47 protein-coding genes and 1 pseudogene are annotated in these 56,198 nt (G+C 70.7%); 20 read left to right on the forward strand and 28 right to left on the reverse strand.

Going from position 1 to position 56,198, the window contains the following annotated elements:
- The 3 genes from H537_RS56610 to H537_RS0131750 form a co-directional block, all read left to right on the forward strand.
- Nucleotides 1-3,275: Ig-like domain-containing protein (locus H537_RS56610; RefSeq protein ID WP_043460954.1), on the forward strand; the 3,275-nt coding region annotated here is incomplete at its 5' end.
- A gap of 157 nt (nucleotides 3,276-3,432) precedes the next feature.
- Entirely contained in the window at nucleotides 3,433-4,806 is a 1,374-nt protein-coding gene (locus tag H537_RS0131745; RefSeq protein WP_043460956.1) for an efflux RND transporter periplasmic adaptor subunit, read from the forward strand.
- Nucleotides 4,806-6,938 (forward strand): site-2 protease family protein, encoded by a 2,133-nt coding sequence (locus H537_RS0131750; protein ID WP_238446887.1) that lies wholly within the window; start codon nucleotides 4,806-4,808, stop codon nucleotides 6,936-6,938. Before H537_RS0131745 ends, H537_RS0131750 begins: the two co-directional genes overlap by 1 nt.
- Before the next feature lie 115 nt (nucleotides 6,939-7,053).
- On the opposite strand, the gene H537_RS49905 is transcribed toward H537_RS0131750, so the two are convergent.
- The 3 genes from H537_RS49905 to H537_RS0131765 form a co-directional block, all read right to left on the reverse strand.
- Nucleotides 7,054-8,343: an HD-GYP domain-containing protein gene (locus H537_RS49905; RefSeq protein WP_051243874.1), complete on the reverse strand. Its 1,290-nt coding sequence runs from the start codon at nucleotides 8,341-8,343 to the stop codon at nucleotides 7,054-7,056.
- Between the two features lie 243 nt (nucleotides 8,344-8,586).
- Nucleotides 8,587-9,228, reverse strand: a complete 642-nt coding sequence (locus tag H537_RS0131760) for a DsbA family protein (RefSeq protein ID WP_029001100.1) — start codon at nucleotides 9,226-9,228, stop codon at nucleotides 8,587-8,589.
- Nucleotides 9,229-9,253: 25 nt separating this feature from the next.
- A complete protein-coding gene (locus H537_RS0131765; protein ID WP_029001101.1) occupies nucleotides 9,254-10,138 on the reverse strand; it encodes an MBL fold metallo-hydrolase in 885 nt (294 codons plus the stop codon).
- A gap of 115 nt (nucleotides 10,139-10,253) precedes the next feature.
- Between H537_RS0131765 and H537_RS0131770 the strand changes: the two genes are divergently transcribed.
- Both H537_RS0131770 and H537_RS0131775 read left to right on the forward strand, forming a co-directional pair.
- Nucleotides 10,254-11,186 carry a LysR family transcriptional regulator gene (locus tag H537_RS0131770; protein WP_029001102.1) on the forward strand — a complete coding sequence of 311 codons (933 nt, stop codon included), beginning with the start codon at nucleotides 10,254-10,256 and terminating at the stop codon, nucleotides 11,184-11,186.
- A gap of 194 nt (nucleotides 11,187-11,380) precedes the next feature.
- Complete coding sequence (locus tag H537_RS0131775) at nucleotides 11,381-11,830, forward strand: endonuclease V (protein WP_156902064.1); 450 nt, start codon at nucleotides 11,381-11,383, stop codon at nucleotides 11,828-11,830.
- A 1-nt stretch (nucleotide 11,831) separates the two neighbouring features.
- On the opposite strand, the gene H537_RS0131780 is transcribed toward H537_RS0131775, so the two are convergent.
- A complete protein-coding gene (locus tag H537_RS0131780; RefSeq protein ID WP_029001104.1) occupies nucleotides 11,832-12,737 on the reverse strand; it encodes a LysR family transcriptional regulator in 906 nt (301 codons plus the stop codon).
- 114 nt (nucleotides 12,738-12,851) lie between these two features.
- Here H537_RS0131780 and H537_RS0131785 point away from each other — a divergent pair, with 114 nt between their 5' ends.
- Nucleotides 12,852-13,733: an aldo/keto reductase family oxidoreductase gene (locus H537_RS0131785; protein WP_029001105.1), complete on the forward strand. Its 882-nt coding sequence runs from the start codon at nucleotides 12,852-12,854 to the stop codon at nucleotides 13,731-13,733.
- A gap of 52 nt (nucleotides 13,734-13,785) precedes the next feature.
- On the opposite strand, the gene H537_RS0131790 is transcribed toward H537_RS0131785, so the two are convergent.
- A complete protein-coding gene (locus tag H537_RS0131790; RefSeq protein ID WP_029001106.1) occupies nucleotides 13,786-14,364 on the reverse strand; it encodes a hypothetical protein in 579 nt (192 codons plus the stop codon).
- 196 nt (nucleotides 14,365-14,560) lie between these two features.
- Here H537_RS0131790 and H537_RS0131795 point away from each other — a divergent pair, with 196 nt between their 5' ends.
- Together H537_RS0131795 and H537_RS0131800 are read left to right on the forward strand one after the other, a co-directional pair.
- The gene (locus H537_RS0131795) at nucleotides 14,561-15,316 is read left to right on the forward strand and encodes an SDR family oxidoreductase (RefSeq protein ID WP_029001107.1); all 756 of its coding nucleotides are present in this window, start codon (nucleotides 14,561-14,563) and stop codon (nucleotides 15,314-15,316) included.
- A gap of 67 nt (nucleotides 15,317-15,383) precedes the next feature.
- Nucleotides 15,384-15,791 (forward strand): cupin domain-containing protein, encoded by a 408-nt coding sequence (locus H537_RS0131800; protein ID WP_029001108.1) that lies wholly within the window; start codon nucleotides 15,384-15,386, stop codon nucleotides 15,789-15,791.
- 7 nt (nucleotides 15,792-15,798) lie between these two features.
- Here the strand turns inward: H537_RS0131800 and H537_RS0131805 are convergent, their stop codons facing one another.
- Nucleotides 15,799-16,218: a VOC family protein gene (locus H537_RS0131805; RefSeq protein WP_029001109.1), complete on the reverse strand. Its 420-nt coding sequence runs from the start codon at nucleotides 16,216-16,218 to the stop codon at nucleotides 15,799-15,801.
- A 201-nt stretch (nucleotides 16,219-16,419) separates the two neighbouring features.
- Between H537_RS0131805 and H537_RS0131810 the strand changes: the two genes are divergently transcribed.
- Nucleotides 16,420-17,673, forward strand: coding sequence for a cation:proton antiporter (locus H537_RS0131810; protein ID WP_029001110.1), 1,254 nt, complete (start codon nucleotides 16,420-16,422; stop codon nucleotides 17,671-17,673).
- Between the two features lie 136 nt (nucleotides 17,674-17,809).
- Nucleotides 17,810-20,071, forward strand: a complete 2,262-nt coding sequence (gene katG / locus H537_RS0131815) for a catalase/peroxidase HPI (protein WP_029001111.1) — start codon at nucleotides 17,810-17,812, stop codon at nucleotides 20,069-20,071.
- Nucleotides 20,072-20,173: 102 nt separating this feature from the next.
- Here katG and H537_RS46675 read toward each other — a convergent pair whose 3' ends face one another.
- Nucleotides 20,174-20,794 carry a DUF2239 family protein gene (locus H537_RS46675; RefSeq protein WP_043460958.1) on the reverse strand — a complete coding sequence of 207 codons (621 nt, stop codon included), beginning with the start codon at nucleotides 20,792-20,794 and terminating at the stop codon, nucleotides 20,174-20,176.
- A 452-nt stretch (nucleotides 20,795-21,246) separates the two neighbouring features.
- Between H537_RS46675 and H537_RS0131825 the strand changes: the two genes are divergently transcribed.
- From H537_RS0131825 to H537_RS53660, 4 genes are all read left to right on the forward strand, one after another.
- Complete coding sequence (locus tag H537_RS0131825) at nucleotides 21,247-22,590, forward strand: MFS transporter (RefSeq protein ID WP_029001112.1); 1,344 nt, start codon at nucleotides 21,247-21,249, stop codon at nucleotides 22,588-22,590.
- 55 nt (nucleotides 22,591-22,645) lie between these two features.
- The gene (locus tag H537_RS0131830) at nucleotides 22,646-23,725 is read left to right on the forward strand and encodes a Rieske 2Fe-2S domain-containing protein (RefSeq protein ID WP_029001113.1); all 1,080 of its coding nucleotides are present in this window, start codon (nucleotides 22,646-22,648) and stop codon (nucleotides 23,723-23,725) included.
- Nucleotides 23,722-24,696, forward strand: a complete 975-nt coding sequence (locus tag H537_RS0131835; RefSeq protein WP_029001114.1) for a PDR/VanB family oxidoreductase — start codon at nucleotides 23,722-23,724, stop codon at nucleotides 24,694-24,696. Before H537_RS0131830 ends, H537_RS0131835 begins: the two co-directional genes overlap by 4 nt.
- A gap of 229 nt (nucleotides 24,697-24,925) precedes the next feature.
- Nucleotides 24,926-25,093 (forward strand): hypothetical protein, encoded by a 168-nt coding sequence (locus H537_RS53660; RefSeq protein WP_156902065.1) that lies wholly within the window; start codon nucleotides 24,926-24,928, stop codon nucleotides 25,091-25,093.
- Nucleotides 25,094-25,114: 21 nt separating this feature from the next.
- Here H537_RS53660 and H537_RS46680 read toward each other — a convergent pair whose 3' ends face one another.
- Nucleotides 25,115-26,854 (reverse strand): Cache 3/Cache 2 fusion domain-containing protein, encoded by a 1,740-nt coding sequence (locus tag H537_RS46680; protein WP_310733039.1) that lies wholly within the window; start codon nucleotides 26,852-26,854, stop codon nucleotides 25,115-25,117.
- A 35-nt stretch (nucleotides 26,855-26,889) separates the two neighbouring features.
- Here H537_RS46680 and H537_RS0131850 point away from each other — a divergent pair, with 35 nt between their 5' ends.
- Entirely contained in the window at nucleotides 26,890-27,450 is a 561-nt protein-coding gene (locus H537_RS0131850) for an IS607 family transposase (RefSeq protein WP_029001115.1), read from the forward strand.
- A complete protein-coding gene (locus H537_RS0131855; protein ID WP_029001116.1) occupies nucleotides 27,443-29,077 on the forward strand; it encodes a transposase in 1,635 nt (544 codons plus the stop codon). Before H537_RS0131850 ends, H537_RS0131855 begins: the two co-directional genes overlap by 8 nt.
- A gap of 530 nt (nucleotides 29,078-29,607) precedes the next feature.
- Here H537_RS0131855 and H537_RS46685 read toward each other — a convergent pair.
- The 6 genes from H537_RS46685 to H537_RS0131890 form a co-directional block, all read right to left on the reverse strand.
- Nucleotides 29,608-31,233 (reverse strand): methyl-accepting chemotaxis protein, encoded by a 1,626-nt coding sequence (locus tag H537_RS46685; RefSeq protein ID WP_084151104.1) that lies wholly within the window; start codon nucleotides 31,231-31,233, stop codon nucleotides 29,608-29,610.
- Nucleotides 31,234-31,385: 152 nt separating this feature from the next.
- The gene (locus H537_RS46690) at nucleotides 31,386-31,925 is read right to left on the reverse strand and encodes a chemotaxis protein CheW (RefSeq protein ID WP_043460960.1); all 540 of its coding nucleotides are present in this window, start codon (nucleotides 31,923-31,925) and stop codon (nucleotides 31,386-31,388) included.
- A 91-nt stretch (nucleotides 31,926-32,016) separates the two neighbouring features.
- Nucleotides 32,017-33,756 carry a methyl-accepting chemotaxis protein gene (locus H537_RS0131875; protein WP_029001118.1) on the reverse strand — a complete coding sequence of 580 codons (1,740 nt, stop codon included), beginning with the start codon at nucleotides 33,754-33,756 and terminating at the stop codon, nucleotides 32,017-32,019.
- 62 nt (nucleotides 33,757-33,818) lie between these two features.
- Nucleotides 33,819-35,588: a methyl-accepting chemotaxis protein gene (locus H537_RS56615; RefSeq protein ID WP_029001119.1), complete on the reverse strand. Its 1,770-nt coding sequence runs from the start codon at nucleotides 35,586-35,588 to the stop codon at nucleotides 33,819-33,821.
- A gap of 51 nt (nucleotides 35,589-35,639) precedes the next feature.
- A complete protein-coding gene (locus H537_RS0131885) occupies nucleotides 35,640-37,892 on the reverse strand; it encodes a chemotaxis protein CheA (protein WP_029001120.1) in 2,253 nt (750 codons plus the stop codon).
- A gap of 35 nt (nucleotides 37,893-37,927) precedes the next feature.
- Entirely contained in the window at nucleotides 37,928-38,290 is a 363-nt protein-coding gene (locus H537_RS0131890; RefSeq protein WP_029001121.1) for a response regulator, read from the reverse strand.
- A gap of 247 nt (nucleotides 38,291-38,537) precedes the next feature.
- On the opposite strand from H537_RS0131890, the gene H537_RS0131895 reads away from it, so the two are divergent.
- Together H537_RS0131895 and H537_RS0131900 are read left to right on the forward strand one after the other, a co-directional pair.
- Nucleotides 38,538-39,653: a hybrid sensor histidine kinase/response regulator gene (locus tag H537_RS0131895; protein WP_043460962.1), complete on the forward strand. Its 1,116-nt coding sequence runs from the start codon at nucleotides 38,538-38,540 to the stop codon at nucleotides 39,651-39,653.
- A complete protein-coding gene (locus H537_RS0131900; protein ID WP_029001123.1) occupies nucleotides 39,650-40,285 on the forward strand; it encodes a response regulator in 636 nt (211 codons plus the stop codon). Before H537_RS0131895 ends, H537_RS0131900 begins: the two co-directional genes overlap by 4 nt.
- An 82-nt stretch (nucleotides 40,286-40,367) precedes the next feature.
- Here the strand turns inward: H537_RS0131900 and H537_RS46695 are convergent, their stop codons facing one another.
- From H537_RS46695 to fliF, 14 genes are all read right to left on the reverse strand, one after another.
- A complete protein-coding gene (locus H537_RS46695; protein ID WP_051243881.1) occupies nucleotides 40,368-41,495 on the reverse strand; it encodes a trypsin-like serine peptidase in 1,128 nt (375 codons plus the stop codon).
- A gap of 198 nt (nucleotides 41,496-41,693) precedes the next feature.
- The gene (gene fliR, locus H537_RS0131910; RefSeq protein ID WP_029001124.1) at nucleotides 41,694-42,455 is read right to left on the reverse strand and encodes a flagellar biosynthetic protein FliR; all 762 of its coding nucleotides are present in this window, start codon (nucleotides 42,453-42,455) and stop codon (nucleotides 41,694-41,696) included.
- Nucleotides 42,456-42,462: 7 nt separating this feature from the next.
- On the reverse strand, nucleotides 42,463-42,732 hold the full coding sequence (gene fliQ, locus H537_RS0131915) for a flagellar biosynthesis protein FliQ (protein WP_029001125.1): 270 nt from the start codon (nucleotides 42,730-42,732) through the stop codon (nucleotides 42,463-42,465).
- Nucleotides 42,733-42,765: 33 nt separating this feature from the next.
- The gene (fliP, locus tag H537_RS0131920; protein ID WP_051243884.1) at nucleotides 42,766-43,548 is read right to left on the reverse strand and encodes a flagellar type III secretion system pore protein FliP; all 783 of its coding nucleotides are present in this window, start codon (nucleotides 43,546-43,548) and stop codon (nucleotides 42,766-42,768) included.
- A 10-nt stretch (nucleotides 43,549-43,558) separates the two neighbouring features.
- Nucleotides 43,559-43,906, reverse strand: a complete 348-nt coding sequence (gene fliO / locus H537_RS0131925) for a flagellar biosynthetic protein FliO (protein ID WP_029001127.1) — start codon at nucleotides 43,904-43,906, stop codon at nucleotides 43,559-43,561.
- Nucleotides 43,907-44,275: 369 nt separating this feature from the next.
- The gene (fliN, locus tag H537_RS0131930) at nucleotides 44,276-44,725 is read right to left on the reverse strand and encodes a flagellar motor switch protein FliN (RefSeq protein WP_029001128.1); all 450 of its coding nucleotides are present in this window, start codon (nucleotides 44,723-44,725) and stop codon (nucleotides 44,276-44,278) included.
- The gene (gene fliM / locus H537_RS0131935) at nucleotides 44,715-45,722 is read right to left on the reverse strand and encodes a flagellar motor switch protein FliM (protein WP_029001129.1); all 1,008 of its coding nucleotides are present in this window, start codon (nucleotides 45,720-45,722) and stop codon (nucleotides 44,715-44,717) included. Before fliM ends, fliN begins: the two co-directional genes overlap by 11 nt.
- 7 nt (nucleotides 45,723-45,729) lie before the next feature.
- Entirely contained in the window at nucleotides 45,730-46,299 is a 570-nt protein-coding gene (locus H537_RS0131940; RefSeq protein WP_029001130.1) for a flagellar basal body-associated FliL family protein, read from the reverse strand.
- A gap of 473 nt (nucleotides 46,300-46,772) precedes the next feature.
- Nucleotides 46,773-49,154, reverse strand: a complete 2,382-nt coding sequence (locus tag H537_RS51720; protein ID WP_156902066.1) for a flagellar hook-length control protein FliK — start codon at nucleotides 49,152-49,154, stop codon at nucleotides 46,773-46,775.
- Nucleotides 49,151-49,621: a flagellar export protein FliJ gene (gene fliJ, locus H537_RS0131955; RefSeq protein ID WP_029001132.1), complete on the reverse strand. Its 471-nt coding sequence runs from the start codon at nucleotides 49,619-49,621 to the stop codon at nucleotides 49,151-49,153. The genes H537_RS51720 and fliJ overlap by 4 nt, the downstream gene beginning before the upstream one ends.
- A 137-nt stretch (nucleotides 49,622-49,758) precedes the next feature.
- Nucleotides 49,759-51,183 carry a flagellar protein export ATPase FliI gene (gene fliI / locus H537_RS0131960; protein WP_029001133.1) on the reverse strand — a complete coding sequence of 475 codons (1,425 nt, stop codon included), beginning with the start codon at nucleotides 51,181-51,183 and terminating at the stop codon, nucleotides 49,759-49,761.
- Nucleotides 51,180-52,007: a FliH/SctL family protein gene (locus H537_RS46700; RefSeq protein WP_051243892.1), complete on the reverse strand. Its 828-nt coding sequence runs from the start codon at nucleotides 52,005-52,007 to the stop codon at nucleotides 51,180-51,182. Before H537_RS46700 ends, fliI begins: the two co-directional genes overlap by 4 nt.
- Nucleotides 51,991-52,989 (reverse strand): flagellar motor switch protein FliG, encoded by a 999-nt coding sequence (gene fliG / locus H537_RS0131970; RefSeq protein WP_029001134.1) that lies wholly within the window; start codon nucleotides 52,987-52,989, stop codon nucleotides 51,991-51,993. Before fliG ends, H537_RS46700 begins: the two co-directional genes overlap by 17 nt.
- A gap of 6 nt (nucleotides 52,990-52,995) precedes the next feature.
- Nucleotides 52,996-54,729, reverse strand: coding sequence for a flagellar basal-body MS-ring/collar protein FliF (fliF, locus tag H537_RS0131975; protein ID WP_029001135.1), 1,734 nt, complete (start codon nucleotides 54,727-54,729; stop codon nucleotides 52,996-52,998).
- A 231-nt stretch (nucleotides 54,730-54,960) separates the two neighbouring features.
- Between fliF and fliE the strand changes: the two genes are divergently transcribed.
- Both fliE and H537_RS0131985 read left to right on the forward strand, forming a co-directional pair.
- Nucleotides 54,961-55,284 carry a flagellar hook-basal body complex protein FliE gene (gene fliE / locus H537_RS0131980; protein WP_029001136.1) on the forward strand — a complete coding sequence of 108 codons (324 nt, stop codon included), beginning with the start codon at nucleotides 54,961-54,963 and terminating at the stop codon, nucleotides 55,282-55,284.
- 260 nt (nucleotides 55,285-55,544) lie between these two features.
- Nucleotides 55,545-56,198, forward strand: a pseudogene (locus H537_RS0131985) (heme utilization protein); the annotation flags it as partial.

Below are 56,198 nucleotides of genomic sequence, written 5' to 3' on the forward strand. Positions count from 1 at the left end.
CGCTGTCGAGCACGGATGCCGCGGGCAACCGCAGCACCGGTACGGGCAGCTTCACGCTGGACGCCACGGCGCCGGCGGTGCCCGCGCTGACCTCCGCCGCGCTGACCAACGACACCACGCCGGTGCTCTCGGGCACGGCGGAAGCGGGCAGCACCGTGCGCATCACCGTGGGCGGCGCGACCTACCAAATCACGGCCGATGCCAACGGCACGTGGACGGTGGACACGGGCAGCGCCACACCGGTGGAAGGGCAGCTCGCGCTGGGCGGCGACGGCCTGAAGGTCGTGTCGCTGTCGAGCACGGATGCCGCGGGCAACCGCAGCACCGTCACGGGCAGCTTCACGCTGGACGCCACGGCGCCGGCCGCACCGGCGCTGACCTCCGCCACGCTGACCAACGACATCACGCCGGTGCTCTCGGGCACGGCGGAAGCGGGCAGCACGGTGCGCATCACGGTGGGCGGCGCGACGTACCAGGTCACGGCCGGCGCCAACGGCACGTGGACGGTGGACTCGGGCAGCGCCACGCCGGTGGAAGGCCAGCTCGCGCTGGGCGGCGACGGCCTGAAGGCGGTGTCGCTGTCGAGCACGGATGCCGCGGGTAACCGCAGCACCGGCACGGGCAGCTTCACGCTGGACGCCACGGCGCCGGCGGTGCCCGCGCTGACTTCCGCCGCGCTGACCAATGACGCCACGCCGGTGCTCTCGGGCACGGCGGAAGCGGGCAGCACCGTGCGCATCACGGTGGGCGGTGCGACCTACCAAGTCACGGCCGGCGTCAACGGCACGTGGACGGTGGACACGGGCAGTGCCACGCCGGTGGAAGGGCAGCTCGCGCTGGGCGGCGACGGCCTGAAGGTCGTGTCGCTGTCGAGCACGGATGCAGCGAGCAACCACAGCACGGCCACGGGCAGCTTCACGCTCGATACCACGGCGCCCGAAGTACCGGTGGTGCTGCTGTCCTCCGACACCGGCGCCTCGGCCACCGACTGGCTCACCGCCAGCACCGTGCTGAGCCTGAGCGGCAGCGCCGAGGCCGGCACCACCGTGACAGTGGACTGGGGCGACGGCGGCGCCGCGCCGGTGGCGCTGCGCGAGGGCACGGCCTGGCGCATCGACGACCGCACCCTGGCCAGCGGCCGCTACACGGTCACCGTCACCGCCACCGACGCCGCGGGCAACTTCAGCCGCAGCGTGCGCACGCTGGTGGTGGACGCCGTGGCGCCGAGCGTGACGCCGCGCGCGATCGGCGTCAGCGGCGCCACGGGCACCAACGGCGCCTTCCGCATCGGCGACACCGTCACCGTCACCTGGGCCGACAAGGCCCCCGGCGGCGACCGCAACGCCGACGCCATCAGCGGCGTGACGGTGGACTTCAGCGGCTTCGGCGGCGGCCGTGCCGTGGCCGCCACGCTGTCGGGCGGCGTGTGGAGCGCGAGCTACACCCTCGCCGAGGGCGGCATCGAGGCCAGCGGCCGCAGCGTGTCGGTGACGGCCACCGACGCCGCGGGCAACGCCACCACCACGGTGGACGACGCGCAGCTGGTGGTGGACACCACGCGTCCGCGCCTGGGCGCCACGACGCTGTGGGTGGACGAGAACGCGAAGGCCGGCACCGTGGTGGGCTCGCTCGGCACCGCCGGCCCGTCCTGGCGCTACGAGCTGCTGGACGACGCGGGTGGGCGCTTCGCCATCGACGCCGCCAGCGGCGTGGTCACGGTGGCCGGCAAGGGGCAGCTCGACTTCGAGAGCGCCACCCGCCACGGCGTGAAGGTGCGCGTGACCGACGCGGCCGGCAACACGGCCGACGCGGTGGTGGTGGTGGAGGTGATGGACCTCAACGAGGCGCCGCAGCAGGCCGCCGAAGTGGGCAACCAGGACGCCACCGAGAACCAGCCCTTCAGCTTCACGCTGCCCGCGGGCGCGTTCACCGACGTGGACCAGGGCGACGTCCTGGCCTACTCGGCCACGCTGACCAACGGCCATGCACTGCCCGCGTGGCTGCGCTTCGACCCGGCCACGCGCACCTTCTCCGGCACGCCGGGCGACGGCGACGTGGGCGCGGTGGCGGTGCGGCTGGTGGTGCGCGACCGGGCCGGCGCGGAAGTCCGCACCACCTTCGTGGTGCACGTGGCCAACGTCGACGACGCGCCGCAAGGCGAGGTGAGGCTCAGCGGCACGGCGCTGGAGGGCCTGAAGCTCGTCGCCGGCAACACGCTGAGCGACGCCGACGGCATGGGCGCGGTGAGCTACCGCTGGCAGTCCTCGGCCGACGGCCAGACCTGGAGCGACGTCGCCGGGGCCACGGGCAGCGAGCTGGTGATCTCCGGCCAGCTCGTGGGCCGCTACGTGCGCGTGGTGGCGAGCTACACCGACGGCTTCGGTGCGGTCACGGAAGTGGCCAGCGAGCGCACGGCCAAGGTGGTGAAATCCACGGTGCCGCCGCCTCCTGCACCGGCTCCGGCCCCCGCTCCCGCGCCGGCGCCCGTCCCGGCGCCTGCACCGGCGCCGGCCCCCGCGCCGGCACCAGTTCCCACGCCCAACTTCCTGCCGCCGGGTTCGTCGCTGGGCAATCCCAACCTCAACAACCTCACGGTCAGCGACACGCCGCTGCCCGCACCGGCCCCTGCGCCCGCATTCCAGAGCACGAGCGACAACGGGCAGGGCCAGCGCCAGCTCACGCAGACCGGTGACGGCAGCAGCTACCGCGTGGTGGTGATGCCCGCCAACTCGGTGACGGGCGACGGCGGGCTGGTGCTCAACCGCGGCGTGGGCGACCAGGTGGTGACGGCCGTGGCCGGCACGCCGGTGCAGGTCGCCATCCCGGCCGATGCGTTCGCACACACCGATCCCAGCGCGGTGGTGGCGCTCAACGCGCGCCAGGCCAGCGGCGAGGCGCTGCCGTCGTGGCTGAGCTTCGACGCGGCCACCGGCAAGTTCACCGTGCGCAGCGCGCCGGGCGAGCGCCGCACGGTGGAGGTGCGCGTGGAGGCCAGCGATGGTCAGCGGGTCGTGGTCACGACCTTCAAGATCACCGTGGGCGGCACCACGCCGCGCGGCAACGTGCAACGCGGTGCGCTGCTGGAGCCGGCCGGCCGGCCGGGCCTGACGGCGCAGCTGCGCATGGCGGCACAGCGCCAGGCCCTGCCGCTGGAACGCATGGACCGGCTGGGCGCATGGCTGGCCCAGCGCCCTGCGGCGGAGCGGGTGCCGGTGATGGCGCCCGCGCCGGTGCCGGTGCCGGTGCAGGCGGTGGTGGAAAAGGTGGAGGGGTAATGGGGTAGGGCGACCCCGGCAATATTCCGCGCCGCTCCCCAAGGCCGCGGCGCTCGCGGCCCCAAAGCTGTTCAGCATCGGGCCCTTGCGCACAAGGGCCTGATCCCGGCCGCCCGCGGCCACGGGCCGCATGCATGAACACGGAGTGATTGAAGACATGAACCAGGCTGAGCTGAGGCCGGTGGCCGATCCGCTGCTGCTGTTGCTGGAGCTGGCACGGCGCGCGCGCGCCGCGCAGGACCCCGAGGAGCTGGCCTTCCTGCTGGTCAACGACAGCCACGTGCTGCAGCCCTACCGGCAGGCGGCGCTGTGGCTGGCCGTGGGCGGCGTCAAGTCGCTCTCCGGCGTGGTGCAGCCTGAGGCCAACGCGCCCTACGTGCAGTGGCTGGAGCGGGTATGCAAAAGCCTGCCGCGCGATGCCGCCACGCCCGTGGACGCCGCCACGCTGGGCGGCGCCGAGGGCCAGGAATGGGCCGACTGGCTGCCCGAGCACGGGCTGTGGCTGCCCTTCGCCGGAGCGGCGGGCTCGGCCGGCGGCGCGGCGGACACCGGCGGCGGGCTGCTGCTGGCCGGCGAGGTGCCGTGGACGCGCGAGGGCATCGCCGTGCTGGAGGAATGGGTGGACACCTGGCGCCACGCCTGGCTGGCCCGCTACCGGCCGGTGCCCTGGTCCTGGGCCGCGCTGCGTGCGAGCGCCGCGGCCCGGCGCCCCGGGCGCCCGTGGTGGCGCCGGCGCCGCGTGCTGGCCGCCGCGGCGGCGCTGGCGGTGATGGCCTGCCCGGTGCGGCTGTCGGTGCTGGCGCCGGGCGAGCTGGTGCCCGCGCATCCGGCCGTGGTGCGTGCGCCCATCGACGGCGTGGTGGGCCAGTTCCACGTGCGGCCCAACGAGCAGGTCCAGGCCGGGCAGCTGCTGTTCACCTTCGACGAGGCCCAGCTGCAGGCCCGCGCCGAGGTGGCGGCGCAGAACCGGGCCACGGCCGAGACCGAGTACCGCCAGTACGCGCAGCAGGCGGTGTCGGACCTCAAGTCCAAGGCGCAGCTGGCGCTGCTGCAGGGAAAGATCGAGGAGAAGCGCGCCGAGGCCGACTACCTGCGCAGCATGCTGGAGCGCTCGCGCGTGGTGGCGCCGCAGGACGGCATCGCGCTCTTCGACGACCCCACCGAGTGGATCGGCAAGCCGGTGCAGACCGGCGAGCGCATCCTGCGCGTGGCCGCGCCCGGTGACATCGAGGTCGAGGCCTGGGTGCCGCTGGGCGATGCCATCCCGCTGCCCGAGGCCGCGCCGGTGAGCCTGTACCTGGCGGCCAGCCCGCTGGACTCGCTCGCGGCCAAGGTGCGCTACGTCTCGCACGAGGCCGTGCCGCGCCCGGACGGCAGCTACGCCTACCGGCTGCGCGCCACGCTGGACGGCGCCACCGGGCAGCGCGTGGGCCTCAAGGGCACGGCCAAGGTCGGCGGCCACTGGGCGCCGCTGGCGTACTGGATGCTGCGCCGGCCGCTGGCCACCATCCGCCAAGCCCTGGGGCTGTGATGCAGCTGTCGATGACGGCCGCGCCGGCGCCGCGGGCGCTGCCGCCCCTGCGCGAGGAGCTGCACCTGCTGCCCGGGCCGGCGCTGCGCGACGGCCAGCCCAGCCACACGTTGCACGACCCGGTGCGCAACCTGTTCTTCCAGCTCGACTGGCCGACCTTCGAGGTGCTCAGCCGCTGGCACGTGGGCGATCCGCACGCGATCCTGGCCGCCGTGCGGCGCGAGACCACGCTGGCGCTGGAGCTGCCGGACATGGAGGCGGTGCTGCGCTTCCTGTACGAGAACCAGCTGCTGCGCGTGGCGCCGGGCGCGGCGCGCGAGATGGCGCAGCGGCTGCAGCAGCGCCGCGGCACGCTGGGCCACCGGCTGCTGCACAACTACCTGTTCTTCCGCATCCCGCTGGTGCGTCCGGACCGCTGGCTCGCGCGCTGGGCCCCGCACCTGGGCTTCTTCTACTCGGCGCCGTTCTGGTGGCTGACGCTGGCGGCGCTGGTGCTGGGGCTGATGCAGGTCTACCGCAACAGCGAGGCCTTCGCCGCCACGCTGGTGGACTTCTTCAGCTGGTCCGGCATGGCCACCTACGGCGTGACGCTGGCGGTGGTGAAGGTGCTGCACGAGCTGGGGCACGCCTTCACGGCCAAGCGGCTGGGCTGCCGGGTGCCGACCATGGGCGTGGCCTTCCTGGTGCTGTGGCCGGTGGCCTACACCGACACCAACGAGGTGTGGAAGCTCACCCAGCGGCGCCAGCGGCTGCAGGTGGCCGGCGCGGGGGTGCTGACGGAGCTGACCATCGCGGTGTGGGCGACGCTGGCGTGGGGGCTGCTGCCGGACGGCATGGCCCGCTCCATGGCCTTCCTGCTGGCGACCACCACCTGGGTCACGACGGTGGCCATCAACGCCAGCCCCTTCATGCGCTTCGACGGCTACTTCCTGCTGGCCGACTGGCTGGAGATGCCCAACCTGCACACGCGCGCCTTCGCGCTGGCGCGCTGGGACCTGCGCGAGCGGCTGTTCCGCTTGCGCGAGCCGGTGCCCGAGCACTTCGGGCGCCGGCGCCACGCGGGGCTGGTCCTGTTCGCCTGGACCACCTGGATCTACCGCCTGGTGGTGTTCCTGGGCATCGCGGTGCTGGTCTACACCTTCTTCATCAAGGCGGTGGGGATCCTGCTGTTCTTCGTCGAAATCGTCTGGTTCGTGCTCATGCCCTTCTTTCACGAATTCAAGGCCTGGCGCGAGCGCTGGCCGCAACTCAGGTCCAGCCGCCGCGCCTGGGCCAGCTTCGGTGTGTTCGCAACGCTGGCACTGCTGGCAGCGGTGCCGCTGCCCACGCGCATCCACGCCGGGGCGCTGCTCAAGCCGGTGGACCAGTACATCGTTTATGCCCCGTCGCATGCGCAGGTGAAGGCGATCCCGGTGGCCGAGGGCGCGCGGGTGGCCGCCGGCACGGTGCTGATGGAGCTGGAGGCGGCGGACCTGGACGGACGCCGCCGCAGCGTGGCGGCCAGGCTGCAGCGGCTGCGCTGGCAGGTCTCGGCGGGCACCTTCGACGCGGAGCAGCGCGCGCAGTGGCAGGTGTTGCAGGAGGAGCTGGCCACGGCCGAGGCCGAGTGGGCCACCATCGAGGCCGACGCCGCGCGCTACGCGCCCGTGGCGCCCTTCGACGGCGTGCTGCGCGACCTGGACCCCGACCTGCGCCCCGGCGACTGGCTGACGGCGCAGGAGCCGCTGGCGCGGGTGGTGTCGGACAAGGGCCAGACGGTGGTGGCCTACCTGGACGGCGAGGACGTGGCGCGCGTGGCGCCGGGGCACCGCGCCCGCTTCTACGCCGACGGGCTGGAAGGCCCCTTCGTTGCGCTGGAAGTGCAGAGCGTGGAGGCCGATGCCGCGCGCACGCTGCCCGAAGGGGAGCTGAGCGCGCCGCAGGGCGGCACGGTGCTGGTGCGGGAGAAGCGCGGGCAGCTCTATCCGGAGCACGGCGTCTACCGCGTGACCCTGAAGCTCACGGGCGACGCCGGCGCGCTGGCGAAGCAGGCCTGGCGCGGCCGGGTCGTCATCGCCGGCGACTGGGCCGCCCCCGGCTGGCCCTACCTGCGCGCGGCGGTGGGGGCGTTCTGGAGGGAGGCGGGGTTCTGAGGAGAGAGGGCGGCGGGGAAAGCAACGCCCTTGCGGCAGCCGAGAGCTGAAGCGCCGTGCACTCTATGTCGTCATGCCCGCTTTCGCGGGCATGACGGGTCAGGGGGGCAGCGCCTCAGCTCTCGCTCCCGGCGGTGGCCGCCTGTGCCGGCGCGCCGCTGGCTGCGGCCGATGCCGAAACCGCCTGCGCCGAGCGCAGGAACGAGCGCAGCTCCTGGAGCTTGGCCAGCGGCGGGTCGGTGCTGACCTCGCTCGGCCGCAGCGCGGCGCGCACGGCCGACTGCGCCTGGGCGGTGTAGCGCAGCCGCGGCTCGGACATGGTCATGCCCTGGGCGTTGCGCAGCGCGGCCACGATGGGCTGGCGCACGTGCTCGCCCCGGGCCAGCACGATGCCGACCTCGTTGCTGGCCAGCGCGACGTAGCTGCCCGGCGGGTACAGGCTCATCACCTTGAGCAGCAGCGCGCCCATCGCATCGGGACGGCCGTCCGCCCCCAGGCACACCTGCTGCGCGGCTTGCGTGGGCGACAGCGCCTCGCGCCCGGCACGGCGGCTGATCAAGGCGCCGTAGCGCTCCACGCGGTTGAGCAGCATGGCCATCTGCTGCGCGGGCTGCAGCTGCGCGATGGGCTGCGCGGCCAGGCTGGTGTCGTCATGCAGCCGCACGGCTTCGAGCCAGAGCTCGTCCGCCACGCCGGCTTCCTGCAGCAGCCGCACACTCTCGGCAGCGTGCGTGTCCATCTGCGCCTGCAGCTCCGGCGTGATGAGCGGCTTGGCGTGGGTGACGATCTGGTCCTGCTGGCGCCACATGCCGATGTTCATCGTCAGCGCAGCCTTTTCCAGCAGCTCGATGCGGTCCTCGTCCCACTTGAGCTCGCGCCCCAGGTCGCCGGCCATGATCATGCTGCGCAGCGCCTGGCGGGCGCTGTAGAACGCCGTGATGATCCCGCCGGTGTAGACGAAGTGGAACAGCGACTCTTCCTTGCGCCGTTCCGCCAGGCCGCGCGCCTTGGCGTGCACTTCGAGCACCCGCTCCAGCCAAGGCTTGTCCGTGCCCAGGGACTGCATGCCCGCGTTGAGCATCTTGACCAGGTTCTCCCACAGGTCGCCCGGTTGCTCGGGCGCGCCGGAGCGCATGACCGGGTCGGGGCGCGCCTTGGCGAGCTGGGTCAGCGGTGCGTTGGTGAACAGCACCGTGTCCACGGCCTTGGCCATGCCGCGCCGCCAGGCCTCGTAGTCGTTGGGCTGGACATAGACCTCGCGCTGCTGGCGCAGCCGCTCCAGGACACGCGGGTTGTCCAGGCGCGCATTGGCAGGAAGGAGCAGCCGGCCGTCGCCCCCGTACAGCTGGAACGGCAGCGCGGTGTGGCCTTGGATGTGTTCTAGAGCTAGTGGAACCAGTTTCACGAGAAGTGCAGCCAGATGAAGCCATGCCCGCAAAGCAAGGGCATGCCGCTCCTCATCGGCTCTTTGACGGGCGACTTAAGGGGAAACGTGTAGGTGCGTCCGCTTCCGTGTTCTGGATGTCCGGCGCCCTGCTGTTCCTGGCTTCAGAGTGCGTGCACGGCGCTGCAGCGCCGTGCACGCACAGTACGCTAGGGCGCGGCCAGCGCATGCACCTCTCGAGCAGGCGCCTGCGCGGCGAGCGGCTCAGGCCAGCAAGGTGTCGAGCTGCCCGTTCAGGACGTCGAGCGGGGTGCCGGTGGCCGGCAGGGCGTGGACCCTGGGGCCATCGACGAACAGCAGCGTCGGGTACGTCGATACGCCCAGCCTGCGCGCCAGCGCGAAGTCGGCTTCGGCCTGCGCGCGGGCTGAGCCGTCCCGGAGGCGGCGCAGCACTTCGCCGGCGTCCAGCCCGTTTGCCGTGGCGATCTCCGCGACATGGGCCGGTTCCGACAGGCTGCGGCCCTGCGCGTAGAAGGCCTCCTGCAGCCGGTGCGCCCAGTGGATGGCGCGTCGCGGATCCAGCTCGCGCAGCGCCGCAAGGGCGGCTGCGGCGTCCGAGGAGTCCATCACCATCGTGCCTTCCGCGAGCAGCCGCTGGTAGGCCGGCCCGAAGTCTGCACCCGTGAGGCGGGCGATGCGGGCATTGGCCTCGGCAATGTGCGCATAGGCTGCGATGGGGCGCGCCCGAGCGCCCGTGAACAGGCCGCCACTGATGGCCGTGAACGCGACCCGGTGCCGGTTGGCGGCCTCGAACTCGCCCATGCGCTCGGCGAAACCCCAGCACCAGCCGCAATACGCGTCCATCACGTAGACGACGGACCTGGAGGGGAGCTTGATGGCGTTCATGGCTGCGCTCCTGTGGTTGCCTTGGTCACCATTTCATCTCGCCGGTGCCGACCTTCGCGCCGATGTCCAGGGCAATGCCCAACCCGGCGGTGGGATAGGCCTTCTTCATGGCCTCGACGAGCGTGGTGCTGTTGCCGGCCTTCTTCAGCTCCACGTCCCAGCGCTGGAGGTAGGCCTGCGTGTAGGCGACCTGGGAGATGTCCTGCACCTGGCCCGGGGCGGAGTGGCCCGGCACGACGACGGCCGGCTGCAGTGCGGCGATGTCGCCGAGCTTCCTGGACCAGGCGGCGCGGTCTTCAGCGCTCGCGGCGTCCGCGGTCCAGACGTGAAGGCCGGCGAAGACGTTGACGCCACCCACGACGGCCTTGATGGACGGGATCCAGACGTAGCTGCGATGTGGCAGCCGGTCGTCCAGGCCGCGGATCTCCAGCGCCTGGCCTTCGAGCATGATCGTGTTGCCGGCAAGCTCTTCCGGCAGGCTCACGCCCTTGGGCGCGTTCGCACCCATCTTCGGCGGCCAGAAGGCCAGCTTGGCCGGCAGCGTGGCCTGGATCTTCCGGATGGTCGGTGCGGTGGCGACCACCTTCGCGTCCGGAAAGTACGACTTCAGGATGTCGATGCCGAAGTAGTAGTCCGGATCGGGCTGGCTGATGTAGATCGTCTTCAGCGTCTTGCGGCTGTCCAGCACCATCGCGGCGATGCGCAGCGCATCCGCGCGGGTGAAGCCCGTGTCGAGCAGCACGGCGTCCGTCTCGCCGGTCACCAGCACCGAGTTCACGTTGAAGCTGTTCGCGTCGGCGTTGTAGACCTTCAAGTTCAGCGTAGCGGCGGTCTGCGCCTGAGCCGCGACACCGGTCAGGGCAACGGTGGCAGCAGCGGCCAGGGTGGTGAGGGCGCGAGCAAGAGTCATCAGGTTCTCCAGGTATAAGCCGTTTCGGCGGTCGATGGGAGAACTGTATTGAGTACCTGTCGAGCGATAAACTCCGATTCGATTGAATCATTGTCAACTGAATCGAGCAAATGGCATGGACCGGTTGATGGCGATGCAGGTCTTCGTCGAGATCGTGGACCGGGGCAGCGTCAGCGCTGCCGCTGAAGCCCTGGGCATGTCCCGAGCGATGGCCAGCCGCTACCTGGAGGGGTTGGAGGATTGGCTGGGAGCCCGGCTCCTGCACCGGACCACCCGCAGGCTGGCGCTGAGCGATGCGGGTGAACAGGCGCTGGCGACCGCGCGTGAGATGGCGGCCCTCGCGGACGACGCGGTGGCCCAGGCCAGCCAGGGCGGGGGCGCGGCGCGGGGACGGCTGCGCGTGACCTCGTCAACCTCGTTCGCGGAAGCGCAGCTGGCCTCGGCGGTGGTGGACTTCCAGGCGCTGCATCCCGGTGTGGAGATCGACCTGCTGACGGTGGATCGGGCCGTCAACCTGGTCGAGGACCGCATCGACCTGGCGGTGAGGCTCAGCAATCGCATCGACGCCGGGCTGGTGGCACGCCGCCTGGCCGTCTGCCACTCCGTCCTGTGTGCCTCGCCGACCTACCTGAAGCGCAGCGGCGTGCCCAAGGCGCCCGAGGACCTGCACGCCCACCGCTGCATCACGCACAGCACCGGGTTCGCGGCCGAGTACAAGCTGTGGCTGAAAGACGAGCTGACGACGATCGAGGCGCAGGGCATCCTGACGGCCAACGAGACGTCCATCGTCCGGGCCGCTGCGCTCGCCGGCGCGGGGATCGCCATGCTGCCCACGTACTACGTGGGCGACGACCTGGCCCGGGGCGACTTGATGCTGGTGCTGCCCGAGTACGGGCTCGAACCGCTGGACATTCAAGCCGTCTACCTTTCCCGGCGGCACCAGCCCAAGCCGCTGCGGCTGCTCATCGAGTTCTTCGCGGACCGCTTTGGCGGGGAGACTGCACCATGGGACATGGGGACGAGCCTGCCGCGGCCAGCCGTTGCCTGACGCTGCGAGCGCGGAACGGGCCCTCAACTTCCGCTGCCGATGTTTGCCGTCCCAACGTCCAGCCTTGCCCGTTTGCGCGGCGGGGCTGAACAACAATCCGAAGGCCGGTCAACCCTGGACCGGCTCACACACGGAACCCCATGAAGCTTGCAGCTTGTGTTCACTATCTCGGCGATGGCGCCTTCGCCGCCGCCGTGGCCTTCGACGAATGGGATGCGCCCGAGGCCTCCCGAACCTTCACGTCCCGCATCGCCCAGGTGGCCAAGCCAGCGCGCGGAGAGCCTGATCTTCGCGGGCTGCCGTGCCTGCTGCAGCTGCTGCAGGAGCATGCGCTGAAACCCGACGTCATCCTGATCGACGGGCCGGTCCACCTTGACGCGGCTGAAACGCCCGGGCTGGGCCAGCGCCTGTACGACGCTCTCGGCGGCCAGACCGCCGTCATCGGCATCTCGACGAAATCGATGCCCGGCATGCCGGCGCAGTTCGAGGTGTACCGGGAGGAAGAGGCGCGGCCTGTTGTCGTGACCTGCGCCGGCATCGACCTCGGCGCCGCGAAGGTGCGCGTGCGCAACATGCACGGCAAGCGGCGCGTCCCGACCTTGGTGAAGCTGGCGGCGCGAATCGCGCGCGAGGCTGCAGCGTAGATCAATCCTCGCGTCGCGCCTGCACGAAATCCACGAAGGCACGCAGTGGCGCAGGCAGGTGGCGGTGACCCGGGAAGTAGAGGAACGGCCCGGTAAAAGGCGCCCACCACGCCTGCAGCACCGGCTCCAGCGCCCCGCTCTCCAGGTGAGGCTTCAGCCAGTCCTCGAACAGGTGAATGACCCCGCACCCAGCGAGCGCCGCCTCGATCGCGAGGTCGATGCCTGCGCCCAGGCGCACGATCAGCGGTCCCGAGGGATCCACCGTCACGACTTCCCCTTTGCGTTGGAATTCCCACGGTGGCATGGCACCGCTGGCGAAGCGGCCGCGCAGGCAGGCGTGCTGCAGCAGGTCCCGCGGGTGCATGGGCCGGCCGCGGCGCTCGATGTAGGCGGGCGAAGCCGCGGTGGCCATGCGCTGGCGGCGCGGACCGATGGGAATGGCGATCATGTCCTGCTCAAGCCGCTCCTCGTACCGGATGCCCGCGTCGCATCCGGCGGCCACCACGTCCACGAAGCTCTCGTCGACCACCACATCCAGGCGAATGTCCGGATAGGCGGCAAGGAACGGCGGCACCAGCGCCGGCAGCACCAGGCTCGCCGCGCTGGCCGGCACGTTGAGCCGGAGCGTGCCTGTGGGCCGATCGCGGAAGCCGTTGACCTCGTCCAGCGCGGCTTCGACCTCGACCAGCGCCGGTCCGAGCCGATCCAGCAGCCGGGCCCCGGCCTCGGTCGGCACCACGCTGCGGGTGCTGCGATGGAGCAGCCGAACGCCCAGGCGAGCCTCCAGCCGGCGCAACGCCTCGCTCAGGCTGGAGGCGCTGACGCCGCCGGCGCGTGCCGCCTCGCGGAAGCCGCCTGCCCGTGCCACGGAGACGAAGGCCGCTAGGTCGTCGAGTTGTTCCGCCATGGAGTTTCCCGTGGATTGAATTGTTCGTATTGGCGCACAGCCTGTGTGCATTGAGCCTGCTTATCGTACGAGCAGCCTCTGACTAGAGTGCGCCTCACTCGAAAGGAAACTCACATGAGCTCACTGGACAAGGCTGGCGCTTTTCGAATCGGTTCCCGCGCCGTGCGGCGCCTGGGCTATGGCGCGATGCAGCTCGCGGGGCCGGGTGTCTTCGGTCCTCCCAGGGATCGCGCCGCGGCCGTGGCGGTACTGCGTACGGCGGTTGAGAGCGGTGTCGATCACATCGACACGAGCGACTTCTACGGCCCGCACGTCACCAACCAGATCATCCGTGAGGCATTGCAGCCCTACCCGGATGAACTGCTCATCGTCACCAAGGTTGGGGCGAAACGCGGATCGGACGGTTCGTGGCTGCCTGCCATGTCCGCCGCGGATCTGGCGCAGGCGGTGCACGACAACCTGCGCCATCTCGGCCTGGACGTGCTGGAGGTGGTCAACCTGCGCAGCATGCTGGGCATCCACGGCCCGCAGGAAGGCTCGCTGGAGGAGCCGCTGACGGCGCTGGCAGAGCTGCAACGGCAGGGGCTGATCCAGCACATCGGGCTGAGCAACGTGACGGCGCGGCAGGTCGAGGACGCACGCCGGATCTGCGCCATTGCATGCGTGCAGAACCAGTACAACCTCGTGCATCGCGAAGACGACGCATTGGTCGAACGGCTCGCACGCGAGGGCACGGCCTACGTGCCCTTTTTCCCGCTCGGCGACTTCACGCCGCTGCAGTCGGGCGCGTTGTCGCAAGTGGCTGACCAAGTCGGTGCCAGCCCGATGCAAGTGGCGCTCGCCTGGCTGCTGCAGCGCTCGCCCAACCTGATGCTCATTCCGGGCACTTCATCCGTCGAACACCTGCGCCAGAACCTCGCGGCCGCCGAGCTGCAGCTGCCCAAGGAGGCAGTAGCCCGTTTGGACACGCTCGCCGAGACCACGGCGAGACAATGAGCCAGCGAAGGCCATGGGCAGCAGCCAGGGGGACGCAGCGATCGTCTGCCCTTCAAGCCGCCTCTGGCCCTTCGCCAGAGGCGCTTTGCTCCTTAGCCGCCTTCCAGAACAGCCACGCCGCCGTGAGCCAGAAAGCAACGAACAACGAGGTGACCGCTCCCGCAAACCCCAACCCGCTGACCAGCGCGATCACGGCGACGAGCGCCTGAGCCAACGCCATGGCAAGTAAGGCTCGCGCCATCCCCATGGCCCGGAACCGCGCGACGGCAGCCCCCATGGCCCCCACGCCAAGCACCCCGTAGAACATCAGGTTCGCCGGGTCGTCTTCGCTCCCGATGATTCCCACCGCCAGGTTTGCCCACACGAGGATGAAAGCGCCCGCCAGCGCCACGCCCACGCCGGCGCGGTAAGCGCCGTTGGCCATCATCCTCACAGCCAGTTCGTAGGTCAGCCCAACGCCTGCTACCAAGGCACCGGCAACAACGAAGTCGCCCGGCCCCCAGTTCACCTCATCGGTGAACTGCATCGCCAGCAAGCGCAGCAGCAGGAGCCCTGCGGCGGCGCCCCAGCCCGCCATCCGCCAGCGGTTCCACCGCCGTGGGCGACTGCCTGTTTCAGCGTTTCCGGCCATGTCCCTTGCCTCCAGCGTGACCGGACAGCTTAGACAGCTGCCAATGGCATGGGCCGGTTCCCGGGCTTTGCCGGGCGTAGACAAGAAATTCGCTGCCCGGTTTGTCACAACATGCCGGTGCCCGACGTCTTCAGGGACATGGACGGCAGCACAGGGTTGCCGTTCCGGTTCCACCCGGCACGTCGAAGGGCTCAGCATGAAAGTTGTGATCATCGGAGGCAGCGGCCTCATCGGGAAAAGCCTCGCCCCCTTGCTCCGGCAGGCCGGCCACGAGGTGACGGCGGCGTCGCCCTCGACGGGCGTCAACGCCGTCACCGGCGAAGGGCTGGCGCAGGTCCTGCACGGTGCCGAGGTCGTCGTGGACGTATCCAACTCGCCCTCGTTCGAGACCGAGGCCGTGATGTCCTTCTTCCAGGCTTCCACCTGCAAGCTGCTGGCGGCCGAGGCGGAGGCTGGGGTGCGCCACCACGTCGCCCTCTCGGTGGTGGGCAGCGACCGCCTGCCCGACAACGGCTACCTGCGCGCCAAGGTGGCGCAGGAATCGCTCATCAGGAACGGCCAGGTGCCCTTCACCATCGTGCGGGCCACGCAGTTCTTCGAGTTCCTGAAGCCCATCGCGGACACCTGCACCAGTGGCCAGTCGGTGCAGGTGTCGTCCGCCACGCTGCAGCCCATCGCCGCGCTGGACGTTGCCCGCGCGCTGGCCGAGGTCGTGTCCCAGCCGCCGCTCAACGGCCTGTGCGAGGTGGCTGGCCCGCAGGCCATCCCGCTGGACGAGCTGATTCGGCGCGTGCTGCGCGCTGCCAAGGATGCCCGCGAGGTGCTCGCCGACGACGACGCGCCGTACTTCGGCTCGCGGCTGAGCGACGACTCGCTGACCCCTGGGCCGGGCGCGCGCATCGGCGCCACGTCGCTGCAGAGCTGGCTGGCGGCCCAGGACGCCGCGGCCTGAGCGCGCTGGTGCGCAAGCGCAATCCCGTCACCCTCGTGCCCCGATGAACCGCAGACAAGGAACCCCCATGCCCCAACTCAGGACGATCGCCTCGCTGCTGTGCCTGGCGTGCGCCGCGCTGGCGACTCAACAGGCCGCGGCCTCCCCGGACATCGCCGTTGGCACGCTGATGGCCCAGGAGCTGGAGAACATCCCCGGCAAGGAAGCGCTGATGATCACGGTGGACTACGCGCCGGGCGCCGTGGACCCCGTCCACCGCCACGATGCACATGCCTTCGTCTACGTGCTCGAAGGCTCCATCGTGATGGGCGTCAAGGGCGGCAAGGAGGTCACGCTGACCCAGGGGCAAACGTTCTACGAAGCCCCTTCCGACGTGCACCTGGTCGGCCGCAACGCCAGCACCACCCAGCCCGCGAAGTTCGTCGTGTGGATGGTCAAGGACAAGGGCGTCCCGTTCTTCACGCCCTTGCCGTAGGCACCTTTCAGCTGCCGTTGAAAGCCGGGTTCCACACCGCCTCCCACAGGTGGCCGTCCGGGTCCTGGAAGTAGCCGGCGTAGCCGCCCCAGAAGGTTGCGTTCGCAGCCTTCACGACGGTGGCGCCCGCCGCCTGCGCCTGGCTCATGACGCGGTCCACGTCTTCCCTGGAGGCGACGTTGTGGCCGAGCGTCAGCTCCGTCGGGCTGCGGGGGCTTTGAGGCAGCCCGGCGTCGTGCGCGATGCTCGCCCGGGGCCAGAGCGCCAGGCGCAGGCCCGGCTGCAGGTCGAGGAAGGCCACGGCGCCGTGCTCGAATTCCTGCCCGACGATGCCCTCGGTGTGAAAGCCGAGCCCGTCCCGGTAGAAGCGCAGCGCCGCCTCCAGGTTGTCGACGCCCAGCGTGATGACGGTGATTCGAGGCTGCATGCCATGGCTCCACGTAAAGCTTGAATGCTGGTCGCCCAGGTGCGGCGAGGCAAGAACGAAGGCGATGGCAAACGGCCTCGAGGGCGCGAGCACTTGCTGAGTGCAGGGCAGGCCTGGCCCTGCCAATGCCCGCGTGCGGCACGGCCGATAATCCCGCGCCGCCTGGACGTCCCGGGCGCTCACCTGCACCTGCCCACCGCCATGCCCACCTCGCAGCTCTCGGTCTATTTTTTCGCCCAGGCGGCGGTGATCATCCTGGTGTCCCAGCTGGTGGGGCGGCTGGCCCAGCGCCTGGGCCAGCCCCAGGTCGTGGGCGAGATGATCGCCGGCGTGATGCTCGGCCCCTCGCTGTTCGGCCTGCTGCTGCCCGGCCTGCAACAGGCGCTGTTCCCCAAGCCGACCATGGGCATGCTCTACGTCGCCGCGCAGCTCGGCGTGGGCCTGTACATGTTCCTCGTCGGCACGGAGTTCCGGGCCGACCACTTCAAGTCGCGGGCGCGCAGCGCGGTGTCGGTGTCCATCGCGGGCATCCTGCTGCCCTTCGTCCTGGCCTTCGCGCTCACGCCCTGGCTGCATACGGTGCCCGGCCTGTTTGCCGAGAAGACGCGTCTGGGCGAGGCCGCGCTGTTCCTGGGCGCCGCCATCGCCATCACCGCGTTCCCGATGCTGGCCCGCATCATTCACGAGCGCGGCTTGGCGGGCACCTCGCTGGGCACGCTGGCGCTGACCGCCGGCGCGGTGGACGACGCCGCCGCGTGGTGCATCCTGGCCATCGTGCTGGCGAGCTTCGGCGGCAGCTGGTCCGGCGCCTACGTGGCCATCGGCGGGGGCGCCGGCTTCGCGCTGTTCATGATCTTCGTGGGCCGCAAGCTGCTGCGGCAGCTTGCGCGCTGGGTGCGCCCGGACCAGCCCCTGCCCAGCAGCCTGCTGGCCGCCGTGCTGGCGCTGTTCTCGCTGTGCGCCTTCGCGATGGATGCGATCGGCATCCACGCGGTGTTCGGCGGCTTCCTGCTGGGCTGCGTCATGCCGCGCGGGCCGTTGACCGAGAAGCTGCGCGCGGCGCTACAGCCCTTCGTCGTGGTGTTCCTGCTGCCGATGTTCTTCACCTACTCCGGCTTGAACACGCGGTTGGACATGCTGTTCGAGCCGGCCATCTTCGTTGCCGCGCTGGCCATCCTGGTCGCTTCCTTCGGCGGCAAGCTGGTGGCCTGCTGGGCCGCGGCACGGCTGAGCGGCGAGTCCAACACCGACGCCATGGCCATCGGCGCGCTGATGAACGCGCGCGGGCTGATGGAGCTGATCATCATCAACATCGGCCTGGCCGCCGGGGTCATCCTGCCGGGCCTGTTCTCGGTGCTGGTGCTGATGGCCGTGCTGACCACGCTGATGGCCACGCCGCTGTTCAACTGGGTCATGCGCCGCGTTGGCAGCGGTGCCGCCATGGCCGAGGCCTGAAGGGCCTACGCTTGGCCACGGCTCTATCAGCTTGATTTGGAGAATTCATATCTCGGGCATCGTTGTCGCTCTACGCTTGGCCGGCTTCCCGTAGAAGCAACTTCAAAGACATGCCACCTACCCGTGGAGGACCGACATGCCCGACAAGCCGCACACCCAGAGCGTCAGCGAAAGCGAGAACCCGGCAATCCCTTCCCCAACGCCCAAGACCAGCAGCCGGCCGAGGACGAACAAGGACTGGTGGCCGAACCAGCTGGACCTCTCGGTGCTCCACACCCATTCGCACCTGTCCTGTCCCCTGGAAGAGGACTTCGACTACGCGAAGCAGTTCGCGGCGCTGGACGTCGATGCGTTGAAGCGTGATCTCCTCGACGTGATGACGAGCTCGCAGGACTGGTGGCCGGCGGACTACGGCCACTACGGCCCGCTCTTCATCCGCATGAGCTGGCATGCCGCCGGCACCTACCGCATCAGCGACGGGCGCGGCGGCGGCGGCGACGGCCAGCAGCGCTTCGCCCCGCTCAACAGCTGGCCCGACAACGCCAACCTCGACAAGGCGCGGCGGCTGCTGTGGCCGATCAAGAAGAAGTACGGCCAGAAGATTTCGTGGGCCGACCTCATCGTCCTGGCCGGCAACGTGGCCATGGAGTCGATGGGCTTCAAGACCTTCGGCTTCGGCTTCGGCCGTCCCGACGTCTGGGAGCCCGAGGAGGTCTTCTGGGGACCTGAGGACACCTGGCTGGGCGATGAGCGCTACAGCGGCGATCGGGCGCTCAGCAAGCCGCTGGCCAACGTGCAGATGGGCCTGATCTACGTGAACCCGGAAGGGCCCGGCGGCAACCCCGACCCGCTGGCCGCCGCGCGGGACATTCGCGACACCTTCGCCCGCATGGCGATGAACGACGAAGAGACGGTGGCGCTCATCGTCGGCGGCCACACCTTCGGCAAATGCCATGGCGCGGGGCCTGCCACCGACAACGTCGGCGCGGAGCCCGAGGGCTGTCCGTTCGAGCACCAGGGCCTGGGCTGGCACAACAAGTTCGGCACCGGCAAGGGTGGCTGCGCCATCACCAGCGGGCTCGAAGGCGCCTGGACCAACCACCCCACGCAGTGGGACAACGGCTTCCTGGAGAACCTCTTCAAGTACGACTGGGAGCTGACCACCAGCCCCGCCGGCGCCAAGCAGTGGACGCCCCGGAATCCCGAGGCCCAGGACACCGTGCCCGATGCACACGATCCGGCCAAGCGCCACGCGCCGATGATGCTGACCACCGACCTGGCGCTGCGCATGGACCCGGCCTACGGGCCCATCGCCAAGCGCTTCCACGAGCATCCGGAGCAGCTCGCCGACGCCTTCGCCAAGGCGTGGTTCAAGCTGCTGCACCGCGACATGGGTCCGCGCTCGCGCTACCTGGGCCCCTGGGTGCCGGAGGCACAGCTGTGGCAGGACCCGGTTCCGCCGGTCGATCACGAGCTGATCGGCGAGCAGGACGTCGCGGCGCTCAAGCGCAGCGTGCTCGCATCGGGCCTGTCGGTGCCCGAGCTGGTGGCCACGGCCTGGGGCGCCGCCGCCAGCTTCCGCGGCACCGACAAGCGCGGCGGCGCCAACGGCGCGCGCGTCCGGCTCGCGCCGCAGAAGGATTGGGAGGCCAACGAGCCGGCCCGCCTGGCGAAGGTGCTGGAGACGCTGGAGCGAATCCAGCAGGATTTCAACGGCGCGCAGTCCGGCGGCAAGAAGGTGTCGCTGGCCGACCTGATCGTGCTCGCCGGCTGCGCGGCGGTGGAGAAGGCGGCACAGGACGCCGGCCACTCCGTCGCCGTGCCCTTCGCGCCGGGGCGCACCGACGCGTCCCAGGAACAGACCGACGTGGAAGCCTTCGAGGTGCTGGAACCCCTCGGCGATGGCTTCCGCAACTACTTCCGGGCGGATGACCCGCTGTCGCCGGAAACGCGGCTGCTGGACCGGGCCAACCTGCTGCGGCTGACCGCGCCCGAGATGACGGTACTCGTGGGCGGCCTGCGCGTGCTGGGCGCGAATCACGGTCAGTCGGCGCACGGCGTCTTCACCAGCCGGCCCGGGACGCTGAGCAACGACTTCTTCGCGAACCTGCTCGACATGGGCACGGCATGGCGGCCCTCCGCTTCCGCGAAGAACGTGTACGAGGGACTGGACCGCGCCACGGGCGAGGGCAAGTGGACGGCGACGGCCGCCGACCTCGTCTTCGGGGCGCACTCCCAGCTGCGCGCGCTGGCGGAGGTCTACGCCAGCGACGACGCCCAGGAAAGGTTCGTGCGGGACTTCGTGGCCGCCTGGGACAAGGTCATGACCCTTGACCGCTACGACCTCGTCGCCCGCGGCCACGGCCGCAAGCGCACGGTGGGCGCCGCTGCCGCCTGAGCGCGGCGCTGCAGGCGCGGGCGATCTTCCTGGTGATTGCCTGCGCCTGGGGCGGGCGGGGCGGGCGGGGCGCCGGGCAGGCCGGTTGCGCCGGCCACGGCCTCAGCCCGCGCTGCTTGCGGTGAACGCCGCCGCGGCCAGGACGGCGGCGTAATCCCGCACATCCCGCGGCCAGGTTTCCATGGCGCCGTTGAAGCCCTCGGCATCCGCCCGGTACAGCGCGCGCAGTGCGTCCTCGTAGCCCGGCAAGTTGCCGGCGATCGCATGCACGAAGCGGTAGCAGCGCTCCTGCGCTGCCCGCACGGCTTCGCGCGGGCCCTGGCTGCGCCGGGCGTCGTCCACGAGCCGGCGCAAGGTGACCGAGGCGCCGCCCGGCTGCAGCGCAAGCCACTCCCAGTGCCGGGGCAGCAGCGTCACCTCCTTGGCGACCACGCCCAGCTTGGGCCGCCCGGCCTGCCGTGCAGGTTGCTCGGCGGGCTGCATCTGTGCGGGCACTTCGGCCGCCGCCGCCACGGGCGCGGCCAGGGCGCCCAGGTCGGTCTGCATGCCTGTCGCGTCATCGAACACCAGCACCGGCTCGGACGACTCAGGGTCCTCCGACGCACGTGCGGCTGCGCGCATGACGGCTTCCATGGCGCCGGCCGCCAGGCGTTGATGGCCCTGGAAGGCCGTGAATTGCCGTCCTTCCGGAACGGGGCTGGGGGTTGAAACGGTTGTGTTCATGGCGCGGCATATTACCCGGGTAAAAATCTTCTTCCTTATTACCCGGGTGAAATCCTGGGCCTCCTTGTGGCGTTTGGGCATTGCCGCTGCTGCGCACGCTGTGTCCGGACGCCAGCGCCTTGCGGACCGGGGCGCTTTACAGGGCGAAGGAACCCACCCCATGACAAGCGGATTGCAAGCGCTCAAGCAGGTTTTCAGTCGGCGCCGCGCGAAGGTGCCCAGGCAACCATAAACAGAACTGATAGCTCCGGCCCCGTTTGGCATTGGTCGTTGAAGGCCGCTGCCGCGATGCTTCCGCCTGCCCAACAAGGCGCCGCGCCGGGTAGGAGCACTACGTGACATCCGCCGAGCCATCAAACCAGTTCGCGGCTTTCGCATGACCCTGTTCGCCACGAGGCAGGGCGCTTGCCGCGGACGCTGAAGAGACAACCTGTTCCTTGAAAGGGACTTGTATGAACGACATTCGAAAGACGCTCGACGAGGGCGCCATGAGCCGCTTCCAGTGGGTCGCCGTGGCGATCTGCGTGATGCTCGTCATGCTTGACGGCTTCGACGTGCTGGTGATGGCCTTCACCGCCTCCAGCGTGGCCGCCGAGTGGAAGCTCAACGGCGCGCAGCTCGGCCTGCTGTTCAGCGCCGGCTTGGTGGGCATGGCGGTGGGCTCGCTGTTCGTGGCCCCGCTGGCCGACCGCATGGGCCGCCAGCCCGTCATCGTGCTGTGCTTGGTCGTCATTGCCGCAGGCATGCTGCTGTCGGGCATCGCGCAGAGCCACCTGCAGCTCGTCGGGCTGCGCGGGCTCACCGGCGTGGGCATCGGCGGCATGCTCGCCAGCGTCGGCATCATCACGGCCGAGTATTCCTCGCAGAAATGGCGCAGCACCGCGGTGGCGCTGCAGGCCACGGGTTACCCGATCGGTGCCACCCTCGGCGGCTTGGTGGCCGCCTGGCTGCTGCAGCACTACGGCTGGCGCTCGGTGTTCATCTTCGGCGGCCTGACCACCGCGGTGATGATCCCCGTGGTGCTGTGGCGCCTGCCCGAGTCGGTGGACTTCCTCATCGCCCGCCGCCCGGCCGGCGCGCTGGAAAAGCTCAACCGCATCCTGGGTTTCATGGAGCGGCCCGCGCTGCAGCAACTGCCTGAGCGCGCCGCGTACGGTGCCGCGGCGCCCGAAGGCAATGCCGTGGCCGGCCTGTTCAAGAACGGCCTGGCACGCCCAACGCTGATGCTCTGGACGGCCTTCTTCCTGCTGATGTTCAGCGTGTACTTCTCGCTGAGCTGGACGCCCAAGCTGCTGGTGCAGGCCGGGCTGTCGGCCCAGCAGGGCGTCACCGGCGGCGTGCTGATCAACGTCGGCGGCATCGTCGGCGGCAGCCTCTTCGGCGCCCTGGCGCTGCGCATGCGGCTGGCCCATCTCACCGTGGCGGCCTTCCTGGTCTATGCCCTGTTCACGGCGCTGTTCGGCGCGGTGTCCGGTGCCCTGGGCCTGGCCTTCGCGGCGGCCTTCGGCATGGGCGTCTTCCTCTTCGCCTCGATGGCGGGCTTGTATGCCTTCGCACCGGTCACCTACCCGGCGGCGGTGCGCACCACCGGCCTGGGCTGGGCCATCGGCATCGGCCGCATCGGCGCCATCCTCGCCCCGCTGACCGCTGGCCTGCTGCTCGACGGCGGCTGGCAGCCCGCGTCGCTGTACTACGCCTACGCGTTGCCGCTGGTAGCCGGGGCGCTGGCCGTGCTGGCCGCCGGCACCGGCCGCACCGCGCCGGGCCAGTCGCGGACCCACGCGGCGGCGCACTGAGCGCGTGCCATCGCCGGCCCACACGTCCAAAACCACTTCTTCCACAGGACCCACCATGTTTCTGAAGAACGCCTGGTACGTCGCCTGCAAGCCCGAGGAGATCGAGGGCAAGCCGCTGGGCCGCAAGGTCTGCAACGAGGCCATCGTCTTCTACCGCCAGGCCGACGGCTCGCCCGCGGCGGTGGAAGACTTCTGCCCCCACCGCGGCGCGCCGCTGTCACTGGGCTACGTCAGCGACGGCAAGCTGGTGTGCGGCTACCACGGGCTGGAGATGGGCTGCGACGGCAAGGCCATCGCCATGCCGGGGCAGCGGGTGCGGGGCTTTCCGTGCATCAAGAGCTACGCGGCGGACGAGCGCCACGGCTTCATCTGGGTCTGGCCCGGCGACAAGGAGCAGGCCGACCCCGCGCTCATTCCCGACCTGCACTGGGCCAACAACCCCGAGTGGGCCTATGGCGGCGGCTACTACCACGTCCGGTGCGACTACCGGCTCATGGTCGACAACCTGATGGACCTCACGCACGAGACCTACGTGCACTCGGGCTCCATCGGCCAGAAGGAGATCGACGAGACGCCGTGCGTCACGAAGGTGGACGGCGACCACGTGACGGTCAGCCGCTTCATGAACGACCTGCCCGAGGCGCCGCCGTTCTGGAAGATGGCGCTGCGCGGCCACGGGCTGCCCGACGACCAGCGCGTGGACCGCTGGCAGGTGTGCCACTTCACGCCGCCCACGCACGTGATGATCGAGGTGGGCGTGGCGCTGGCCGGGCAGGGCGGCAAGGACGCGCCGGCGGACAGGAAGGTCTATGCGGTGGTGGTGGACTTCATCACGCCCGAGACCGAGACCTCGCACCACTACTTCTGGGGCATGGCGCGGCACTTCAGGCCGCAGGACCCGGCGCTGACGCGGGCCATCCGCGAGGGCCAGTCCAAGGTGTTCGGGGAGGACCTGCAGATGCTGGAGCGGCAGCAGCTCAACATCTCCCAGTGGCCCGATCGCAAGCTGCTGATGCTCAACATCGACGCCGGCGGCATGCAGTCGCGCAAGGTGATCGAGCGCCTCCTGACGGCCGAGCGCAGCGCCGCGGCCGACCGGCTGTCCGCCGCCTCCACCGCGGAGATGGCGCAATGAGCACCGCCAACGCCACTTTGTGCGTGCGCGTGGCGCGCAAGTCCGAGGAAGCCACCGACATCTGCAGCCTGGAACTGGTGAGCAAGGAGGGCAGCCCGTTGCCGGGCTTCTCGGCCGGCTCGCATGTGGACGTGCACCTGCCCGGCGGCGTGGTGCGGCAGTACTCGCTGTGCAACGACCCGGCCGAGACGCACCGCTACCTCATCGCCGTGCTGCGCGACCCGGCCTCGCGCGGCGGCTCCGTGGCCGTGCACGACGCGGTGAAGGAGGGCGACGAGCTGCTCATCAGCGCGCCGAAGAACCATTTCGCGCTGGCGCACGAGGCCAAGAGGAGCCTGCTGCTGGCCGGCGGCATCGGCGTGACGCCGATCCTGTGCATGGCCGAGCGGCTGGCGGTCATGGGCGCGGACTTCGAGATGCACTACGCCACGCGCTCGCGCGACCGCATGGCCTTCGTCGACCGCATCCAGGGCTCTGCCTTCGCCGGCAAGGTGCAGCTCCACTTCGACGACGGCCCGGCCGGGCAGCGGCTGGACCTGGCCGGGCTGCTGGGGACGCCGCAGCCGGGCACGCACCTGTACGTGTGCGGGCCCAAGGGCTTCATGGACGCGGTGCTGGGCACGGCGCGTTCGGCGGGCTGGGGCGAGTCGCAGCTGCACTGGGAGTTCTTCGCCGGCGGCGATGCCGCGCCGCATGCGGACGACGGCAGCTTTGAGGTACAGCTCGCGAGCTCGGGGCGCGTGATCACGATCGCGCCGGACAAGACGGTGACGCAGGCGCTGGCCGAGGAGGGGGTGGAGATCCTGGTGTCGTGCGAGCAGGGCGTGTGCGGCACCTGCCTCACGCGCGTGCTGGAGGGCACGCCGGACCACCGCGACGTCTACCTCACGCCGGAGGAGCAGGCGGCCAACGACCAGTTCACGCCGTGCTGCTCGCGGGCGAAGTCGGGGCGGCTGGTGCTGGATCTTTGAGGGGAGCTGGGGGCCGGCCTGTCAGCCGAGCCGGCTCCTTGCATCCATGGCGCCAGATGGCCCCGAGGCAGGATGCCCCACCCAGGACATCCGTCTTCCCCAGCCCCCGTCCAGGCGCTCACTTCCTCCCAGGACAGCGTTTTGCGCCCGCGCGGCTCCGAAGATGCGGTCGCAGCACCGGCCCTGCGGGGCCGGCTCCTCCGATCCCAACCCTCAAGCCGGAGTCGCCATGGACCAACGCTTGGCCGCCTTGCTGCTAGCCCTTTCCGCCCTCTGGATCCACGGCTGCACCCGCGCCCCCGTGGGCAACATGGACCAGGGCGCCTTCCTGAGCGATCAGGACGATTACGAGACCGCCCACCTCGACGACCACGCCGCGCCTAGCTGGCGCCAGTGAGCCGGGCCCGCCGGCCCGCGCTCAGGCCCCGGCCGGTGCCAACCTGAAACCTTCCATCACCCGTGCCAGGGTGCCGGCCTGCTCGCGCAGGCTGGCCGCGGCGGCGGCGCTCTGCTCCACCAGCGCGGCGTTGTGCTGCGTCATGCGGTCGAGCTCGTCCACGGCCACCGAGACCTGCGTGATGTCGCTGCTCTGCGCCGCGCCGTGGTCGCTGATGGTCTCGATGCGCTCGCGCAGCTGCTGCGCGCCCTGCACGATCTCCGCCATCGTGCGCCCGGCGTCCTGCACCAGCTGCGAGCCGCTTTCCACCTGCGCCCCGCTCTGCTCGATGAGGTCCTTGATATCGCGCGCCGCGGCGGCCGAGCGCTGCGCCAGGTGGCGCACCTCGGTGGCCACCACCGCGAAGCCGCGCCCGGCCTCGCCGGCGCGGGCCGCCTCCACCGCGGCGTTGAGCGCCAAAATGTTGGTCTGGAAGGCGATGCCGTCGATGGTGCCGATGATGTCGCCGATGCGCCGGCTCGCGGCCTGGATGCCGTCCATGATCTGCACCACCTGGCCCACCATCCCGCCGCCGCGCTGCGCCACCTCGGCCGCGGTCGCGGCGCGCGCGCTGGCCTCGGCCGCCTCGGCGGCGCTGGCCTGCGCGCTGGAGCCCAGCTGCTGCATGCTCACCGCCGTCTGCTGCAGGCTCGCCGCCGCCTCCTCGGTGCGGTGGTTCAAGTCCTGGTTGCCCTGCGGGATCTCTACCGAGGCGGTGCGCACGGAATCCACCGCGTGCCGCACTTGGCTCAGCAGGCCTGACAAGCGCCCGCGCACCAGCTCCAGGTCCTGCATCAGGCGGCCCACCTCGTCGCGCCGCGTGGTGGTGAAGGGCACGTCCAGGCGGCCCTGCGCCATGCGCTCCAGCGACGCGCACAGCTGGCCCAGCGGCTGCGACACGGTGCGCCGCAGCAGCGCGTGCAGCCCGACGGCCAGCGCCAGTGCCGTCAGTGCCAGTAGCGCCCAGAACGGGCGCAGCGCCGCCCAGTGCGCCGCCATGGCCTCGTGCTCGGACACCTCGGCCACCACCCACCAGCCGGTGCTGGCGCTCACGCGGCGCGCGGCCCAGTGCTCGCCCTCGCTCCGGCCGGCGCCGCCCAGCACCGGCAGCGCCTGGCGCAGCGGCTGCTCGCCGGCCTCGGCCAGCCGCGCCAGCCAGTCGGCACCGCCGTCCACGGCCTCGGCCACCGGCCGGCCTGCCGCCGTCAGGTGGAACACGAAGCGCGCCGGCGCCTTGCCCTGCGGCGGCGCCACCACGTACAGCCCGCCGCTGTCGAACAGCCGCGTGCGCTGCACCAGCGCCTGCATCGACTGCTGGAAGCCCGTGAGGTCGAAGCCGATGAAGAAGATGCCCACCGTGCGCCCGGCGGCGTCCAGCGCCGGCGCGTAGCGCGTCATGTAGTGCTTGCCGAACAGCAGCGCGCGGCCCTCGTAGGGCTGCCCGGCCAGGATCGCGGCATGCGCCGGGTGCGCGCGGTCCAGCACCGTGCCCAGCGCGCGGCTGCCGTCCTCCTTCTTGACCGAGGTGGCCACGCGCACGAAGTCGTCGCCGCGGCGCATGAACACCGTGGCCACGCCGCCGGTGTCGCGCTCGAAGGCGTCCACCGCGTCGAAATTGCCGTTGAGCGCCTGGCCGCTGCTGCGCAGCTGCCCGGCGGCCTCGTCCAGCTCCAGCGCGGCGTCGAAACGGGCGCGGAAGGGTTGCCAGCAGCTGAAGAAAATATGGACAAATAGGACAACGCCACTATATTTGGTGCATGAAGCTCAGTGTCTGGGCCAAGTTGCAGGGGGTGTCGTACAAGACGGCATGGCGGCTCTGGCGCGCAGGCAAACTCCCCGTGCCGGCGGAGCAATTGGAGAGCGGAACGGTGGTGGTCCATGCCGAGTCTCAGCGAAGTGGCGGGGTTGCCCTGTACGCGAGGGTCTCGTCCTCGGACCAGAAGGACGACCTTGCGCGCCAGATGCAACGGCTGCGCGCCTACGCGGCACAGCAGCAGTTCGAGGTCGTCGAGGAAGTCGGCGAGGTTGGGTCCGGGCTCAACGGGCAGCGTCGCGGTCTGCTCAGGCTTCTGCACCGCAGCGAAGTAGACGTGATCGTGGTCGAGCATCGTGAGCGCCTGGCGCGCTTTGGCTTCGACTACATCGAGGCATCGCTTTGCGCGCAAGGGCGGCGAATCGCGGTCGTGGAAGACGGCGAAATGGCGGACGACGTCGTGCGCGACCTGCACGATGTCATGGTCTCGATGTGTGCGCGGCTGTACGGGCGGCGCTCGGCCAGGAACCGGGCGGACCGGGCCATGAAGGCGCTGCATGGCTGACGCTGCTGTCTTCACCTATCAGGCTCGCATTGCGCTGGCATCTGAGCAGGCACGGGCGCTGGACGCCTATGCCAAGTTGCATGGCCGCGCCCAGCGCGCGCTGTTCGCAGCGCAGTGCGCCGAGCGCCCGCTCAACGAATCGAAGCGGGAGTTCCTTCGCACATTCGGCCTGACCTCGCGTCAGTTCAACGCACTGCGTATCGAGCTCGACGGCAAGGTCGAGGCCATACGCCGGCGCCGGCCCGAGCTCATCGAGGAGGCCAAGACGCGCATTGCCAAGGCGCGCCGCCTGGTCCAGAAGCTCTCGCAGACGGCTCCTGGCTCGGACAAGCTGCACCAGAAGCGGCGTCGCCTGGCCCTGCTGGAGCAGCGCCTGGCGGCCCTGCAGCGCGATGAGGCCCAGGGCAGGGTGCGCCTGTGCTTTGGCAGCCGCAAGCTGTTCAATGCCCAGTACGACTTGCAGGCCAACGGCTTGGCAGACCACCAGGAGTGGCTCGCCAGGTGGCAAGAGTCGCGCAGTCGCCAGTTCTTTGTCCTGGGCAGCAAGGACGAGATTGCCGGCAACCAGACCTGCCAGGCGACGCTGGAGGCTCATGGCAGCCTGTGCCTGAAGCTGCGGCTGCCCGATGCGTTGGCGCTGCACAGCGGTGCCAAGTTCGTGACGATCCCCGGTGTGCGCTTTGCCTGGGGCCACGCAACAATCGTCTCGGCGCTGCAAGCGAGCCACCGCGTGAATGCGACTACCCAGGCCGGCAAACCGACGTCCAGGCGCACCGACCACGCCATCAGCTACCGGTTCCTGCGCGACGACAAGGGCTGGCGCGTGTTCGCCAGCGTCGAGGTCGAGGCCGCGGCCGTGACCACCTCGCCGGCGCTGGGCTGCGTGGGCGTGGACATCAACGTGGACCATCTCGCCGTGGCCGAGGTGGACCGGTTCGGGAACCGGGTGAACGCACGGCGCATCGAGTTGCCCACACGCGGCAAGTCCACGGATCAGGCCAAGGCCATCGTCGGCGACGCCGTTGCCAAGGTCGTGGCGCTGGCCAAGGGCGGCGCCAAGCCCCTGGCCATCGAGCGACTGGACTTTCAACGAAAGAAGGCCGAGCTGGAGTCGGTGGACGCGGCGCGCGCGAGGCTGCTGTCGTCCTTCGTCTTCTCCAAGGTCCGCGGCGGGCTCAAGGCCGCTGGCTTGCGCGCTGGTGTCCAAGTCATCGAGGTCAACCCGGCCTACACCTCGGTCATCGGCGCGGTGAACCACGCGCAGCGCCGGGGCATTTCAATACATCAGGGCGCGGCCTGTGCCGTTGCCCGCAGAGGATTGGGACTGCGCGAGTCCCCCGCCGTGCGCTTTGGCCTAGTGCCCGTGCGCAGTGGCGGCCACGTCACCTTCGCCGTACCCGTGAGGAATCGTGCGAAGCACGTGTGGTCGCAATGGTCGAGGATCCGCGCAGGACTCAAAGTGGCGCTCGCAGCGCACTGGCGGTCGGGGCAGCCCAGGGGCCACCCCGCACCTTTGTCCCCGGCAACGCGGACATTGGGTGCCACCTGCCTTTCCACGGCGCGATCCCGTGGCGCGAATCGCTCCCAGCACTGTTCGGGGAGCGTCTTGGACGATGTTCCGTTCTAGCGGAATATTTGTCCACGTTTTCAGGAACGGCTTGAAGAAGCGCTGCACCAGCTCGCGCTGCGAGGCGTCGAAGGCCTCGACCACGTCCACCAGCGCCTGCGCCTTGTCGCCGGCCAGGGTGAAGTTCTGCTCGCGCGCGCGCTCGGTCACGAGCAAGGTAGTGAGCACGCAGATGCCCAGCAGCAGCAGGGCCACGCCGGCGTTGCCCAGCAGCGAGATGCGGCGCGCCAGCGAGGCAGGGCCCGCCAAGGGGGCGGGGAGACGGAAGTCGTTTTCATGACGGCAGCCCGATGCACGAAGCGGGCCCAATGCTTCGTGAATTAAGCACGTTTCGGTGAGGGGAAAAGGCCTGTTTTGGTGCTTTCCCACCCAGGACTGCCGTGGCCTGGCGCGGCGCCGCCGTGGGCCGGCGGCACGGAAGCGCGGCCGGGACGGCCGCGCGTTGCCAGGCAGCAGGACCCACGCTGCGCGGGTCGGCTGGATTCGGGAAAACCCTAATTATCCAGGCTGCGCAGCAAGTTCCTTGCGATTCAGGTCAACACCGCGTTCTTGAAGAAGCCCTGGGACGCCGGCGTGGCGGCCGGCCAGGACGAGGGCGGCGCGGGCAGTGCCGCGGTGCCGTCGCCCAGGTGGAATCGGCTCACCAGCGTGCCCAGCCGCCCGGCTTGGTCGCGCAGGCTGTGTGCGGCGGCGGTGCTCTGCTCCACCAGCGCGGCGTTCTGCTGCGTCATGTGGTCGAGCTCGCGCACGGCGGTGTTGACCTGCGACACCGAGGTGCTCTGCTCGGCGCTGGAGGCGCTGATCTCGGCGATCACGTCCGTCACGCGGCGCACGCCCTGCACGATCTCGTCCATGGTGCGCCCGGCGGTCTGCACCAGGTGTGAGCCGCTCTCCACCTGCTGCACGTTCTGCTGGATCAGCGCCTTGATCTCGCGCGCGGCCTCGGCGCTGCGCCGCGCCAGGCTGCGCACCTCGCCGGCCACCACCGCGAAGCCGCGGCCGGCCTCGCCGGCGCGGGCGGCTTCCACCGCGGCGTTCAGCGCCAGGATGTTGGTCTGGAACGCGATGCCGTCGATGGTGCCGATGATGTCCTCGATGCGGCGGCTGGCGCCCTGGATGCCGTCCATGGTGCTGACCACCTGGCTCACCACCTCGCCGCCGCGCTGCGCCACCTCGGAGGCGGAGCCCGCGAGCTGGTTGGCCGTGGCTGCAGACTCCGCGCCGGCGCGCATGGCGTCGGCCATGTGCTGCAGGCTGGCCGCGGTCTGCTGCAGGTTGGCCGCGGCCTGCTCGGTGCGGCCGGAGAGGTCGCTGCTGCCCTGGGCGATCTCGCTGGAGGCCGTGGCCACGCTGTCGGCGCTCTGGCGCATCTCGCGCGCCAGCATGTGCAGCGACGCGGTCATGGCATCCAGCGCCCGCTGCAGCTGGCCGATCTCGTCGCCGCGCCCGTCGTGCGCGCGCACCGACAGGTCGCCCTCGCCGATGCGCGTGGCCGCGTCGGCCAGCGCCCGCAGCGGCCGGCACAGCGAGCGCACCATCAGCGCGCTGCCCACGACCATCACCAGCAGCACCGCCCCCGTCAACGCGGCACCGGTCCAGGCCAGCGCGCCGCGGGCCGCGTCGGCGGCCTCGCTCTGCGCCTGCGAGCGCCGGTGCTGCAGCTCCACGAAGGCGCGCTGCGTCTGCAGGTAGTCCGCCACCGCCGGCCGCACGACGGACTGCATCTGCTCCATCGCCTCCTCGGCCCGGCCGTCCTTCTTGAGTGCGCCGGCCTGGTCGCGGGCCTCGATGTAGCGCTTGCGCGCCTGCGCCACGGTCGCCAGCGCGGCCTTCTCGTCATCGGCGCCGGACAGCGTCTCCAGCTGCAGCTGCAGCTCGCCGATGCGCTGCGTGGTCTCCTTGATCTCCGGGCGCAGCAGCGAGCCGATCGCCGCGTCGCCGGCCAGCGTGGCCACCACGCGCGCGGCGTTGGCCTGCGTCAGGCCGCTCCACTGCAGCGCGATCTCCAGCTTGCGCTGCTGCGCTTGGCCGTCCTCGATCTGTTGGGCCTGCAGCTGCGCGTTGCGCCAAGCGTTGAATCCGGTGAGCAGTGCCAGCAGCGCGGCGATCGCCAGCGCGGGCAGCATCAGCTTGACGCGGATGCTCATGTTTCTCATGCGTTTCCTCCAGACACAGTGCTGTCATGGGAACACCGCAAGAGGGCCCGCATTCATGGGGGATGCCCTAAGAGAGGGCTTGTCTGGGGCACAAGTGTGTGGTTGTGCCTGTTTACGCCACCGTGCGCGCCGCGCGCGGTGGCGCGGGCCGGTCAGCGCGCGACGCTGTCGATGAGGCCCATATCGGAGCTGCTCATCAGCGCCTCGATGTCCATGAGGATGAGCATGCGCTCGCCCACGCCGCCGATGCCGGTGATGAAGCTCGCGTCCACGGTGGCGTTCATCTCCGGCGCCGGGCGGATCTGCTCGCGGGTGAGCTGCAGCACGTCCGACACCGAGTCCACCACCGCGCCCACGATGCGCCCGCGCACGTTGAGCACGATCACCACCGTGAAGCTGTTGTACTCGGCGGTGTCGCAGCCCAGCTTCAGGCGCAGGTCCACCACCGGCACGATCACGCCGCGCAGGTTGACCACGCCCTTCATGAAGGCCGGCGCGTTGGCGATGCGCGTGGGCTGCTCGTAGGAGCGGATCTCCTGCACGCGCAGGATGTCGATGCCGTACTCCTCCTGGCCGAGGCGGAAGGTGAGGAATTCGCCGCCGCGCGGCTCGGCCGCGACAAGGCCCTTCGGGCCGGCGACCGTGAGGGCGGTACCGGTGCTCGTGGGAGCGGCGTTGTTGACTAGTTCCATGCGTGACTCCTGCACGTGACGCGGCGCGTGCCGCCGATGACTGCGAAGGGCTCCCGGGCGGCGCGGCGCCGGCCGCGGGAGGGAAGGGGGTTCAGAACTGTTCCCATTCGTCCTGGTCCTGCGCCGCCGCAGCGGACGGTGCGGGCCGGGCCGCGGGAGCGGCGGGGGACGGGGCAGGGCGCGTCGCGGCAGCGCGGGCCACGGGACGCGGTGCCGCCGCCGGTGCCTGCGTGCGCACCGCCGGGGACTGCATGCCGCCCGTTGCCGGCGCATCCACCGCCAGGCCGGCTTCGACCCGGAACACGTGGGCCGCATCCTCCAGCCGCTGCGCCTGCTCGCTCAGGTGCTGCGCCGCCGCTGCAGTCTCCTCCACCAGCGCGGCATTTTGCTGCGTGTGGTGGTCGAGCTGGCTCAGCGCCTCGCTCACCTGTGCAATACCACCGGCCTGCTCGTGCAGCGAGCTGCCCATGTCGCCGATGAGCTGCGCCACGCGGCGCACCTGCGACACGATGTCGTCCATGGTGCCGCCGGCCTCGCCCACCAGGCGGCTGCCGGCCTCGACCTTCTCGACGCTGCCGCCGATGAGGTCCTTGATCTCGCGCGCCGCCGCCGCCGAGCGCTGCGCCAGGGCGCGCACCTCGCCGGCCACCACCGCGAAGCCGCGGCCGGCCTCGCCGGCGCGGGCGGCTTCCACCGCCGCGTTGAGCGCCAGGATGTTGGTCTGGAAGGCGATGCCGTCGATGGTCCCGGTGATCTCGGCGATGCGCCGCGAGCCGGTCTGGATCTCGTCCATGGTCGCCACCACGCGGCTGACCACCTCGCCGCCGCGCTGCGCGGCGTTCACCGCGCCCGAGGCCAGCGTGTGCGCGCTGGCCGCGGACTCGGCGCTGGCCTGCACGCCGCCGGCGAGCTGGTGCATGTGCGCGGCGCTTTGCTGCAGCTGCCCGGCGGTCTCCTCGGTGCGGTGCGCCAGGTCGGCGTTGCCGCCGGCGATCTGCGAGCAGGCGCCGCCGATGCCGTCGCTGCCGCTGCGCACCTGCGCCACCATGCGGCCCAGCTGCCCGCGCATGGCTTCGAGCGACTGCAGCAGGCGGCCGATCTCGTCGCCGCGCCCGGCTTGCACCGGCCGCGCCAGGTCGCCGCTGGCCATGGCCTGCAGCGTCTCCTGCGCGCCGCGCAGCCGCCGCTGCAACTGGCTGGCCATGCGCTGCACGAACAGCAGCACCAGCGCGCCCACGGCCACCGCGGTGGCCAGGCTCACGGTGGCGAAGCGGATCGCCGCGGCGCGCACCTCGTCCACGTACACGCCCGAGCCGACCACCCAGCCCCAGGGCGCGAAGCCGGCGACGTAGGAGCGCTTGGGGCTGGATTCCTGTGCGCCGGGCTTGGGCCACTGGTAGTCCACGTAGCCGCTGCCGTCGCGCTTGACGGTGTCCACCATCTCGGCGAAGAACAGCTTGCCGGCGGCGTCCTTCAGCTGCGACAGGTCCTTGTTTTCAAGCTCGGGCTTGATCGGGTGGGCCACCATGCGCAGGCCCGTGTCGTTGATCCAGACGTATTCCTTGCCGTCGTAGCGGATGGCGCGGATCTCGCCGATGGCCTTCTCCTGCGCCTGCGCGCGCGTGAGCTGGCCGCCGGCCTCCTGCGCCTGCCAGCGCTGGGCGATGGCCAGCGACTGCTGCACCACCGCGCGCGTGGCGCCCAGGCGCATCTCCAGCGCCGACTCGTGGAAGGACAGGCCGGTGTAGCCCGCCAGCGCCAGCAGCGCCAGCGTCACGGCCAGCGCCATCAGGCGCAGCCGCGAGGCAATGGAAAGAGCGGAATTCGTCATGGGCACGGCTTCAGGAAAGGGAAAGTCCGCTCACTGGAGAGGAAAAGAGGAAAAGGGTGGGATCAGAAGCTCTCCCACTCGCCGTCATCGGCCGCCGGCGCCGCCGCCACCCGGGTGGGCGCGGCCGCGGGCGCCGCGGTCGGCGTGGGAGCGGGACGGCGCACGCGCGCCGGCGCGGGCGGTGCGGCTGAAGCGATCGGTGCGACCGGCGCGATGGGCGCCGCGGGCCGCGCGAAGTCCGGGCTGCGCAGCGGCGCCAGGCCGGCGTCCTCGTGCGCGCCGGTGTGGAAGCGCGACACCACCTCCGCCAGGCGCACCGCCTGTTCGCTCAGGCTCTGCGCGGCGGCGGCGCTTTCCTCCACCAGCGCAGCGTTCTGCTGCGTCATGCGGTCGAGCTCGACCACGGCGGTGTTGACCTGGCCGATGCCGCCGCTCTGCTCGGCCGCGGCGGCGCTGATCTCGCCGATCACGTCCGTCACGCGGCGCACGCCCTGCACGATCTCGTCCATGGTGCGGCCCGCGTCCTGCACCAGCTGCGAGCCGTTGGCCACCTGCTGCACGCTCTGCTGGATCAGCGCCTTAATCTCGCGCGCGGCCTCGGCGCTGCGCTGCGCCAGGCTGCGCACCTCGCCGGCCACCACCGCGAAGCCGCGGCCGGCCTCGCCAGCGCGCGCGGCTTCCACCGCGGCGTTCAGGGCCAGGATGTTGGTCTGGAACGCGATGCCGTCGATGGTGCCGATGATGTCCTCGATGCGGCGGCTGGCGCTCTGGATGCCGTCCATGGTGCTGACCACCTGGCTCACCACCTCGCCGCCACGCTGCGCCACCTCGGAGGCCGAGCCCGCGAGCTGGTTGGCCGTGGACGCGGCCTCGGCGCTGGCGCGCACGGTGGTGGTGAGCTGCTGCATGCTCGACGCGGTCTGCTGCAGGCTCGACGCCGTCTGCTCGGTGCGGCTGGAAAGGTCGTTGTTGCCCTGCGCCACTTCCGAGCTCGCCAGCCGCACCGAGGCCGCGCTCTGGCGCACCTCGTTGACCAGCGCCTGCAGCGCCTGCTGCATCTGCGCCTGCGCGCGCAGCAGCGCCGAAGTCTCGTCGTTGCCCGAGACCTCGATGGGCTGCGACAGGTCGCCGGTGGCGATGCGCTCGGCCACGGCGCGCGCCTGCGCCAGCGGGGCGCAGATGGAGCTCATGTTGACCAGCGTCAGCGGCACCACCACGACCGCGGCCACGGCCAGCGCCGCGACGAACAGCGTGTAGGCCAGGTTCGAGGTGCCGGCCAGCGCGGCCGCGGCGGCCTCCTGCTGCTCCTTCAGGTGTGCCGCGAGCTTGCCGGCCTCGGCCTCGGTGGCGTGGATGGCGTCCTTGGCCGTGCCCAGCATGCGGTTGGCCACCGTGGCGGTGTCGTAGCCGCTGGCGCCCAGCGTCTTCATCACCGGCGCGGACTTGGCGGCGTACTCGTCGATCCGGGCCAAGACGGCCGCCGCCGCGGTGGTGCCGGCGTCCGAAGGACCCTGCGCCAGCTGCTGCGCCAGCTGCGAGGCCTGCTGGATCGCGGCCTTCCACTTCTCGTGGTACTGCGCGACGACTTCAGGCTTCTCGTAGTTGATGACCTGGTCCTTCTCGAAGCGCCGGATGGCGCCGAGCTGCTCCTGCAGCGCCGCCCCCGTCATGGCCCGCGCGTGCGGGCCCGAGATGAAGTCGCCGCCCACGCGGTGGAGCTTGGTCAGCCCCCACAGCCCTGCGCCGCACACCAGCGCCAGCAGCACCAGCACCAGCGCGATGGCGCTGATCATCCGGAACCGGATGGAAAAGCTCCGGATCAATGCGTTCATCATTCCCTCTACCTCTTGTACTGCCTTGGGAAAGTCTGCAGACGCCGGGGGTCAGCAGGCGTGGCCGTCCATCAGCCGGGTGCGCGAGCGGCGAACCAGGCCACCCACGTCCAGGATCAGCGCCACGCGGCCGTCGCCCAGGATGGTCGCGCCGGAGATGCCGTCCACGCGGCGGTAGTTGGCTTCCAGGTTCTTCACCACCACCTGCTGCTGGCCCAGCAGCTCGTCCACCAACAGCGCCACGCGGCCGCCGTCGGCCTCGACCACCACCATCATGTCGCTGGGGTGCTCCATGCCCGGGCGCGGCACGCTGAACAGGCGCTGCATGTCCACCACCGGCATGTACTCCTGGCGCACCTCCACGACGCGCGCGCCGGCCAGGCCGCGGATCATCCCGGGCTTGACCTGGAAGGACTCGACCACGCTGGCCAGCGGGACGATGTAGCACTCCTGGCCAATGCCCACGCTCATGCCGTCCATGATGGCCAGCGTCAGCGGCAGCCGCACCTTCACGCTCATGCCCTGGCCGATGGCGGAGTCGATCTCCACCGTGCCGCCCAGCGCGGTGATGTTCTTCTTCACCACGTCCATGCCCACGCCGCGGCCGGAGACGTCCGTCACCACGTCGGCGGTGGAGAAGCCCGGCGCGAAGATCAGGCTCCACACCTCGGCGTCGGTGAGCGTGTCGGGCGCGTCCAGCCCGCGCTCGCGCGCCTTCTTCAGCAGCTTGTTGCGGTCCAGCCCGCGGCCGTCGTCGCGCACCTCGATCACGATGTTGCCGCCCTGGTGGCTGGCCACCAGGGTGATGCTGCCGTGCTCGGGCTTGCCGCGCGCCTTGCGCTCCGCGGGCAGCTCGATGCCGTGGTCGGCGCTGTTGCGCACCAGGTGCGTCAGCGGGTCGGTGATCTTCTCCACCAGCCCCTTGTCGAGCTCGGTGGCCTCGCCCTGGGTGTGCATCTCGATCTTCTTGCCGAGCTTGGACTCCAGATCGCGCAGCATGCGCGGGAAGCGGCTGAAGACCACCGACATCGGGATCATGCGGATCGACATCACCGATTCCTGCAGGTCCCGCGTGTTGCGCTCCAGCGCGGCCAGCCCGGCCACGAGCTGCTGGTGCAGCGCGCCGTCGAGCTGCTTGCTGTTCTGCGCCAGCATGGCCTGGGTGATGACGAGCTCGCCCACCAGGTTGATGAGCTGGTCCACCTTCTCCACCGACACGCGCAGCGTGCTGGACTCGCCCTTGTCCGCGCGCGGCGCGGCGCCGCCCGCCCTGGGCGCGGCGGCGGGCGCGACGGCGGTGCCCGCGGCCGGCACCACGGCCGTGGCCGGTGCGGGCGCCGGGACGGACGCCGCCACCGGCGCGGGTGCCGCGTGGGCCTCGGGCTCGTCGTCCTCCTCGGGCACGCCGGGGGCGTGGTTGAAGAAGCCGTAGCCCGGATGCGGTTCTTCCGGCGGCGGCGCGCCCGGGGCGTCGGGGTGGAAGCCGTAGCCCGCGTGCATGGGCGCCAGGCGCAGCGCCTCGCGCGCGACGTGGAAGGTGAACAGGTCCAGCAGCTCGTCGTCGCTGCTGGTGGTCAGCACCTTGAAGCGGCGCATGCCGTCGTCGGCGTGGCCGGCGTCCAGCGGCTCCAGGATGCCCAGGTCCGGGATCTCGGCGAAGAGCTCGGCCAGGTTGTCGGCCTGCGCGGGGTTCTGCAGCGGGCCCACCGTGAGCTCCAGCTCGCGCACCGGGCAGGGGCGCGCCGCGCCGTCCGCTGCCGCCGCGCTGGGCTCGGCCGCGGGCGCCGGGTCCGGGGCGGCTACGGGGGGCGGCGCGGGCACGGGCTCGGGCTCGGGCGCGGCCGCCACCGGGGCGGGGGCGGCGCTGCGCGGCGGGGCGGAGCGGCCCTCGGCCAGGGCGCGGATGCGGGTGCACAGGTCGGCGGTTTCCACCGGCTCGCCTGCGCCGCCGGCCTCGTGGCGGGCGAGCTGGGCGCGCAGCGCGTCGCCCGACTCCAGCAGCACGTCCACCATGGCGTTGTCGGGCGCGAGCTCGTGGCGGCGCAGCCGGTCCAGCAGCGTCTCCATCTGGTGCGTGAGCTCGGCCACGTCGTTGAAGCCGAAGGTGGCCGCGCCGCCCTTGACGGAGTGCGCGCAACGGAAGATGGCGTTGAGGGCTTCGTCGTCGGCGGCAGCCAGGTCCACTTCCAGGAGCATCTGCTCCATGCGCTCAAGGTTCTCCAGCGCCTCCTCGAAGAAGACTTGGTAGAACTGGCTCAGGTCGATGCCTGCGGAAAACTGGCTCTCGGAAGTCGGTTCAGCCATGCGGGGGCTCTCTTTGGGCGTCAGCGAACGGGGCGTCAGCGAATGACCTTGCCGATCACCTCGATCAGCTTGGCGGGGTCGAAGGGCTTCACCATCCAGCCGGTGGCGCCGGCGGCGCGGCCGGCTTGCTTCATCTCGTCACTGGACTCGGTGGTGAGGATCAGGATCGGCGTGCGGGCGAACTTGGGATGGCCGCGCAGCTTGCGCGTCAGCGTGATGCCGTCCATGCGCGGCATGTTCTGGTCGGTGAGCACCAGATCGAAGTCGCGGCTGTCGGCTTTCTCCCAAGCGTCCATACCGTCCACCGCTTCGACCACGTGAAAGCCGGCGTTCTTCAGCGTGAAGGACACCATCTGGCGCATCGAGGTCGAGTCGTCGACGGCAAGAATCGAAGGCATGCGTTGTTTCTCCAGGGCAGGCTGGACGGTCTATCGGCGCGCGGGCAGACGACTTGAGGCGCTTTAGCCCGGCAATTGCGAGCAGTGCCCCAAGCGTTGGCACGCACCGCGTCCAAATTCACGGCGCGGCCGGGTAGGGCAGGTCCCGGCCAGCCCCATTCTTGGGCCGCGCCCGGCCCTCCGGTGCCCGGATCACAAGGCGCAAGCCGGTCCAATTCCACCCTTACGGGCTGCGATACTTCCCCGCATGACTTCCCGTCCCCTGCGCGTGCTGCATATAGAAGATGCCGAGCTCGACCACGAGCTGGCGCTGGCGCACCTGCGCCGCGGCGGGCAGGAGGTGCACACGCTGCGCGTGGAGACCGAGGCCGACTACCGGCGCGCGCTGCACGGGCAGCCCTGGGACGTGGTGCTGTCGGACTTCAACCTGCCCCACGGCTTCACGGGACTGCAGGCGCTGGAGATCCTCATGCACAGCGGCCTGGTGCTGCCGTTCATCCTGGTGTCGGGCGCCATCGGCGAGGACGTGGCGGTGCAGGCCATGCGCCACGGCGCCAGCGACTACCTGCTCAAGAACAACTTGGCGCGGCTGGCGCCGGCGGTGGACAACGCCATCGAGGCCGCCGAGATGCGCCGCGCCAAGCGCGACGCCGACGAGCGGCTGGCGCAGTCGCAGCAGCAGCTGCGCGAGCTGGCGCAGCACCTGCAGGCCAGCGTGGAGGCCGAGCGCGTGGCCATCGCGCGCGAGATCCACGACGACGTGGGCGGCTCGCTCACGGCGCTGCGCTTCGAGCTGGCCTGGCTGGAGCGCCACAACGCCGAGCCCGAGGCGCAGCAGCACCTGCACGCCGCGCGTGAGAGCCTCACCCATGCCATCGAGGCCAGCAAGCGGATCATGCAGAACCTGCGCCCGGCCATCCTGGAGCAGGGCCTGGTGGCGGCGCTGCAGTGGATGACGCAGAGCTTTCGCCGCCGCAGCGGCGTCGACTGCGTGCTGCGCACCAGCCACGACAGCCTGCAGCTGCCCGCGGGCGTGCCGCTGGTGGCCTACCGCACGGCGCAGGAGGCGCTGACCAACATCCTCAAGCACGCCCAGGCCCGGCAAGTGGTGGTGGAGCTGTCGCTGGGCGCGGGCGTGCTGTCGCTGGAGATCAGCGACGACGGCCGCGGCCTGAGCCGTGAGGACTTGGCCAAGGCGCAGAGCTTTGGCATCCGCGGACTGCGCGAGCGTGCCGGCACCGTGGGCGGCTGGATCGACCTCAGCAGCCGCCCGGGCGGGGGTACCACGCTCATCCTGTCCATTCCGCTGGCCGCCGAGGGCGGCGACGCCGCGTCCGAGGCCGCGGCCTGGGGAAACTCATGATCAAGGTGATTCTCTGCGACGACCACGCGCTGATCCGGCGCGGCATCCGCGACACGCTCTCCGACGCGCCCGACATCGAGGTCGTGGGCGAGGCGGCTGACTACGGCGAGCTGCGCACCCTTATGCGCAACACGTCCTGCGACGTGCTGGTGCTCGACATCAACCTGCCGGGCAGGAGCGGGCTGGACGTGCTGCACGCGCTCAAGGACGAGGGCAGCCCGGTGCGCGTGCTCATCGTGAGCATGTACCCCGAGGACCAGTACGCCATCCGCGCGCTGCGCGCCGGCGCCTACGGCTACGTCAACAAGGGGGGCGATCCGCAGCAGATCGTGCAGGCGGTGCGCACCGTGGCGCAGGGGCGCAAGAACGTCACGCCCGAGATCGCGCACATGCTCATCGAGAGCCTGACCACCCCGGCGGCGGAGCAGGCGCACGAGAAGCTCTCCGACCGCGAGCTGCAGACGCTGGTGATGATCGCCTCGGGCAAGCGGCTCTCGGACATCGCCGAGGAGCTCATGCTCAGCCCCAAGACGGTGAGCGTCTACCGCGCCCGCGTGCTGGAGAAGCTGGGCCTGTCCAACAACTCCGAACTCACCGTCTACGCCATCCGCAACGGGCTGGTGGGGCAGTAGGCAAAAAAGGGGCGGCCCGCGCGGGCCGCCCCGGTCTCCCCTCCTGGCTGTAAGTGACGGGCTCGGCGTTCCCGGGCCGTGCTCAGCAGGCCCAGGCGTAGGCCGAGCAGGCCGCGTTGAGCAGGGCGCCGAAGTCGCTGTTGAACTGCGCGCCGCCCTGCACCTGCGGGCCGGCTGAGGTGTAGCCCCAGGACACGACGCTGGTGGCGCGGTTGCCGCCGTTGTCCTGTGTGGAGCCGGAGAGGCCGACGTAGTCCTGGCGGAAGTTCAAGATCACCGGGCCGCCGCTGGAGCCGCCGGTCATGTCCGAGCCCCAGAGGCCGTTGTTGGTGCCGCCGTTGTTGACCTGGCTGTCCACGCGGTGCATCTGCGTGCCGCTGTCGAGGTTGGCGGGGTAGCCCAGCACCGTCATGTGGCGCCCGATCATGGCCGGGTACTGGTAGCCCAGGAAGCCGGTGTAGTCGCCCATGCGCTTGCCCGCGCCGTCGCGGTTGAACACGATCAGCGCCCAGTCGCCGACGTTGGGCACCGAGCCGCCGCCGTTGGCCCACGCGCTGGTGGTGCGCACGTTGGCCCAGTTGCTCCAGGTGCCGAAGGGGCGGACCTCGGTGCTGCCCACGCGGCTGTAGCCCGGCACGAAGGTGAAGCTGTTGTAGAACCCGCCGGGCTTGCCGCTGTGCACGCAGTGGCCGGCGGTGAGCACCACGCCCGGGCGCAGCACCGAGCCTGAGCAGATGTAGGAGTTGCCCGCGCCGTCCTTGAAGAACAGCTTGCCCACGGCGCTGCTGGGATAGGTGCGGTCCTGCTGGCGCGGGTAGGTGCGCGTCGAGGTGAAGTGGATGCCGCCCGTGCCCACGGCCTCGGGTACCGCCTCCCCGGCCGGTGCCAGCGCCATCGCCGCGGCGCTGAGCTCGCGCCGGGTCAGCAGGCCCTGCGCGTCGGCCACGGGCCGCTTGCCGGGCCGGTCCACGGCCACGGCGCGGCTCTGGGCCTCGGCCGCGGCGGCGTTGTAGTCAAAGGCCGTGGACGGCAGGAACTTCACCGTAGGCATGGGCGACTTCGCGCCCACGATCTCCACGTCGCTGAATTCGGCCGCGGCCAGCGCCCGCGGGCTCGCGGTCAGGGACACGGACTGCGCCTGCGCCAGCGGCGCGGTGGCGAGAGCGGCCAGGCTGGCGACGGTCAGGGCGGCGGTGGAGACAGCGTTCATGGAGCGACCTCGGCGTGTAGGCGGGCGGTGGGGAGGCGTCCGGCGGCTTCGCGCTGTTGAAGTCGTCGTTGCGTACCGAACTGGTCGCAAATCTAGGCACCGGCGCCTGGCGGCGCGTCCCTCCGGGGGGCGGCTGCGGCGGGGGCGCGCCGTCGGGGGAGAGGGTGGAACGCGGCTTGCCGAGGCGCCGCTCCCGCGTCACTGGAAGTGCGAGAGCATGCGCTCCAGAGCCGCCACGAAGGGCTGCTCCAGCAGCGGCAGCGTCGCCAGGATGCCCAGCAGCCCCACGCCCAGCGTGATCGGGAAGCCCACCGCGAACACGTTCATCTGCGAGGCCACGCGCGAGATCACGCCCAGCACCAGGTTGACGAACAGCAGCATCGTGATCAGCGGCAGCGCCAGCCACAGGCCCAGCGTGAAGATCTCCGCGCCCCAGGTTTGCGGCTGCAGCTGCTGCAGCACCGCCAGCGGGCGCGTGCTCACCGGGAAGGTCTCGAAGCTGCGCACCAGCGCCGCCATCACCACCAAGTGGCCGTTGATCACGATGTAGAGCCACGCCGCCAGGGTGCCGAACAGCCGTCCCGCGACGGTGCCCTGCGAGGCGCTGGCCGGGTCGAAGAAGCCCGCGTAGTTCAGCCCCATCTGCAGGCCCATCACCTCGCCGGCGAGCTCCACCGCCGCGAACACCATGCGCGCGGCCAAGCCCAGCGTCACGCCCACCACCATCTGCTGCGCCACCAGCGCGAAGGCCGCCGGGCTGTCCAGTGCCACCGACGGCATGGGGGGCAGCGCCGGCTGCATCGCCAGCGCCAGCAGCAGCGCCAGGCCCACGCGCACGCGCACCGGCACCATGCGCGTGCCCAGCACCGGCATGGCTGACAGCAGCGCCAGCGCGCGCAGCAGCGGCCACAGCAGCGGCGACAGCCACGCCAGCAGCTGGGCCTCGGTGAAGGTAATCACGTCACCGTCACCCCACGGCGTGCGGAATCGACTGCAGCGTGCGCTGCAGGAACTCCACCAGCGTCGTCATCATCCACGGGCCCGCGATGGCCAGCACCGCCACCGCCGCGACGATCTTGGGCACGAAGGACAGCGTAGGCTCGTTGATCTGCGTGGCCGCCTGCAGCACGCTCACCACGACGCCCACGCCCAGGATCACCAGCAGGATCGGCGCGCACACCAGCAGCAGCGTGTACAGGGCCTGCTGCCCGACCGTGAAGACTTGCGTTGCGTCCATGGAACTTCTTTGCGTTATTCGGTCTCGGGCCGCTCACTGCGCGAAGGACGCCGCCAGCGAGCCCAGCAGCAGGTTCCAGCCGTCGGCCAGCACGAACAGCATGAGCTTGAAGGGCAGCGCCACCAGCACCGGGCTGAGCATCATCATCCCCAGGCTCATGAGCACGCTGGCCACGACCATGTCGATGATCAGGAAGGGGATGAACACCAAGAAGCCGATCTGGAACGCGCTCTTGAGCTCGCTGGTGACGAAGGCCGGCACCAGCACCTTGAAAGGCAGCTGCGCCGGCGTGGCCTGCTCCGGCAGCCGCGCCATGCGGGAGAACAGCTGCACGTCGCTCTGGCGCGTCTGCTTGAGCATGAAGGCGCGCAGCGGCTCCTGGCCGCGCTCCAGCGCCTGCTCGGCCGTGATCTGCCCGGCGGCGTAGGGCTGCCAGGCCTGCTCGTAGATGCGGTCCAGCGTCGGGCCCATGACGAAGAAGGTCAGGAACAGGCTCAGCGCCACGATGACCTGGTTGGGCGGCGTGGTCTGCGTGCCCATGGCCTGGCGCAGCAGGCCCAGCACGATGACGATGCGGGTGAAGGACGTCATCAGCAGCAGCACCGCCGGCAGGAAGCTCAGCGCGGTGAAGAACAGCAGCGTCTGCACCGGCACCGAGTAGCTGGTGCCGCCCGCGCCCTGGCCCACGAGCAGCGGCAGCGTGCCGGCGCCGCCTGGCTGCTGCGCCAGCACGGGCAGCGCGGCGGCGCCCAGCAGCAACAGCAGCGCGGCGGCACGGGGCGCTCGGCCGCGCCCAGGGAGGAGAAAGGCTTTCATGGTTTGGAACTCAGTCACGGCGCGCGCGCAGCTGCTGGCGCAGCACCTGCGCGAAGGAGGGCGCCGCCGCGCCGGGCGCGGCAGCGGTGGGGTCTGGGTCCTGCGGCGCCAGGGTGTGCAGCGTGCTGATGTGCTGTGCCGTCACGCCCAGCACCAGCCAGCGCCGCTGCTCGCCGCTGCCCACCTCCACCGTCACCAGGCGCTGGCCCGGGGCCAGCGGCAGCACCGCCACGGTGCGCATCACGCCGGCGGCCTGCGCGCCCGGCGCCAGCGGCGAGCGCTTGAGCAGCCACAGCGCCAGCGGGATGAGCGCCAGCACGGCCAGGAACCACAGCAGCGGCATCCATCCGGTGTTCATCGGGAATTGGCTTTCATGCGTGCGCGCCCGCCATGCCCAGGGGCATGCGTCGCAGCTCGGAGAAGGTTGCAAAGACATCGGCCCCAGGCCGACGCGTGACGTTTACTGCTTTGTCATCCCCGTGCAGAGTCTGCCCCCGCGTAGGCGGGGGCAGGGATCCAGGCGGTCCCACGTCGGAGCGCAAGCCGCCATGCCGGCATCGCGGAGCTGGCCTTCCGGCACCACCGCTTGCGGCCAGCCTGGGGGCCGCCTGGATTCCCGCCTACGCGGGAATGACGAAGCAGGGCACGGGGCACATCGGCTGACGCTTGGCCATGCCAATCATCTGGTTTGTGCCGATGCAGTGGAAGGTCTTTTTCCTCACCCGCCTTAAGTCCGGCTGAGCCGGCGCACGCGCTCGCTGGGCGTGACGATGTCCGTGAGGCGGATGCCGAACTTGTCGTTGACCACCACCACCTCGCCCTGGGCGATGAGGTAGCCATTGACCAGCACGTCCATGGGCTCGCCGGCCATGGCCTCCAGCTCCACCACTGAGCCCTGCGCGAGCTGCAGGATGTGCTTGATCGGGATCCTCGTGCGGCCGAGTTCCACGGTGAGCTGCACCGGGATGTCGAGGATCATGTTGATGTCGTTGATGCCCGTCGGGTTGGTCGACTCGGCCGCGCCGAAGTCCGTGAAGGACGCGGCCTGGACGGATTGCATCGGCACGTTCTCGTCCGCGGCGACGGCGGCCGTGTCGGAGCGGGCTTCGGCCAGCGCGGCCTCCCACTCGGCGGCCATGCGGTCCTCTTCGGACATCTGTCCTAGTTCAACTGCCATGATGGTTCTCTCCGATCCAGCTCAGCGTAGAGCTGGAGATCAGTCGCTCGACTTTGATGGCGTACTTGCCGTTGCGCGTGCCGCAATGCGCCTCCAGCACCGGCACGCCGTCTACCTTGGCCTGTACCAGCGGCAGCTGGTCGAGCTCGATGAAATCGCCCGCCTTGAGCGACAGCAGCTGCTCGACGGTGGCCGGCGCGTGCGCCAGCTCGGCCACGAGCTCCACTTCCGCGGCCTGCAGCTGTGTCTTGAGCAGGTTTACCCAGCGTCGGTCGGGCTCGGTGGAGTCACCCTGCACCGAGGAGTACAGCACGTCGCGGATGGGCTCCAGCGTGGAGTACGGGATGCAGAAGTGGATCGAGCCGGCGGTGGTGCCGATCTCCAGCGTGAAACTCGTGGCCACCACGATCTCGCTGGGCGTGGCGATGTTGGCGAACTGCGGCTGCATCTCCGAGCGCTGGTACTCCAGCTCCAGCGGATAGATGCCGCCCCAGGCCTTCTTGTACTCTCCGATGATGACTTCCAGCAGCCGCGTGATGACGCGGTGCTCAGTGGGGCTGAAGTCGCGGCCCTCGATGCGGGTATGGAAGCGCCCGGTGCCTCCGAACAGCGCGTCGATCACGGCGAACACCAGGTTGGGCTCGCACACGATCAGCCCCGAACCACGCAGCGGCCGCACCGAGACGATGTTGATGTTGGTGGGTACCACGATCTCGCGCAGGAAGGCGCTGTACTTTTGCACCTTGATGCCGCCGATGGCCACTTCGGGGCTCTTGCGCATGAAGTTGAACAAGCCCACGCGCACGTTGCGCGCGAAACGCTCGTTGATGATCTCCATCGTGGGCATACGCCCACGCACGATGCGTTCCTGGCTCGCGATGTCGTAGGTGCGCACCGCACCAGTCGGAGTCTCTTCCTGTTCGAGCTTCTGGCTCTCGCCGGTGATGCCCTGCAGCAGCGCATCGACCTCTTCCTGAGAGAGGAACTGCTGGTTCATCGCCTGGTCACTGCACGATGAACGTGGAGAAGTGCACTGCCTTGATCGGCAGCCGTGCCTCCTTGGCGTGCCTAAGCTTGCCCGAGGGCTCCGCGTCGAGCAGCTCCTCGATGCTGACGTTGTGGCCCAGCGGACGCAGTGCCTGCGCACGGATCTCCGCGGCCAGGCGGCGTTTGCCCGCGGGCTCGCGCACGGCATCCGAGGTCTTGTTCGTCAGTACCAGCAGGATGTTGTTGCGGATCACGGGCATGAAAGCCTTGATCTGCTCTGCAGCCTTTGGGTCCATCACTTCCAGCGTCACGCCCACTTGGATGAAGCGGTCGCTGTCGCGGTCGGCGAGGTTGGCGGTGAAGGTATCCAGTTGCACAAATATGGGAGTGTCCTTGGCGTCGTGGGCGCCGGGCTTGGCTTGGTGCTCTGCCTCGAACTCGGCGTCCTCCTCGTCCACCGGCACGGCCGAGCGGCTGACGACCAGTGCCGCAGTACCGAGCAGTAGCAGCAAGACCGCCATGATGAGAACGATCTTCATGCGGCCCTTCTTCAGCGAGGCTCCGAGGGCAGCGATGGCAGCGGACATTCAGACTCCAATGGAGGGGTTCCGGGCAGCCGCCCGGCAAGGTATTTGGCCGCGAATTATTCGGGCCGGCGGCCGGTGGCGAAGGCAGAAATAACAGGGCAAAACGACAGCTTAACGGGCGGGCGCCGGTGGCTTGCGGCACATCGGACGCCCGAGCGGCAAGATGTCGTCATGCGTGCCGCCACGGCGGCTTGGGCGGTGTTATTCCAACCGCAAGTCGTCAGTGAAAGATCTCCGTTTGCCCTGAGCTTGTCGAAGGGCTTGTGGGTCGGCTGCGCCGGGGGCTTCGACAGGCTCAGCCCGAACGGGGTTTACTTTACTTTCGAAGCAGAACTGGAATCAGTTGTTCACCGCGCCTTGTGCGTCCCGCGACGGGTGGAAACAAGGCCCAGTGCGGGGACAGCTGACAACGGGTGTCTTCGTAGGCGAGGCCGGGGCCCGGAGCCGGGTCCAAGGCGGCGCCGCCAGCTGCTTCAGGCATACAGGTCCACCGCGCCGCGCCCGCGTCCGCCCGCTATCGCGGGAGCGGCCACCGGCGCCATGGCTGCGCCGGCGCGCGCACCCTCGGCCGGCGCAGACGCCTGCGCCCGGCCGCCGGGCGCGTCACTGCTCTGGCCGGCGTTGCCGCCGCCGGCCTGGCGCTCGGAGACGCCGCCGCCGGTGAGCGTGATGCCGCTTTCCTGCAGCGCCGCCGCCAGCGCAGGCAGGCTTTCCTGCAGCGCCGCGCGCGTGGCGGCCAAGTCGGCGCCGAACTCCACGTGCGCCTGCTGTCCCTGCAGTGCGATGTGCACCGACACCGGCCCCATCTCGGCAGGGTTGAGCTCCAGCCGTGCGTGGCCGATGTCGTCGCGCACCAGCATGCGCACCTGTGCGCCCAGCGCCGGCGCGAAGGCTGGCGTGCCCACCGCCGCGGTGATGTGGGCTTGGTAAGGCAGTGCGGGGCCTGCGGATGCTGCCGGCTGCGTGGCGGCGGCCGGCGTGATCGCGACCCCGGCCGCGGCCAGCGGCGGTGCAACGGGCGCCGGCACGCCGGCCTGCAGCCCAGGAGCCGGGATGGACGTCTCGAATGCGGGCCTTGCTGTGCCGGCCAAAGCCTCGGTAGCGTCCGCACGGGGGGCGCGGGCCGGCGTTTCGGCCGTCCGCGCGGCGGCGCGCAGGACGCGCTCCGGTGCATCGCGGCCCGATACGGCCAGCCGGCCGCGTGCCGCGTCCGCACCGGCGCGCGCCTGCGGTGCCTGCGTGCCGTGCTCGGCGGGCACGGCGGCGTCCGAATCCATCGGCATTCCAATACTGGCCGGAGCCGGAGCCGGAGCCGGAGCCGGAGCCGGAGCCGGAGCCGGGGAGGGCGAGGAAGCCGTGGCTGCACCGTCGCGCAAGGACGCCTGCACGCGCCGCGGACCGCCTTGTGTGGCTTGCGTCTCGTCGATTCCGTGCAGTGCGGGCGCCGGGGCGGTGCCTTGGGTCGGCTCTAGCGCGTTGCGGCGCTGCTGGTCCAGGGGCTCGCGGCCCGGCACCGCCGCCGCTGCAGTGGCGGTTGCCGGCAGGGGTTGAGTGCCGTTCCGTGCGGTTGCCGTAGCGGTGTGGCTGCGGTCGGCGGCCGTGGCGCGTTGCGGCGTGGGCGCGGCGCTGGTGGCTGCCGTCAGGGGTTGAGTGCCGTCCCGTGCGGTTGCCGTCGCGGCGTGGGCGCGGTCGGCGGCCATGGTGTGTTGCGGCGTGGGCTCGGCGCTGACGGCTGCCGGCAGGGGTTGAGTGCCGTCCCGTGCGGTTGCCGTCGCGGCATGGGCGCGGTCGGCGGCCATGGTGTGTTGCGGCATGGGCGCGGCGCTGGCGGTTGCCGGCAGGGGATGGCTGCCGTTCCGTGCGGTTGCCGTGGCGGTGTGGCTGCGGTCGGCGGCCGTGGCGCGTTGCGGCGTGGGCTCGGTGCTGGCGACTGCCGTCAGGGGTTGAGTGCCGTCCCGTGCGGTTGCCGTCGCGGCGTGGGCGCGGTTGGCAGCCGTGGCGCGTTGCGGCGTAGGCTCGGTGCTGGCGACTGCCGTCAGGGGTTGAGTGCCGTCCCGTGCGGTTGCCGTCGCGGCGTGGGCGCGGTCGGCGGCCGTGGCGCGTTGCGGCGTAGGCTCGGTGCTGACGACTGCCGGCAGGGGTTGAGTGCCGTTCCGTGCGGTTGCCGGGGCGGTGTGGCTGCGGTCGGCGGCCATGGCGCGTTGCGGCGTGGCTGCGGTGCTGGCGGATGCCGGCGAGGGTTGACTGCCGTCCCGTGTGGCTCCCGTGGCAGCGTAGCTGCGGGCCGCATCCATGCCGCTTGCCGGTGAGGCCGTCGCGGCGGGAGCCGCCGGCGGTGCCTGCATGCCGCGTTGTATCGCTGACGTACCGGCCGGGGACCGTGCCGAATCGCCAAGGCCGCGGTGGGCCGGGGCTTGAGGCGCGGGTTCCTGTGCCGCGACCGGCATGGCGCCAGCGTCGCTCGTGCGCTGAACCGTTACTGCAGTAGAGGATGACACAGCCGTTCCACCCGACCCGCGCGTCGCGCCGGGTGCCAGCGGCGCCGGATCGGCAGCTTGCCGCGCGAGCTGCGCCAGCAGTGCCGACACGTCCACCGGTGCCGCGCTGCCCACGGCATCCGTCGCAGGCGCAATGGCCTCGGGCGGCACCGTGGTGGTCACTTCCGCCGCGGACACCTCCGCGGCACGTGCAGGGCGTCCGGCGTGGTCGAGCACGTCCTGCACCAGCCGCCCGGCATCTTCCAGGGCCTGCCTGAAATCGCCGTCCGGCCCCGTGTACGGCGCCTTGGCGCCGTGGCTGCCGCGACCGTGGACGGATGCGGCAGCCGTGCTGGGGGAATGAATCAGGGGCTTCACGCCAGAGCTCCGCCGGGGTGGTTCCAGGATCCGTTGGCCGCGCTGTGGCTGGCGGCTTCGTCGTTGCGCTTCTGCTCGCGCTTTTCCTCGATCTGGCGCACGGCCGTTTGGCGGCGCTCGATCAGTTTGGACACTGCCGCCAAGCGCAGCTCCTGCGCCAGCAGCGCCTCGCGCGCACGGTCGTACTGCGCCTGTGCCTGCGCTCGCACCTGCTGCTGCTGGTCCACCGCTTGGTGCAGCCGCTCACCGAAGCTCTGATAGCAGTGCAGCAGCGCCGTGTCGGTGCCGCTGCTGCTGAATTGCGTGGTCCAGCGCTGCTGGTACTCGCCACGGTAGCCCCCGAGTTGCTCGGCCTGCCGTTGTGCCTGCTCCAGCCGGGCCTGCGCCTGGCGCAGCCGCGACTGGGCCTCGTCTCGCCGGCGCTGCTCGTGCTCCCGCAGCACCTGCAGGCTGCTCAAGTCGCTCATGGGGCGGGGACGACGACGCCTTGGGCGCCGTCGCCATATCTATACGTGTACATCGCCGCCAGTGTCCGGCGCGGCGCGCCGCGGTGATGCGCGGAAAAGGCGGGGGAGAGCAGTGCTTTCGCCGCGCCGGGGCCTGTTCAGCCCCCCAGCACCGCCATCAGCTGCTGCGTGCACTGCTCCAGCGGCGCGTACTCGTGCATGCCCTGCTGCAGCAGCCGCATCAGGTGCGGGTGCAGCCGCACCGCCAGGTCCAGCTCCGGGTCGTGGCCGGGGCTGTAGGCGCCGAGCTGGATCAGGTCGCGCGCGCGCCCGTAGCGCGCCAGCAGCTGGCGCGTGCGCCGCGCCGCCTCCAGGTGCGGCTTGTCGGCCACGCTGGTCATCACGCGCGACACCGACTTCTCCACGTCGATGGCCGGGTAGTGGCCGCCCTCGGCCAGCTCGCGCGAGAGCACGAAGTGCCCGTCCAGGATGCCGCGCGCCGCGTCGGCGATCGGGTCCTGCTGGTCGTCACCCTCGGACAGCACCGTGTAGAAGGCGGTGATCGAGCCCACCCCGTGCAAGCCGTTGCCGCTGCGTTCGACCAGCTGCGGCAGCCTTGTAAAACAGCTCGGCGGGTAGCCCTTGGTGGCCGGGGGCTCGCCGATGGCCAGCGCGATCTCGCGCTGCGCCTGCGCGTAGCGGGTGAGGCTGTCCATGAGCAGCAGTACGTGCTGCCCGGCGTCGCGGAAGTGCTCGGCGATGGCCGTGGCGTAGGTGGCGCCCTGCATGCGCACCAGCGGCGGCGCGTCCGCGGGCGCTGCCACCACCACCGAGCGGCGCAGCCCCTCCTCGCCCAGGATGTCCTCGATGAACTCCTTGACCTCGCGCCCGCGCTCGCCGATGAGGCCCACCACGATCACGTCGGCCTGGGTGTAGCGCGCCATCATTCCCAGCAGCACCGACTTGCCCACGCCGGTGCCGGCGAACAGGCCCAGGCGCTGGCCGCGGCCCACCGTCAGCAGCGCGTTGATGGCCCGCACGCCCGTGTCCAGCGGCTCGCGCACCGGGGCGCGGTCCATGGCGTTAATGGGCCGGCGCGCCAGCGGCGCCACGGCCGTGGCCGCCAGCGCGCCGCCGCGGTCCAGCGGCTGGCCATGCGGGTCCATCACGCGCCCCAGCAGCCCCGCGCCCACGGGCAGCAGCAGCCCGCGGTCCTCGCTGCGGCGCCAGGGATGCGCGTCCTGGTGCAGCCGCGGCGCCGCCACCGGCGCCGGGCGCGGCAGCACGCGCGCGCCGCTGGCCAGGCCGTGCAGCTCGCCCGTGGGCATCAGGAAGGCGCGGTCGCCGTTGAAGCCCACCACCTCCGCCTGCACCGGCGCCTCGCGCTCCATGCGCACCTCGCAGGCCGCGCCCACGGGCAGCCGCAACCCCGCGGCCTCCAGCACCAGCCCCGTCACGCGCGTGAGCGAGCCCTCGGCCGGCAGCGGCAGCGGCTGCTCGGCGAACTGGGGCAGCCGCGACAGGAAGCGCTCCCAGCGCTGCTCGCGCGCGGCCTGCGCCGACTGCAGGAAATCCTCGTTCATGCGCCGCTGCTGGGGAGGGCCGGGTCGTCGCCCAGGTCCACCTCGGCACTTGGCGCCGGCGCCGCCGGTGCGGCCACCGGCCTGGCAGGGGCCGCCGCGGCCGGCTCGTTCCACGGCAGCGGCACGCCCAACAACTGTGTCGCCTGGGCCCAGCGCTGCTCGATGCGCGCGTCGATGCGGCCGAGCTCTGATTCCACCACGCAGCCTCCGCGCGCGATCGTCGGGCTGGAGAGCACACGCGCGCTGCGCGACTCCAGCAGCAGGCCGGCGCCGGCCTGCACCAGCGCCTCGTCTTCGGGATGCACCAACACGCGCAGCCGGCGCGCGCCGGCGAGCATCGCGGCCACCGCTTCCTGCGCCACCGTCGCCACGGCCTCCGGACGGCTGTGCAGCTCGGTGCGCAGCATCGCGCGCGCCAGCCGCGTGGCCGCCTCGGCCACGGCCTGCGCCATCGTTTCCTCGAGGCCTTGAAACTGCGTGTCGATGGATTGCAGCAGCGTGCCCACCTGGGCTTCCAGTTGCACAGCGTGCTGTCGCTTGAAGTTCTCCAGCGCCGACATGCCCTCGCGCAAGCCTTCCTCGTAGCCTTGGCGCCGGCCCTGGGCGAGGCCTTCCTCCAACGCCGCCGCCCGCGCGGCCTCCAGCAGCACTTCGTGCTCTACGACGCTGATGTCCGGACACGGCGCCGGCGTGGCGGCCTCAACTGGCGCCGGAGGCTCGAAGCTGGTCGGCATCCAGGCCGTGAAGCCCTGCAGCTCCTCGCGCGGGATGAAGCGCGCGTACAGGCTGCCTGGGCGCGGTGGGCGGTCAGACGAACTGGTCATCGGTGCCGGCACTGAGCAGGATCGCGCCTTCGTCGACAAGGCGGCGCATGGTCTTGATCATGTCCTTCTGCTGCAGCTCGACCTCCGACAGCCGCACCGGGCCGCGGGCCTCCAGCTCGTCCTTGAGCATCTCCGCGGCGCGGCTGGACATGTTCCTGAAGATCTTGTCGCGCAGTTCCGGCGAGGCGCCCTTGAGCGCCACCACCAGGGCGCTGGACTGCACTTCCTTGAGCAGCGCCTGCATGCCGCGGTCGTCGATCTTGACCAGATCGTCGAAGGTGAACATGTTGTCCATGATCTTTTGCGCGAGGTCCGCGTCCGCTTCGCGGATGTAGTCCAGCACCGCCGCCTCGGCCGAGCCGCCGAGCATGTTGATGATCTCTGCGGCGGTCTTGACGCCGCCCAGGCTGGCCTTGCGCGTGGCGCGGTCGCCACCAGCAAGCACCCGCCCCATGACATCGTTGAGGTCCTTGAGCGCGCTGGGCTGGATGCCGTCGAGCGTGGCGATGCGCACCAGCACCTCGTTGCGCTGGCGGTCGTGGAAGCACTTGAGCACCCCGCTGGCCTGGTCGAAGTCCAGGTGCACCAGGATCGCCGCCACGATCTGCGGATGCTCGTTGCGCAGCAGCTCTGCCACCGAGGGCGCTTCCATCCACTTCAGGCTTTCGATGCCGGTGATGTCGCTGGACTGCATGATCCGGTCGATCAGCAGGTTGGCCTTGTCGTCGCCCAGCGCGCGGCGCAGCACGCCCTTGACGTACTCGTCGTTGTCGGGCACGAGCAGGCTGTGGCTGTTGGCCTCCTGCGCGAAGCGGCGCAGCACCACGTCCAGTCGCTCGCGCGACACCGGCTTCATGCGGGTGATGGTTTCGCCCAGGCGCTGCACCTCCTTGGGGGCGAGCTGCTTGAATACCTCTGCCGCCTCCTCCTCGCCCAGCGTCATGAGCAGGATTGCGGCGTCTTCCAGGCCTTGTTCGTCCATCCCGGCTCAGCCTTCCTTGTTGAACCAGCCGCGCAGGATGTTGGCCACCACCGCGGGGTTGGATCGGGCCAGCGCGCGCATCTGGTCGACCGTCGCGGTGTTGTTCTCGTCGGTCAGCAGCATCGGCGCGGCTTTCTCGACCAATGGTGTGCTGTCGGCGGGCAGGGGCAGCAGCTGCGGGTCGTCCACCACGGCATCGAGCTGCGACCCCGGCGGCGGCAGTGCCGGGCCGGGCGGAGGAGCGGGCTGGCGCAGCGCCGGGCGCACCAGGCCCAGCAGCAGCATCAGCGCCACCAGGGTCAGCGCCGCAGGCATGCCCGCGCTGCGCAGCAGCTCCAGCACCCAGGGTTGCTGCCACAGCGGCAGGCTGTCGGCCGGGTCCACGGCATCGACGTGGAAGGGCGCGCTGACCACGCGCACCGAGTCGCCTCGCTCCTTGTTGAAGCCGATGCTTTCCTGGACCAGCGCGGTGAGCTGGTCCAGCTCCTCCTGCGTCGCTGCCACGGGAGTGGTCTTGCCCTTCGAGTCCACGACGCTGCGGTGGTTGACGACCACCGCGGCCGTGAGCCGCTTGACCAGGCCGGTGGCGTTGCGCGTCACGCGCACGGTCTTGTCGAGCTCGTAGTTGACGACGTTCTCGCGCTTGGCGCCTGGGCCTGTACCCGCCCCGGAGTTGGGCTGCGTAGGCTGCAGCGGCGCGGAGGCGCCGTTGATGGGCGCGTTGGGCGCGACGGGCGGCTGGTTGCTCAGCGCGCCGGGCACGCCCATGGGGGGCGGGGTGCCGCCGTTGCCGGTAACCTCGCTGCTGTGCATGCTGCGCACCGCCGCGGACTCGCTGCCCTGGTTGGGCCTGTATTGCTCGGCGGTGGACTCGGTCTGCGAGAAGTCCAGCTCCGCCGTCACCGAGGCGCGCAGGTTCTGCGCCCCGACCAGAGGCTCCAGGATGTCCACCAGGCGCTGCTGCAGCCCGCGCTCGACTTGGCGCACGTAGGCCAGCTGCTGCGCGTCCAGGCCGCCTTGCCCCCCCGCGCCCTCCGGGCCCGACAGCAGCGTGCCACTCTGGTCCAGCACGCTCACTGCCTTGGGATTCATCTCCGGTACCGACGAGGCCACCAGGTGCACGATGCCCGCGATCTGCGTGCGGTCCAGGCTGTGCCCCGGGCGTAGCGTCAGCAGCACCGAGGCGCTGGGCTTTTGCTGCTCGCGGAAGAAGCCCGTCTGCTGCGGTAGCGCCAGATGCACCCGCGCCGCCTCCACCGCGCCCAGCGACATGATCGAACGGGTGAGCTCGCCTTCCAGGCCGCGCTGGAAGTTCGTGCGTTCCTGGAACTGGGTCTGCCCAAAGCGGGCGGTGTCCATCAGCTCGAAGCCGGCGACGCTGCTCTTGGGCAGCCCGGCCGAGGCGAGCTTGAGCCGCGCGTCGTGCACCTTGTCGGCCGGCACCAGCAGGGTGCCGCCCTCGCCATGCCGGTATGGCACGCTCATCTGTGCCAGTTGCGCCACCACGGCGCCGCCGTCCTTGTCCGACAGCCCCGTGAACAGCACCCGGTAGTCGGGCTCGCGGCCCCACAGCAGCAATGCCACCAGCACCGCCAGCAGCCCGGCGGCACCGACACCCAGCATCAGTCTGTTGCGCGGCGGCAGAGCAGCCAAGCGCGCAAAGCGCTTGGGCACAGGCGTCGCCGTGGCCGTGTCGATGGCCGGCTGCTGTGGGTTGACGGGAACGATGGCTTGATCCATGGCGGCGCGACGGGCAGGACGCGGGGCAGGGTGCAGGACAGGGTCGCAATTCTTGTCGCGCCCGGCGCCGGGCCATCGGCCGATGAAGGCGGCAAAGCCGGCTCACTTCGCTTCACCGCGGCCGCACGGCCGCTCCTAGAGTCACAGCCATTCTGGGGCTAGCACGTCCAATGCTGGCGCGCTGTGAGTGCCTGTTTCGAGACGTGTCCCGCGCTTTTCCTTTGCCGATATATGGATCTCAAGCTCAAACCCTTCGATTTCGCCCAGGCTGCTGCCCGCGCCGGCCTGCAGCCCGATGGCCAGCCGCTGCGCGGCGCGCAGGCGCCGCAGGGCGGCGGCTTCGCGCTGGCCATGAAGCAGGCGCTGGAATCGGTGAGCGCCTCGCAGAACGAAGCGCGGCACTTGCAGCAAGAGGTGCAGCTGGACAACCCTGCAGTGAGCATCGAGCAGACCATGGTCGCGATGCAAAAGGCGCAGATCGGCTTCCAGGCCACGCTCACCGTGCGCAACCGGCTGGTACAGGCCTACAGCGACATCATGAACATGCCGGTGTGAGCGCCTGGATGTGACTGCCGTCCATTCCTTGCACGGTCAGCAAGCGATTCGTCGAAGCGCATGTACGAACGCTCAAGTTCACCAGTCGGCTGCCGATAGCCATACGAGAAACGTCTCGATACGACATTGAGGCGACGAGCTCCTGCCGCTACCGACCGCGGTCCGGCAGGCGCTGGTTTCCATTCATTTCATAACCCTTCGGGGAACTTCGCCCGCATCCGTCGCAGGTCCGGACTGCAGCGCTTGTTTGAGGAAAGCACATGGCCACCTTCATCAATTTGCTCGGCACCTCGGGAGTTGCCCAGCTGACGACGGCACAGATCGCTGGACTGACGACGGAAGACTGGCGCGCCTTTTCCACGGACCAGATCGTCGCGCTGACCACGGCGCAAGTCCCGGCCATCGGCACGCTGGCCGTGAGCGTCTTGACGTCGGATCAGCTCAACGCATTGGAAAGCGCTGATCTGCGCGCACTGAACACTGCGGCGATTCGGGCGCTTGGTTCGGCACAGCTTGCGGCACTGGGTGCGGACCAACTCGACAAGCTCACGACCGCGCAGACTGCGGCGCTGTCCTCGGCCCAAATTGCATCTTTGGGCTCGGCGGACCTTGCTGCGCTGACCACGGCGCAGCTCAACGCGCTGAGCATGGCGCAGGTGGGGGCGCTGACGACGGCGCAGATTGCGGGGCTGGACGCGGCCAAGCTCGCGGCACTGGGCACGGCGCAGCTGGCCGCGCTGGGCACCAAGCAGGTGGCGGGACTGAGCACGGCGCAGCTCGACGGGCTCGACAGCGCAGACCTGCGTGCGCTGAGCACGGGGGTGATCGCGGGGCTGAGCACGGCGCAGTTCGCGGCGCTGGGCAGCAACCAGCTTGACCAGCTCACCACGGCACAGGTGGCGGCGCTGACGACG

This window comes from Azohydromonas australica DSM 1124 (genome assembly GCF_000430725.1).
Classification (GTDB): domain Bacteria; phylum Pseudomonadota; class Gammaproteobacteria; order Burkholderiales; family Burkholderiaceae_C; genus Azohydromonas; species Azohydromonas australica.

Excerpts from the sequence above, each read along its gene's own strand:
- H537_RS46700 (WP_051243892.1), bottom strand. The coding sequence starts at position 52,007 with ATGACCAGTTCGTCTGACCGCCCACCGCGCCCAGGCAGCCTGTACGCG.
- H537_RS53660 (WP_156902065.1), top strand. The coding sequence starts at position 24,926 with ATGGACCAACGCTTGGCCGCCTTGCTGCTAGCCCTTTCCGCCCTCTGG.
- H537_RS0131765 (WP_029001101.1), bottom strand. The coding sequence starts at position 10,138 with ATGACTCTTGCTCGCGCCCTCACCACCCTGGCCGCTGCTGCCACCGTT.
- H537_RS0131780 (WP_029001104.1), bottom strand. The coding sequence starts at position 12,737 with ATGGCGGAACAACTCGACGACCTAGCGGCCTTCGTCTCCGTGGCACGG.
- H537_RS46690 (WP_043460960.1), bottom strand. The coding sequence starts at position 31,925 with ATGGAACTAGTCAACAACGCCGCTCCCACGAGCACCGGTACCGCCCTC.
- fliJ (WP_029001132.1), bottom strand. The coding sequence starts at position 49,621 with ATGAGCGACTTGAGCAGCCTGCAGGTGCTGCGGGAGCACGAGCAGCGC.
- fliN (WP_029001128.1), bottom strand. The coding sequence starts at position 44,725 with ATGGCAGTTGAACTAGGACAGATGTCCGAAGAGGACCGCATGGCCGCC.
- H537_RS0131750 (WP_238446887.1), top strand. The coding sequence starts at position 4,806 with ATGCAGCTGTCGATGACGGCCGCGCCGGCGCCGCGGGCGCTGCCGCCC.
- fliF (WP_029001135.1), bottom strand. The coding sequence starts at position 54,729 with ATGGATCAAGCCATCGTTCCCGTCAACCCACAGCAGCCGGCCATCGAC.
- H537_RS0131805 (WP_029001109.1), bottom strand. The coding sequence starts at position 16,218 with ATGCAGCCTCGAATCACCGTCATCACGCTGGGCGTCGACAACCTGGAG.
- katG (WP_029001111.1), top strand. The coding sequence starts at position 17,810 with ATGCCCGACAAGCCGCACACCCAGAGCGTCAGCGAAAGCGAGAACCCG.
- H537_RS0131825 (WP_029001112.1), top strand. The coding sequence starts at position 21,247 with ATGAACGACATTCGAAAGACGCTCGACGAGGGCGCCATGAGCCGCTTC.
- H537_RS0131895 (WP_043460962.1), top strand. The coding sequence starts at position 38,538 with ATGACTTCCCGTCCCCTGCGCGTGCTGCATATAGAAGATGCCGAGCTC.
- H537_RS46685 (WP_084151104.1), bottom strand. The coding sequence starts at position 31,233 with ATGAGAAACATGAGCATCCGCGTCAAGCTGATGCTGCCCGCGCTGGCG.
- fliM (WP_029001129.1), bottom strand. The coding sequence starts at position 45,722 with ATGAACCAGCAGTTCCTCTCTCAGGAAGAGGTCGATGCGCTGCTGCAG.
- H537_RS46675 (WP_043460958.1), bottom strand. The coding sequence starts at position 20,794 with ATGAACACAACCGTTTCAACCCCCAGCCCCGTTCCGGAAGGACGGCAA.
- H537_RS46695 (WP_051243881.1), bottom strand. The coding sequence starts at position 41,495 with ATGAACGCTGTCTCCACCGCCGCCCTGACCGTCGCCAGCCTGGCCGCT.
- H537_RS0131900 (WP_029001123.1), top strand. The coding sequence starts at position 39,650 with ATGATCAAGGTGATTCTCTGCGACGACCACGCGCTGATCCGGCGCGGC.
- H537_RS0131850 (WP_029001115.1), top strand. The coding sequence starts at position 26,890 with ATGAAGCTCAGTGTCTGGGCCAAGTTGCAGGGGGTGTCGTACAAGACG.
- H537_RS0131835 (WP_029001114.1), top strand. The coding sequence starts at position 23,722 with ATGAGCACCGCCAACGCCACTTTGTGCGTGCGCGTGGCGCGCAAGTCC.
- H537_RS0131760 (WP_029001100.1), bottom strand. The coding sequence starts at position 9,228 with ATGAACGCCATCAAGCTCCCCTCCAGGTCCGTCGTCTACGTGATGGAC.
- H537_RS0131745 (WP_043460956.1), top strand. The coding sequence starts at position 3,433 with ATGAACCAGGCTGAGCTGAGGCCGGTGGCCGATCCGCTGCTGCTGTTG.
- H537_RS0131770 (WP_029001102.1), top strand. The coding sequence starts at position 10,254 with ATGGACCGGTTGATGGCGATGCAGGTCTTCGTCGAGATCGTGGACCGG.
- fliO (WP_029001127.1), bottom strand. The coding sequence starts at position 43,906 with ATGAACACCGGATGGATGCCGCTGCTGTGGTTCCTGGCCGTGCTGGCG.
- H537_RS0131885 (WP_029001120.1), bottom strand. The coding sequence starts at position 37,892 with ATGGCTGAACCGACTTCCGAGAGCCAGTTTTCCGCAGGCATCGACCTG.
- H537_RS0131790 (WP_029001106.1), bottom strand. The coding sequence starts at position 14,364 with ATGGCCGGAAACGCTGAAACAGGCAGTCGCCCACGGCGGTGGAACCGC.
- fliP (WP_051243884.1), bottom strand. The coding sequence starts at position 43,548 with ATGAAAGCCTTTCTCCTCCCTGGGCGCGGCCGAGCGCCCCGTGCCGCC.
- H537_RS0131810 (WP_029001110.1), top strand. The coding sequence starts at position 16,420 with ATGCCCACCTCGCAGCTCTCGGTCTATTTTTTCGCCCAGGCGGCGGTG.
- H537_RS0131830 (WP_029001113.1), top strand. The coding sequence starts at position 22,646 with ATGTTTCTGAAGAACGCCTGGTACGTCGCCTGCAAGCCCGAGGAGATC.
- H537_RS0131940 (WP_029001130.1), bottom strand. The coding sequence starts at position 46,299 with ATGTCCGCTGCCATCGCTGCCCTCGGAGCCTCGCTGAAGAAGGGCCGC.
- H537_RS0131785 (WP_029001105.1), top strand. The coding sequence starts at position 12,852 with ATGAGCTCACTGGACAAGGCTGGCGCTTTTCGAATCGGTTCCCGCGCC.
- fliI (WP_029001133.1), bottom strand. The coding sequence starts at position 51,183 with ATGAACGAGGATTTCCTGCAGTCGGCGCAGGCCGCGCGCGAGCAGCGC.
- fliG (WP_029001134.1), bottom strand. The coding sequence starts at position 52,989 with ATGGACGAACAAGGCCTGGAAGACGCCGCAATCCTGCTCATGACGCTG.
- fliE (WP_029001136.1), top strand. The coding sequence starts at position 54,961 with ATGGATCTCAAGCTCAAACCCTTCGATTTCGCCCAGGCTGCTGCCCGC.
- fliQ (WP_029001125.1), bottom strand. The coding sequence starts at position 42,732 with ATGGACGCAACGCAAGTCTTCACGGTCGGGCAGCAGGCCCTGTACACG.
- H537_RS0131855 (WP_029001116.1), top strand. The coding sequence starts at position 27,443 with ATGGCTGACGCTGCTGTCTTCACCTATCAGGCTCGCATTGCGCTGGCA.
- H537_RS0131890 (WP_029001121.1), bottom strand. The coding sequence starts at position 38,290 with ATGCCTTCGATTCTTGCCGTCGACGACTCGACCTCGATGCGCCAGATG.
- H537_RS56615 (WP_029001119.1), bottom strand. The coding sequence starts at position 35,588 with ATGAACGCATTGATCCGGAGCTTTTCCATCCGGTTCCGGATGATCAGC.
- H537_RS0131875 (WP_029001118.1), bottom strand. The coding sequence starts at position 33,756 with ATGACGAATTCCGCTCTTTCCATTGCCTCGCGGCTGCGCCTGATGGCG.
- H537_RS0131795 (WP_029001107.1), top strand. The coding sequence starts at position 14,561 with ATGAAAGTTGTGATCATCGGAGGCAGCGGCCTCATCGGGAAAAGCCTC.
- H537_RS0131800 (WP_029001108.1), top strand. The coding sequence starts at position 15,384 with ATGCCCCAACTCAGGACGATCGCCTCGCTGCTGTGCCTGGCGTGCGCC.